Genomic DNA, 57,671 nt, shown 5'->3' with positions numbered 1-57,671 from the left:
GTCCGCCTAACACGTTGCGCACCCTCTGCGAGGCACAAGACTATGCCTATTCCATCGGCAAGAACGAGATATACGTGAACCTCTATGGCGACAACACCCTCAACACCCGCATCGACGGCATCGGCGATATCGCCATCTCGCAGACCACCGACTATCCGTGGGACGGCACCGTGGAGCTGACCATCGACAAGCTGAAGGGAAAGAAGCAGTTCGGGATACGGCTCCGTGTGCCGGACTGGTGTACCGAGGGAGCCACGATACTCGTGAACGGCGCTCAGCAGACCATCGAGGCAACCGCCGGCACCTACGCCACAGTGACACGCACATGGAAGAAAGGCGACGTGGTGACACTCAGCATGCCGATGCGCACACGTCTGATAGAGGCAAACCCACTCGTGGAGGAGAGCCGCGGACAGGTAGCCGTGCAGCGCGGACCTATAGTATACTGTCTTGAGAGCAACGACCTGGGCGGTGCGCGAATCGACGACATCGCCATTCCGCTCAACGCCAAGTTCACTCCCGTTGACATGACCATCGACGGCAGCCGCGTGAAGGCACTTGAGGCAGAAGTGATAAACCGCAGCGAGCCGTCGTGGAAGGGACAGCTCTATCGCGAGGCAACGGCAAAGAAGCATACACAGACCGTGCGCTTCATCCCATACTATGCCTGGGGCAACAGAGGAAAGAGCGAGATGACAGTATGGATTCCGGCATCGCTGGATTGAGTAATCTGTCTTGATATGTCAAAACTGCTGACTTCCAGCCCCCACCTAACCTCCCCCGTAGGGGAGGGACTGGTACCCTTGACTGTTTGACAGCCATCTGTTTATTTCGACAGTCCTTGACAAAGCGGAGTGATCTATTGTCATTAGTCCTTGACAGAAGCAGAGTAATCGGCATCTCCCCTTCGGGGGAGAACGAGAGGGGGCTGCAATCATTGGCAGATTAATTAGTCATGATGTGAAACAAATCTTCAGACATCAGCCCCCACCTAACCTCCCCCGTAGGGGAGGGACTGATACCTTAGGACTGGTTACTTTTACCTCTGGCACGATTTGAGTTTAACCTAAATAGGTCCTCCATAAACGGAGTAACAAACAATAAAAAAATGAATATCAGATCAATAGCCGTAATCCTTTCGGCAATCATCAGTAATATAGCCTTCGCCACCGACATCGTGGTGAAGCCAGGACCCTACGCCATAGAGCAGGCACTGCAGCAGGCAAGAGAGGCGCGCCGCATGGAGGGAGCCAAAGACGTGACCATCCGCCTCCAGGCAGGCACCTACCGGTTGAACCAGACCGTCACGGTGAGGCCTGAAGACAGCGGCACACGCATCATAGCCGACGGCAATGCCGTGGTGAGCGGCGGAGTGCAGATAAAGGGATGGAAGAAGCAGGGCAAGGCATACGTAGCCGACGTGCCCGAGTTCAACGGCCGTCCGCTGGAGTTCCGCCAGTTGTGGATAAACGGCAGGAAGGCAGTGAGAGCCAGAGATGTGAGCGACTTCGAGAACATGTATCGCATCAGAAGCATCGACAAGAAGAACGAGACACTCTATGTTCCGGCAGCAGCCGTCAGAAAGATACTCCATGCCCGTCATGCCGAGATGGTGATACACGAGATGTGGTGTGTGGCAAACCTGCGCATCAAGAGCGTCAGAATACAAGGCGACAGCGCCGCCGTCACCTTCCACCAACCCGAGAGCCACATCCATTTCATGCACCCCTGGCCATCGCCGATGGTGACAACCGACGGCCACAACTCCGCCTTCTATCTCACCAACGACAAGGCGCTGCTCGACACTCCCGGAGAGTGGTATCTCGATGCCAGGGAACAGAAAGTATACTATATCCCGCTCAAGGGCGAGAATATGGCTACGGCAGATGTTGAGGCTCCAGCCGTGGAGACCCTGCTCCGCGTATGCGGCACACCCGACAATCCCGTGCGTGGCGTCACCTTCGAAGGCGTCACCTTCAGCCATGCCACATGGATGAGACCATCCGTCAGCGGTCATGCCCCGCTCCAGGCAGGCATGTATATGACTGAGGCATATAAGCTGAGACCAAAGATGATACGCCCCAACGGCGACCATAAGCTCGACAACCAGGGATGGGTAGGCCGTCCGGCGGCAGCCGTCAGCGTGGACTGTGCCGAAGACGTGGACTTCCTCCGCTGCACCTTCGAGCATTGCGCCTCTACGGGAGTGGAATTCCATGAATATACCAAGGGCGGAAACATCAGCCGCTGCACCGTCCGAGACATCGGCGGCAACGGCATATTGGCAGGCAGCTTCGGTCCCGACACCCATGAGGCACATCTGCCATACAATCCTTCAGACTCGCGCATTATCTGCACCGGACTGACAATCGACAACAACCTCATCACCGACGTGACCAACGAGGACTGGGGATGCGTGGGAATCGGAGCCGGATTTGTGCGCGACATAAGAATCCTGCACAACGAGATTTCCGAAATCTCATACACCGGCATCAGTATGGGGTGGGGATGGAACCAGCAGCCGTGCTCCATGGCAAACAATCTCATCAGCGGCAACCTCATCCACCACTACGCCAAGCACATGTACGACACGGCAGGCATCTACACCCTCGGTTCGCAGCCCCACACGCTGATAGAGGGCAATGTGGTGAGAGACATCTATACTCCCGGCTATGCCCACGATCCCAACCACTGGTTCTATCTCTACACCGACGAGGGATCATCCTGCATCACCGTGAGGAACAACTGGACTCCGGCAGAGAAATTCCTCAAGAATGCCAACGGCCCGTGCAACACATGGGAAAACAACGGTCCTGCCGTTGCCGACAGCATCAAGGCGAAAGCTGGAATCCAGAAGCAATGACGCCCCGACGGACAGATTACATTTCTGCCATAGCGTCAGCAGACTACAGTCCTGCTGCCGTCCGGCGTCAGACATGGATAAAGACAATCCAAACATTCTTCATAATAACCTGTTAGTATTGCCGTGAGGCAATAATGTATCATGGGGGCCCTCACATTGCGTGTGGGCTTTTTTGTTTGATGTAGTGTTTTGTTGATTATCAGACATTCAATAATGATAATCCCCAAACGTTCATTAGGCAGTTTGGGGATTTTATGACTGCTTGCAGTCTTTCGTTTTTTATAAGATCTCTTTTGTCAGTCAGGAGGTTATAAACCGGCTTTGATCTCCCATTCCCCTTTTTCAGAAGTAACCTTGATGATATTGACACCTTTGACATTCTGCAATGGAATAGAAGCCAGATGACTGTCAGGACGGGCAGAGTTGATTCTGCGGCCGGCAGCATCGTATACCTCAATGGCGGTAATCCTCTCGCCACCCACGGTGGCAAGGTTTATGTATCCGGCGTTGCGCTCCATTATTATGCCCGGCTTCTTTATCATGCTCTGGCTGACAGAGGCAGAATTCTTGTCGTCAGTAATACTGAGCACGTGCCATCCGCCATTTGGCTTTAGGCTCGACATGGATGCAGAACCAAGCATCAGTCTGCCGTCAAGAACCTCAAGATTTCTTACGCCATACTGCTGAGCATTGTTGAAGCCGTTCTCGGTGATGTATTTCGGAGCCTCTTCCTCGTCGGTCATGCGCAGAAGTTCAAAGCCCTCGTCACTCGCGTCAAGGCCAGTGAGCAGTTTCGACAGTGTGGCAAAGCTTGCGTCGCCCACGAGGTTCGAACCTGCAGCATCGGCAAGGTTAGACAGGTCCATCGTACCTACATACATATTGCCGTCATATTCCTGGATTGCCCATATATATATGGTCCAGAGGTTTCCAAAGCCTCCTCGTCCCCACTTGGCTTCCAGTCCGCTAGGTTCCAGTTCCCAGTTTTCAATTTTTCCTTCCTTGTCGTATACAGGTTTCGGGTTCGTAGTGTCACCATAGAGCAACTCATAGTTGTTGTCTTTGTCGATGCGCCAGAACGACGGTGTGCGGTAGTTGCCGAGAATGAAAGCCAGGGCGTCAGGCGAGGTCAGGGATCCGTATGTTGACTGTGCCGTAGAGAGCACATAATAGTTAGGACAGAACACTCCCCAATACAGATGGTTGCGCCACTCATGGAATCCGGCGATGGAGGTAATCGAACGGCCGAGCGTTTTTGTCGGCTCCGCCACATCACTTGTCCATACTTTAGGCCACATCTCGCTGTCGATGCTGACTGGAGTGAAGCCTCCTTCAGGAATTTCCGGACTGACATGAACGGCAGACACCGTTGCCCACGTTCCTATATATATGCGGTTGTTGAAACAGGCAAGTTCTGCCGCCTCGTTGTCTACGAGTCCCACGATATGGAATTTCCACGGGTCATTCTTGTCGCCATACCAGCGGAGCAGTGCACCTATCTTCTTGCCTGTGGTAGGATGCGTTATGCCCACGGTGACATAGAGAACATTGTTTACTACTCGCCACCGTCTTACGTTCACCACCTTGCATCCGTCAACGTCGCTCAGGCTGCTGGCTCCCAGAATGCGGTCGTTGTCGGCATCGTATGCCACGAAGGCAGCCGAAACCTTGGAGTCCCAGTCGCTGGCATACAGGCCTGGTCCGCCGAAGAACACTACGCCGTTAAGGATGCCGCAGGAGCGCAGTCCCTGACAGTTTTTCAATATCGGATATTCATCTATCGACGGTGTTATGTCGGTGACGATGCCCGATTTCGTGTCATAGCTGTATATGCGAGGCGGACGTATGTCGGCATACTTGCTGTTCTCATCGCCGTCGGCATAGGCTTCCTTGGCATAAGTAGACTGTCCGTATTCGCATGCCCAGCACTTGTTTTCGTATGGCACATTGTCGCCCACGCCCGGCTGCACGAAACTGCCATAGCCCTGCATGCAGAGATAGTTGTTGTTGGTAGACCAGTAGAGCTTGTCTTTGTATGTACCCATTCCCCATGCGTAGGAGCCGTTGCGCTTGCCGATAGCGCCATTGCTCTCCAGCTCCTCAATCTCCTGCAAAGACAGTCCGGCGGGAACGTATTTGTTCTTCTCGTTTGCCAGACCGTAATAGGCCTCGTCAATCGGTGCCTGGTAGATGGTGTCAACGGTCAGTCCGTTGTCATAGTCCACATTCGGACGCACACGGTTTTCTATCTGGAATACATAGAGCGGATACACCTTCTTCATATATTCGAGCATTTTTGTCAGGTCAGCTCCGGTAATCCCTAACTTGTCCAGCATCTCAAACAGCTTGGCAAGCACGTCCCCATTGTCATTAGGCGTGTTTCCGTTGCCATAAGATTCTTTCATGGCAAGCTGATGGATTTTCACCAGTGCTTCACGGCCGCTGGCTGTATCAAGCTTTGGCCACAGTGTCGTGACGAAATGTACAAACGGTCTGCTGTCTCCCGTCTTGTCGTTTAGTGAGATGACAGAGCAGAAGTCTTTCACCTCTGTTCGTTGAGGCATACAGATGTTTCCACCGAGTGCCCCGGCCGAAGTCATAAGTCCTAAAATACTTATGATGATGTTTTTTCTGATTTTCATAATGCCCTTATGAATTTAATTGTGACAAATAGTTTGTTGTTCCTGCAAATTTATGGAAATTATCAATACATTACAAAAGTATGATGTTTTTTTTACTTATCATGAATGTCGTATGATAATGTTTCTATCTGTTCTTTCCCGACAATCAGATTGTGAACACGCGAGTTCACAATCTTAATTGGTCGCACATACGCAGATGGCTTTCAGTGGAAGTCTTGGGTTTATGTATATTTCTTTCATTTCTCAACGTATGCAATTGCAGCGATTTGCTCATCAAAGGAAAGTTCTATGTCATTATCCTCCTCGCATACCCAAATGCCATTGTCATTTGCGAAAGTCCATATTTCCGGGGATTTGAGGGCTTCTGTGACTACGCATAGACGATAGCATCCGTTGTCTGTCTCTTTCATTTTGCTATACTCGTTCTTGGAAAGGCGGACGGATATTTGAGAGCCTGCCAAGCCTTTTACTTCTATTCTTAGTATAGCCTTTCCTTTATATGCTTCCAAATCCCAACCTTTGTTTTCGCTCTCAACCGAATGTATTTTATATCCGAGCCCTTTATAATAAGAGGTAACGGCAGAGACAGCAGCTTTTTCTACTGCAACCTTTGCGTCCACATCTATGTTCGGTTTGGTTTTTCTTCTTTCGGGTTTGACGTAATTGTCAATATAGTGGATAACCGACAGCCGGAAGTTGGCTACCTTCTCATTTGCGCTATCGGCATACCAGATATTAGACTGCCCCATAAACCCCTTCTTTAAAGCATTCGTTGCTCTTGGCACCTGCATTGTGCGTTCTTTTTCCATGAGAAGAGTGCAGTCAGACGAAAGTGCTTCTATATTGTAGTCATAGCCATTACGCTCCTTTAACTTGGTGTCATACTGAAATGTGCGGTAAACTCTTGCATGTTTGTACCAACCAACAATATATGTTCCACCCTCAATAGGGTTGGTAGCAGTCCATACGACTAACACGTCATCAAGATAATCGTCAGATTTTAAACACGAAGAATCTATACGTTCTATTTTTATTTCACTCCATTTGGTTGGTTGCACATAGCCATAGCAATGTCCGTTAACGTCTTGGAAGTTAAAAGCCTCGTGCTTGTCATCTGGGTTATAACTTCCTCCACCCTTGATTCTGTCAGAATTGCTATGCCCACGGTAGCGTTTCATCCAACCAATATTAGCGAAGAGTATTTTCTGCATAGCTGTTGCCTTTTATGTTTTTGCAAAGATACAATTTATAATCATAGGTATTGACTATAATCGGGATTATCTACGTTAAAGAATTACATTTTAGCACTTAAATGATAATAATTCATTATCTTTGCCGACTAAATACAGCATTATGGAAGATGTAAATAGATTAAAAATCGTGCTTGTCGAGAAGAAAAAAACAAGCAAGTGGCTTGCAGAACAGTTGGATGTAAACCCTTCAACTGTCTCCAAATGGTGTACCAATACATCACAACCGCCATTGGACACACTTATACAAATATCTCAACTTTTAAAAGTTGAAGTAACAGAATTAATTCGTGTTCCACAAAAGTAGATACAAAGAAATGATAAATTCAACAAGAAAGCAGTTTTCCCTTTTTGATTTTTGCAAGAAAAGAGCAGATAAGATTCAAGTGTTTGGTAAAGAGACTATTGACGAGGAAGGAAAGATAATTCCTTTCGTTGATCAAGCAGCCTTGATTACCCATTACTTACAGTTGCGCGATGCAGACATCAAAATGCCATACGAGAGGCAGGCTGAAGACATTTTAAATCTGTGGTACGAGTTTGTAAAGAGCGAAAGACTTCATAAGCCTAAGGATTTTGAAGGAGTTGCTGACTCCGCAATTGGCTACCAAACATATCTGTTTCAAGATTTATTCGCAGCACCATTCCAGGCACCCCAAAATCCAAAATTCAAGTTTATAGACTTGTTTGCTGGTATAGGTGGATTTAGAATGGCATTTCAGAATCTTGGAGGAGAATGTGTATTCTCTTCTGAATGGGATGAACAGGCAAAGAAAACCTATTATGCAAACTATGGTGACGTGCCATTTGGTGATATAACAAAGGAAAGCACAAAGAATAAGATACCAAAGGATTTCGACATACTATGTGCCGGTTTCCCATGTCAGGCTTTTTCCCTTGCAGGAAAGAGACTTGGTTTTGAGGAGACAAGAGGAACTTTGTTCTTTGATGTTGCTGAGATATTGCGCCGTTATCAGCCGAAGGCATTCTTCCTTGAAAATGTAAAAGGACTTGTTATTCATGATAAGGGTAGAACATTTAAAACTATTCTCAACACATTGGAAGAAGTTGGATATGTCGTACCTGATCCACAGATTGTTAATGCAATGTTCTTTGGAGTTCCACAGCACAGAGAAAGAATATTCATAGTTGGTTTTAGAAAGGATTTGGGTATAAAGAAAGATGACTTTTCTTACCCTGAGCAAAAGGAAGTGACTAAGAAATGGATTGATGTAAGAGAAGAGAATCCAGTGCCAGCCAAATATTATCTTTCAACTACATACATCGAAACCCTCAAAAGACATAAAGCTCGTCATGAGGCAAAAGGAAACGGATTTGGCTATGACATAATTCCTGACGATGGCATAGCTCACGCTATTGTTGTAGGTGGTATGGGAAGAGAGAGTAACCTCGTTATCGATTTTCGACAGACAGACCTGACACCTACCACAAGAATTAAAGGTGAAGTAAACCGCCAAGGCTGGCGCAAGATGACTCCTCGTGAGTGGGCGCGTTTGCAGGGCTATCCCGACAATTTCAGAATTGTTGTAGCTGATGCGTCGGCATATAAGCAATTCGGTAACAGCGTAGCTGTGCCAGCAATACAAGCAACTGCAAAGCAGTTGCTTAAGACATTGAACGACAAGAATATTCTTAAAATATAGGACTACAATTATTTGAAATATAATATTATGGCATTAACTGGAAATAAAGGCGAATGGAGTGAGATATATACTCTTTTCAAACTATTAGGTGATGGCAAAGTCCATGCTGGCGATGCCGACATGAATAAGCTGGAATTGTATTACCCAATTCTGAACATTATTCGAGAAGAGAGTAAACGATACGAGTACAAACCAAATACCGAGCAAAACATTGTTGTGATTGATGAAGATGGAAATGAGTATGCTCGAATTTCCATGGATAAGTTTGTTGAAGAATCAACTAAGTTGTTATCTGAAATCAAGGCTGCGAAGAAAAGTGCATTTGAGATTCCAGAAGCAGAACAATTCATGGGCGAGATAGGTTGTTCAAAGTTGAAAGCACCTTCAACAGACAAAGCGGACATTCATATTGTGATACATGATCTTCGAACGAACATGACTCCATTGTTAGGCTTCAGCATTAAGTCACAACTTGGAAGTGCTTCTACGTTACTCAATGCGGGGGCCACCACCAATATTACATATAAGGTGGACGGAACGATGTTTAGTGATGAAGATATTGATGCAATTAATGCAATCAAGAGCCATTTGGAACGTTTGGCTGCTTTGTTTGAAAAGGGATGCTCCTTGGAGTATAGTGATATAGACAATCCCGTTTTCAGAAACAACCTTCAGTTCTTAGACATCTGTATGCCACAATTTATTGCAGATTGTCTGTTGGTTGATAGCAAAGGATCCAATTCTTCGATAGATTACTGCGTAGCAGACGTTGCAAAGAAGAATCCTTTTGATTACAAAGGCAAGAATGTAGAAGAGTTCTATGCTCACAAGATGAAAGTACTGCTTCTAAGTGCAGCTCTTGGTATGGTACCTGGTAAGGAATGGACTGGACGGTATGATGCTAATGGTGGCTATCTTGTAGTTCGTAAGGACGGAGAGATTGTTTGTTACCACTTCTATAATCAGAATGATGTGGAAGATTACCTGTATAAGAACACACGATTTGAAAGAGCAAGCAGGACACGGTATGGATTCGGCAAACTGTATCGTGGGGAGGATGGTTCTGTCTATATGAAGCTCAACTTACAGATTAGATTTAAAAAGTAATTACATATATACCCCAATTCGAGATAAAATAGCGATTAGTTGCATGTGAAGACAGATACGTGAATTCTCTTCCCATGCCATCAGACATGGGCTATATATTATTTAAAGGTCTGATTTAACATTACTAAATATAATATGTCAAAGAATTCCACTTTTGCGTGTTTTTCTGCTAAAAAGTTTGTATTATAAATGATTATTCGTATCTTTGCAGCACGAGAACCCGCCAAGCCTCTCAACGATGCTCAAATGTGCGGGTCGTTTTGTTTTTATGGGTATATGGCAACAAGGATTCCGTTTATAAAAACATATTCCACCCCACATGAGTTAGTGCAGCTTCTCAAAACAAGAGGTATGGAAGAATCTTGGCTTACCATTATCACTGTAACAAGAAACTCATGTTGTCATCATGCACGTGTATGGAATAGGGTATTCTCTATTCGTGCTACCATGCCAATCAGAATGTCACGTCCTTGGATTACCTTGCCGACAGATCCTTTGAAAGTGTACTTTGATATGTGCATCATCAAGTACTTTCTTGACATCATATCTCCAAATAACGATATGCTTGATAAGATGAACAGACTTTTTGCTACGTTTCCAGAAGTAGATAAGGCTGCCCTTGGTTTTCCTTCTGGTTGGGAAAATGAACCATTGTGGCAATAAAAATCAGCTAATGTTGTTATGTGACAGGTAAAAATTTTACATACTCCTCAATCCCATTCACCTCAACAATATCCACATCCCGGAGCAGCCGGATTTCGTCGGAGTCTGTCAGCTTCATTATGTAACTCCACCTGTTTTCACCCCATACTGCTCATCCTCAAAAGTCAAAATATTGGGCAGGAAGCTGACAACAAAATGTGCCCAGGTGGGGCAACGTGCTTGCCCATGTTGGGTAACGTGCTTGCCCCAAGTGGGCAAGCACGTTGCCCCAAAATGGGAGAAAACCTCACGAGATGGCATAGTACAAAAAAGCAGTTTCAGCGTCTTTATTTTTGATGATTTGCAGGACTGGTAGGATGAGCGGAGAACAGACTCAGGAGCATCCCGCCCCGTAAGGCAGATCACCCCAAAAGAGAAAGCAAACGAAAAGAAAACGAAATACAGACATACACATTATGGGAAACAACAAAAGCAGTCTGAAGAGCACCATCGCCGTGTCTCTCACCAACTATCTCGATGCCGGAGCCATCGTGGCAGGCGCAAGCGGATTGTCGCTTTGGAAAAACTATCTCTCGCTCACCGAGTCGCATCTCGGAATCCTCAACGCCATCAGCGCCAACTGTCTCGGTGCGGCGATAGGAGCCATCATCGGTGGATTCCTTGCCGACAAATACGGCAGGAAGGCGATATACACATACAATATGCTCATCTATATGGTGGGCGTGCTGCTCGTGGTCTTCACCACCAGCTTCCCCATGCTTCTCGCCGGATTCCTGGTCACGGGAGTCAGCGTAGGTGTGGGAGTGCCGGCATCGTGGACCTATATCTCTGAGAGTTCGGAGATAGGCAACCGAGGCCGAAACATCGGCATCTCGCAGATGGCGTGGGGCATCGGACCGCTCATCATCCTGCTCCTGGGATGGTTTCTCGCTCCGCCTACCAACAATGCCGAGGCAGGCTTCATGTTCCCCCTCGTCAGCCAGTCAGCTGTTCAGATTCTGGGTGATGCCGCCTCGCAGGACGCCATCAACGTGTTCAGCTCCCGCATTGTCTTCGCCTCCCTCTTCGTGGTGGCACTGATAGCCTGGCTGCTTCAGCGCCAGCTCGACGAGTCGGCAGAATGGAAGGCCACGCAGTCGCAGCAGACTTCAGATGAGCCGTCAGGCAAGAAGAGCGTCTTCGCCTCCTTCGGCACCCTGTTCTCCAACAAGGTCAACGTGCGCACGATGCTTTTCCTTGCCGGAATGTATCTCACCTGGAACCTCGTCAGTTCGGTGATGGGCTTCTTCCAGCAGCATATCTACGAGACGGCAGGCGGACTTTCAAACGGCGAGGCGAACATGCTCTCAGCCGGACAGTGGGTGATAATAATCTTCATGACCTTCGTGTTCTCGATGCTCGTAGACAAGGTGAACCAGCGCCTGCTCTATATCGTTGGCGTGGGCGCTGCAGTGCTGGCTTGGGTGATGATAGTCACTGTGGGCATCGGCAGCATGTCGGGCCTGCTCTTCTTCACCCTGCTCTGGGGCATCCAGGGCGGAATCTCCGTGCAGGGCTTCTATGCGCTGTGGGCATCCGAACTGTTCCCTGCCAAATACCGTGCCGCCGCCCAGGGCGTGATGTTCTTCATGGTGCGCGGACTGTCGGCAGCCTGGGGACTGGTGTTTGTGAATATCTATGGCGAGGAAGGCGAGGGGTTCACCCTTGCCGCCTATCTGATGATGGCGCTTCTCGTGGTGTCGCTTCTCATCGGAGCCATCTGGACCCCCAAGACCCGCGGCAAGTCGCTGGAGCAGATTACGGAAGAAAGATACGGAAAAGAAATATAATACAACGATATGGACAACAAGGCAACATGGGTATGGTATCCCGGCGACTTTGAGGTGTGGCTCGGCAACAAGTTCAACAACCGCCGCACGGAGCGCGGAGCGATGTTTCCGCCGTTCTGGAAGCAAGACAGCCATTACGTCACAGTGGAGTTCTCCACCGCCGTGAGCCTCGACAAGGCAGAGACGATAACGATAGCCGCAGAGGGAGATTTCAATTTCATGCTCGACGGCAAGCTGCAGTTCGGCATGCCCGGCAGGTTCACCGTGCCGGCAGGCGACCACCGTCTCAACTTCAAGGTTCACAACCAGTCGGTGCCGCCAGCCCTCTACGTGAAGGGCAGGACGATAAAGAGCGGCAACACATGGCTCGCCACCTATGAAGACAAGATATGGATAGACGAGAATGGCGTTGCCCACGGATCGGGAATCTACGTGCCCGCCGCGTCGTGGACCTTCGACAATATCGACACCCCGCCCTCGTCATACAGTCTGGAGAGAACGGAGATGCAGCCCGTTGGCGAAGAGCAGACGGGCAAGAACAAATGGCTGTTTGATTTCGGAATCGAAACCTTCGGCTATGTCAGGCTCAAGGGCGTGACAGGCAAGGGAATATTGAACATATACTATGGCGAGAGCCGTGAGGAAGCCCTCGACATGGACCGCTGCGAGACCCTCGACCGCCTGGACCTCCGCGCCAACAGGTTTGCCGAGGAAGAGGTGGAGATAGTGCTCGACGACAGCAAGGCGTTCCGCTACGTGATGGTGGAGGCAAAGGGGATGATAACATTCTCTGATGTGGCGATGGACTATGAATATTCGGCGTTCAGCCACAAGAAGAGCGGTTCGTTCAGATGCGACGACCGCCGGCTCAACAAGATATGGCAGGTGGCGGCATATACCATGGACCTCACCACACGCGAGTTCTTCGTGGATGGCATCAAGCGCGACCGCTGGACATGGTCGGGCGACGCCATACAGTCGTATCTCATGAACTACTATCTGCGCTTCGATACCGACTGCGTGCGCCGCACCATCCGTCAGCTCAGAGGCAAAGACCCCGTTACGGCACATGTCAACACCATCATGGACTACACGTTCTATTGGTTCAAGTCGGTGCTCGATTTCTATCAGTACACCGGCGACATCCGTTTCGTCAGAGAGATATACCCCAGGATGCAGACCCTCATGCAGTATGTCATCGGCAGACTCAATCCCGAGGGGATGGCAGAGGGAAAGGAAGACGACTGGATATTCGTTGACTGGGTGGACTTCCCTATGCACAAGCGCGGCACACTCTGTTTCGAACAGATACTGCTCTGCAAGGCATTCCAGACCATGCACACCTGTGCCGAGGTGCTCCGCGACAACCCGTTGCAGAATCCTCCGCAAGGCAGCATCACCACCGCTGAATACGCCAAGGATGCCGACCGCTACGGAAAGCTCGCCGCCGACCTCAAGGCAAAGCTCAAGCCCACCTTCTGGGACGACAGCCGCAGCGCCTTCATGCACGCCATAGAGGATGGCAGGATGAACCGTGACATCACGGCATTCCCAAATATGTTCGCTATAATATATGATATGGTGGACGATGATGACAAGCGCCGGATAATGGACTCCGTGATGCTGAATTCCGACATCGAACCCATCACCACGCCATATATGCGCTTCTATGAACTCGAGGCGATGTGCCGGATGGGATATCAGGAGCGTGTGCTGCCCGAGATTCTCGGCTATTGGGGAGGAATGATAGGCGAGGGAGCCACCAGCTTCTGGGAGAAATACAATCCCGCCGACCAGGGAGCAGAACATCTCGCCATGTATGGCCGCCCCTACGGCAAGAGCCTCTGCCACGCCTGGGGAGCCAGTCCGATATATCTCATAGGCAGATATTTCCTCGGCGTAAGTCCCACCAAACCCGGTTATGCGGAATATGAGGTGCGCCCCGTGCTCGGCGGACTGAAACGGATGCAGGGCAGTGTGCCCACACCGTTCGGAGAAGTCAGAGTGAAGATGGATGCCACCAGCGTCAGCGTGAAGAGCGACGGCGGAAAAGGCGTCCTCGTATTGGGAGACAGAAAATACGACATACCCGTGGGCAAGGAGCTCCGCATAGACCGTTTCTGAGGGCGGCAATGGAGGAAAAGCCGCCTTCAGCGGAAATCGGAAGAAAACGACTTTTTTGAACAATGGACAATCTGGTAACGTGACACACGTGCCACACCCAACTAAAACAGATATGACAAGCAAAACGATATTAGCATTCGCTGCCGCTGTGGCATTCGCCTCATGCGGACACAACGACACATTGGTGAAGACAACGACACAGTCGCCACAGACCGACTATGCCGCTACACTCATCGCCAACAACATAAAGGCTATGCCCAAAGGCTATAGCATCAGCATCGGTATTGCCGGCGACACCGTGGGGAAACCGGCAGAAGGATTCTCGCTGCAGCGCAAGGGAAAGAAAATCAGCATCATCGGCAACGATGCCTCGGGAGCCATCTACGGTGCCAACCGTCTCGTGGAGTATTTCAGGATGAACAACTCCCTCGAAATACCCTACACCATCGTTGACGCACCAGAGATGAAGCTCCGCGGAGCATGCGTGGGACTGCAGAAGACCGTGTATCTGCCTGGCCACAAAGTATATGAATACCCATATACGCCAGAGAATTTCCCGTGGTTCTACGACAAGGAGCTGTGGGTGAAATACCTCGACATGCTCGCCGCCGACAATATGAACGCCGTGTTCCTGTGGAACGGCCATCCCTTCGCCTCGCTCGTGAAGCTCAAGGACTATCCCTTCGCTCCCGAAGTGGACGACGCCACGATGAAGAAAAACCAGGAGATGTTCTCCTTCCTCACCCAGGAGGCAGGCAAGCGAGGCATACGCGTGATACAGATGTTCTACAACATCATAGTGTCGAAACCTTTCGCCGACCACTACGGCATAAAGACACAAGACCGCAACCGCCCCATCACACCGCTCATCGCCGACTACACACGCAAGAGCATAGCGGCATTCATAGAGAACTATCCCAATGTGGGCTTCCTGGTGTGTCTGGGAGAGGCGATGTCGGGAGTCGACACCGACATAAAATGGATGAACGAGACCATCATTCCAGGCATCAAAGACGGACTGAAGGCTTCGGGACGCACCGACGAACCGCCAATCATCCTGAGATCACACGACACCGACGGACCGCGAGTGCTACACGAGGCGCTGCCGCTATACAAGAACATCTATACGATGAGCAAATACACCGGCGAGTCGCTCACCACCTATCAGCCGCAAGGACCATGGGCTGAGACCCACCGCCAGCTCGCCGCCGCAGCACCCGTGCATATCAGCAATGTGCATATCCTCGCCAACCTCGAACCGTGGCGGTGGAGCTCACCGACGTTCATAGAGAAAACCGTGCAGGCGATGCACAACGTGCACCACGCCAACGGACTACATCTCTATCCGCAGGCAAACTACTGGGACTGGCCATACACCGCCGACAAGCTGCCCGACGGAAAGAGGGAGCTGCAGATAGACCGCGACTGGATGTGGTATCAGGCATGGGGACGATACTCATGGAACTGCCACCGCGGAGAAGACAAGACATTCTGGAAGAAGACCCTGGCAGAATACTACGGCACCGACACGCTGACCGCCGGCCGAATCATAGAGGCGTATGACCAGAGCGGAGAGATAGCACCCAAGCTGCTGCGACGCTTCGGCATCACAGAGGGCAACCGCCAGTGTCTGCTGCTCGGAATGAAGATGAGCCAGCTCGTCAACCCATACAAATACACCATCTATCCGGGATTCTATGAGAGCTGCGGACCTACGGGCGAGAAACTCATAGAATATGTGGAGAAGGAATGGAAGCACGAGAAACACGTGGGAGAACTGCCCCTCGACATCGTGGACCAGTGTGTGGCACACGGCGAAAAGGCACAGGAGGCGCTGAAGGGACTCGCGGCAAGCGTGACGAAGAACAGGGACGAATTCCTCAGACTCGCCAACGACATCGACTGCTACAGCGACTTCGCCCGTTCGTTCCGCTACAAGGTGCTTGCCGCCGAGCAGGTGCTCAACTACAAATGGACGAAAGACGCCGGCTATCTCAAGAAAGCCGTGCCGCTCCTCGAACAGAGCGACAGCTGCTATATGGCACTCGTGGACAAGACCCGCGACACATACTACAACGCCAACAGCATGCTCACCTCGCAGCGCCGCATCCCTGTGGGAGGCGACGGAGGAAAATACAGCACATGGCAGGAGATGATGCCCGTGTATCAGCAGGAACTCGACAACCTGAAGAAGAACATCGCCAGTCTCACATCCACCGACAAGACAGCCACACGCCGCGAGAACATCGCCAAGCTGAATGATGCGCTGACGGGCAAGGGCAACGCTAAGAAGGGCGAAGTGACGCTCCTGAGCGACTACCCCGTGGTGACGCTGAAGAAGGGCGCACGCCTCTTTGCCGGTCGCGATGAGGCTGTGGACACGCTGGCAACAGAACTGCAGGGAATGAAGGCACTGGTGCTCAACCGCGACACGGCACGCATCAAGGGTATCTCGGTGGAGTTCACCGCCACGAAGCCAGTGAAACTCCTCGTGGGATTCTTCGTTGACGACCAGACAAAATTCGCCCGTCCGCCGAAGCTCGAAACCGACGCTACCGGAAACGAATACGGACAGGCAGAGCCAGTGATAAGCAACGCACTGATAATGACCACAATGCCGATAGCCAACATCCACGCCTACAGCTTCCCTGCCGGCCACCATGTGATAAATCTGCCCAAGGGAATAATAATGGTGGCAGGATTCACTGACAGCGAGCTGAAGATACGCGACGCCAAACTCAACGGTGCAGGAACGGAAGTGGACTGGCTGTTCATGTAACCCCGACAAACGGCCATTGTAACCCCAAACGGCAATCAGGCAAATATAGAATTCAAAACGGATTATGAAACGAATATATCTTATAATATCCCTCTGCCTCCTGCTCACAGTCAGCGCAGCAGCCCAGCGCCGCGGCAAGCACCGCACGGCAGCCAAGGCGGCGGCAGTGACGCAGCAGGAGATGCAGCGTATCTACGAGACCGTGAAGACGCCATACAAATACGGAATGGTGGTGGCACCGGCCGACAACGGCCACAAGATAGACTGTCCGACGGTGTTCCGCAAGGACGGCAAGTGGTTTATGACCTACGTGTGCTACAACGGCAAAGGCGGAACTGACGGCAGAGGCTACGAGACATGGATTGCCACCAGCGGCGACCTGCTCCACTGGCAGACACTCGGCAGAGTGCTCGAATACGGAAGCGGCGACGAATGGGACAGAAACCAGCGCGGAGGATTCCCGGCGCTCGTAGACTACACCTGGGGCGGCTCCTATGAGATAGAGCGATACAAGGGACGCTACTGGATGACATACATCGGAGGAGAGGGCACCGGCTATGAGGCGGTGAACGCTCCGCTGAGCATCGGACTGGCGTCTACGAAGCTTGACGTGACGAAGGCTCACCCTTGGGAGACGGCAGGCAAGCCGGTGATGTCTTACAAAGACAAGAACGCCCAGTGGTGGGAATACATGACACAGTATAAGAGCACGGTGTATCGTGTGGACAAGAAACTCTTCGGCTATCCCTTCATGATGTATTACAATGCCGGAGGAAAAAACGCCACACATCCCAAAGGCGAGCGCATCGGAGTGGCTTTCTCACACGACATGAAGAAATGGACACGCTACAAGGCTAACCCCATCTTTGCCCACGATACCGACGGCACCATAACAGGCGACGCGCAGATAGTGAAGATGGGAAACATCTACGTGATGTTCTATTTCTCTGCCTTCAACCCCACCCGCGAATACAACGCCTACAACACCTTCGCCGCAAGCCGCGACATGATACACTGGTATGACTGGCAGGGAGCCGACCTTATCGTGCCGTCGAAACCATACGACGAGATGTTCGCCCACAAGAGCTATGTGGTGGAACACGACGGAGTGGTATATCATTTCTATTGCGCCGTGAACAACAGCGGACAGCGGGGCATCGCCGTGGCTACGAGCCGTCCGATGGGAAAGAGCGAAATCTCATTCCCGGCGCCGGACCCAGTGGGCAAACGCACCACTGTGGGCCTGAACGGCAGTTGGCAGATAACCTTCGGTGGAGAGACCTTCACCAAAGACATACCCTTCAACCTCGACGACTATTACGGAGCGCTGCAGAAGGAACACGGCAACCTGCACGGCAAGGCGGTGTTCCGCAAAGCGTTCACAGTTCCCGATCTGGAAGGCAAGGAGTATTTCCTGAGATTCGAGGGAGTGGGCACATATTGCGACATACTGCTCAACGGCAAGAAGCTCGGCACCTACGACATCGGGCGTACCACCGAGACGATAGACATCACGCAGAGCGTGGCGAGGGGAAAGGAGAACAGTCTTGAAGTGCGCGTGTCGCATCCCAAAGGCATCACCGACATGCCGTGGGTGTGCGGTGGATGCAGTTCGGAATGGGGATTCAGCGAGGGATCGCAGCCCTTCGGCATCTTCCGTCCGGTGGTGATGGAGATTACCGACAAGGTGCGCATAGAGCCGTTCGGAGTGCATGTGTGGTCGAACCAGGCATGCGACAGTATCTTCGTCGACACCGAGGTGAAGAACTATGGAGAGGAGGCAGCCACCTTCAAGTTGATAAACAAGCTCTCGGAGAAGAACGGTAAGCAGACCCTGCGCCTGACCGACGAGGTGACGCTGCTGCCGGGAGAGGTGAAGACCGTGCGCCAGCAGGCAGCGATACAGAATCCGCGGCGCTGGACGATGGAGAAGCCGTATCTCTACAACCTCAACACCATGATAAAGCGAGGCGGAAAGGCTACCGACGACCTGCTGACGCCGTTCGGATTCCGCAGCATATCATGGCCGCTGACGAGAGGCGACGGCGACAAGCGCTTCTATCTCAACGGCAAACCGGAGTTCATCAACGGCGTGTGTGAGTATGAACACCTGTTCGGACAGAGCCACGCCTTCAGCGACGAGCAGATAGAGGCGAGGATGAAGGAGGTGATGACCACGGGCTTCAACGCCTTCCGCGACGCACACCAGCCACACAACCTGCTATACAAGAAGATAATCGACGAGAACGGCATACTGTGGTGGCCGCAGTTCTCGGCACATATATGGTATGACACGCCACAGTTCAAGGAGAGCTTCAAGCGCCACCTCATACAATGGGTGAAGGAGCGCCGCAACTCTCCGTCGGTAATCCTGTGGGGACTGCAGAACGAGAGCACCATACCGGCGGAATTCGCCAAGGAATGCTCCGACATCATCCGCCGGCTCGACCCCACATGCGGAACGCAGCGCCTCGTGACCACCTGCAACGGAGGCGAGGGGACAGACTGGAACGTGGTGCAGAACTGGAGCGGCACGTATGGCGGAAAGCTCGAAGACTACGCCAAGGAACTCTCGCGCGACGACCAGCTCCTCAACGGAGAATACGGAGCGTGGCGCACACTTGGCAACCACTCGGGAGAACGCTACACTGAGGAGAAGCAGTGTGACATACTGGAGCGCAAGGTGCAGCTGGCAGAGAGCGTGAAGGACAGTGTGTGCGGACAGTTCCTCTGGACCCTGCAGAGCCACGACAATCCCGGACGCCGACAGCCGGAGGAGGGCTTCAGGATGATAGACAAGGTGGGACCCTTCAACCACAAGGGACTGATATCCACATGGGAGCAGCCAGGTGACGCATTCTATATGTATAAGTCACACTACGTGTCTGCCGACAAGGAACCGCTGGTGTATATCGTGCCGGCGATACATATCGACAGCATCGGCGGAAAGAAAGAGGAGGGCGACAGTATGGCTGTGGCAACTCTCGACAGTGTGAGGGTTTACAGCAACTGCGACCGTGTGACGCTGAGCTGCGGACAGTGGAGCCAGACCAAGGAGCGCGACATCAAGGGCAACACCACGCTCTTCCGCTTCTATGGAGTGAAGGCGGGCGGCGACGCCCTCGTGGCACGCGGATACTGCAAAGACCGTCTGGTGAGCTGCGACTCCCTCGCCATGCCTTCGTATAACGCATGGAACGAGGATATCATAAAGCCTGCCAACGGATACAACTACATAGCGCGCATAAACTGTGGCGGCGACGACTATGTGGACAGCTACGGACTGACCTGGCAGCAGGACAACAGCAGCTGGTCATCGTCGTGGGGCGACGGGTTCAAGAAGGAGACCAGCCCCTATCAGGCGAGCCAGACGTATAATCCGCTGATGTTCGCCTCGCCGCTCTTCCGCAGTTCGCGATTCGGCAGACACCGTCTGTCGTACACCATACCGGCGCAGCCCGGCGACTATCGCGTGGAACTCTATTTCATCGAGCCTTGGTGGGGCAGGGGAGAGTCGGCGACTACCGATTATGAGGGCTTGCGACTCTTTGATGTGGCGGTGAACGACACCACACGAATCCGCAACCTCGACCTCTGGGCACAGGCGCGCTACGGCAGACCATACAAGCGGGTGCTGAATGTTCACAACGAGGGCAAGGAGATACGTATCGACTTCCCGAAGGTGAATGCCGGACAGGCTGTCATCTCTGCCATCGCCGTGGCGACCGAAAACCACGACGTGAAGCCGGTGGAGAAGAAACCGAAGAAGGAGAGCAAGACGATGTGGGCAGACTTCGAGAAAGAGACCTATGCCGCCACACCCGACAGTCTGCTGCCGCCGAAGACCAGCAGTGCCATCACCGCAGAGGGAATCCTGCACAAGGGAACGATGACGTTTGAATACAACGTTGGTGTGGCAAAGGTGTATGCCCTGAGATTCCGCTACTACAATCCTGAGAAGGAGCGCACGCTCCACGTGAAGATAACCGACCTCAACGGTGTGGTATACAAGGAAGACGACATCACCTTCGTGAAGACTCCGGAGAAGAAGACCAAGCGCCGCAACACGAGCATCACCACTGGTTCGCAGACCAATGCCGGCAGCTATAAGGTGACTCTCACGGGCGACGGCATCGACAGGATGCTCTTCGAGAAGCTGACGATAGAATAGAATATCTGGGTGTGAAAAAGCACAGAAAACAGAATCGCTCAAACATTATGTCTTGAAAACAATATTGTTCAAAGCATAATGTTTGAGCGATTTTTTTGTTTTTATCCCAAAGCGGTCATTAGGGCTTGCTTGTATTTTGCTTTTTAGAAGAGTGGATTTTGTTTGGCTTTTAATGAGTAATAGCGAGCTATTGCGAATTAAAAACAGGCAAAAGACACCTTATAAAAAGCAAAAGACTGCAAGCAGTTGTAAAATATGACATTAAACGGCCTAATGACCTCTAAGTTTGCAGAAGATTGCGACGAAGTCGCATAAACTCCAAAATAATCAAGGTAAAACTATGATTGCTAAAGACAGTTTCGTACCTTTGTTGTAAAAAGGTAGAATCGGTCTGTCGAAGAGGTAAACCAGCTAATGACCCAGCCGTAAAGCTATAAATCGTTTAGGTCCTCATCGACATAGTTGCAAAGACCAGATAGAAAGTTATCGGCTCTGAGCCTTGTTAGAGTGTTAGTCCATACAACTATTGACCAATTCTACACAATATAACTCGTACAAAGTTATGAAGAATTTATTTATCGGAGTTGATTTTTCGAAAGAAAAAGTTGATGTGGCTATCCTTTTTGCAGACGGACTGGCAGAAACCGCTGCTAGAGTGTTCAACGAGTTCAAGACAACCGTGTCTGGCTATAGGCAGTTGGTCAAGTGGGTTGAGCAGAATTCCTGCGGTATCGACTCGTCCTTGTGGCTCTTCTGTGGCGAGAACACGGGCGACTACAGCAAGGGACTGTGCAACTTCCTCTACGGTAAAGGCTACGACATGTGGCTTGAGAACGCAAAGAGCATCAAAGACGCATCTGGTCTTAGACGATTGAAGTCTGACCGTGCTGACGCCTCGATGATTGCAGAATACGCCATGAGGAATTACGATAAAGCCGTTATGTACGAGCCTCTTAGCGAGTCGCTTACACAACTGCGTGAGCTGTTCCTATACCGTCAGATGATCGTAAGACACAGATGCAGTTTCCAGGTGCGTAGAGGCGAAAAGCGACTCACTATGGAGAAGTCGCCAGTCAAGACAATGATTTCGCAGAGCGGACGGCACATCGTCTCTGAACTCAATAAGGAGATAGAGAAGATAGATAAGCGCATTGCCGATCTCATCAAGTCGGACGAGGAACTCACCGAGGTGTTCACCATCGTGACCTCGGTGCCTGGCATAGGAACGCAGAACGCTGTGTGCCTGATGGTGTACACCGACAACTTCCGGCGTTTCAACTACGACTCACGCAAGATTGCCTGCTATTACGGCCTAGCTCCATTTGGCAAAGATTCGGGAACCAGTGTGCATTCCGATCCGCATGTACATTATATGGCTAACCGCCAGATAAAGGCCATGCTGACGCAAGCGGCACTAGCTGCCGTCAACTTCAATCCCATTATGGCGAGGTACTACATGCGCCTCGTAGAACGAGGAAAGAAGAAGCAGGTTGCACTGAACAATGTCAAGAACAAACTTGTACATTTGGTCACAGCCATGGTCAGAAATCGCCAAACATTCACCCCTGAATATAAAATCTCAGCATAAATTGAAAATAATGGTCAAAACATTTGGATATTAACATAGAAAGCGATTTGGGTTTATTATCCCTAACAGGGCTTCAGAGCTTGTCCGGGTTTTGTCTTTCAGAAGAGCGACTTTATCACCAATGGGTTATAAGAACTTGATTTGTCTTTCAGAAGAGAGGTCTTGTCCTACAGCCTCTTGTCGATGCGGCAAAGCGGTTCGTTCTGTCCGCCCATCTCCTTTTTGTATCTCTCGTCGCCGCGACACATGTCGAAGTCTGCCACTCCCTCGTCAATCCATCTCTTCGAAGCCTCGAGTATGAGCAGGATGCCGGGAGAATAGCGGCTGAAAGAAGTGTCGATGGCGAGCTTCGGCATGAGCAGATGGTTGCGGTGGCGATACACAATCATGAATGCCGCCGGCCGGTCATCGATATGCAGCACGTAGAGCTCCGCCGCATCGAGCGTCTTCAGACTGCGGTTGGCGCATCCCGAACGGGTTTCATACATAGCCTTGAGGCTGATGCCGATTTCAGACATAGCTCCCGTCTTGCGGTGGCGCCAAGCCATCTTGCGTCTCAGATAGAGTTTCCACAGACTGCGCATATATCCGTCGTCGGGCATTCCGCCCCGGCGATACACCTTCAGTTCCATCCTCTTGGAGTCGGTTTTCAGATGGTTGTATGCCTTGCGGATGTTCTTGTATATGTTCTTGTTGAGCGATGCCACATAATCCTCATGGCTTTCAAATCCGTCGAGCGGCACATGATAGCTCGTGCGCTCCTTCAGTTCGCCGCCAATTCTCTTCATCACGCCGGCGAAGGGAGCCGCCATGGGCACGTCGGCAAAGCTGATCTTCATCCCCTTGTGTGCCGTCTCGATATATCCGGCGATGGCAGCCGTCATCTCCCCGTCCCACTCCCCTGTGTAGGGGCAGCTGATGTTGAGCACTCCCGCCACTCTGCATGAGGGAATCCTCACCTTCTTCGACAGTCGTGTCACCTGTGTGGGTATGATGGCGAACGGTCTGCCGTCGAGTCTCACCAGATGGTAGCGCATCGCAGAGGCAAACTTGCCGAAGCCCCTGGTGGTGTGGCGGAACAGGAATTCGTTCCATTCGTAAGTCTGGTAATATGTGTATTCAACGTATCTGACGCCGTTCTCCTCCGCTTTCCTGTCGAGCTCGGTCCATTCCGTTTTGATTTCGTTGATATCGTTGTGGCTGCTGAATGATAATAATCCTTTTGGCATAGTGTGGTTTTGCTGATTGTACCCAAATGGTTTGATGACCGATTGGGACTTGATGATGTGTCATTTCTCGTAGGCAGGTGCAAAAGTAATGAATAAAAACAGAATAATATGCAATATGTCCAAATAAGTGGCGGCGAAAATATTTCATCATCACTAAAAGGGCTGTTGTATCTCATATTTGACATTGGGGGGATTGAAAATAGGGGCAACTTTTTGAAATGCCGGAAAAACTTCGTAAATTAGCGGCGAAAACAAAAAGAGCAGAATGGTTGGGAATCCCGAAACAGGGGGATGTGATATTTAGGGATTTCCATTTCGTGGCTTTGCGACTTTGAATCAGTTAAGAACCCAATTGTTTTTCAAAACATATAGATGACATTTATGAAGAAAATCCACATCTTGTTGTCGGCATTGAGTCTGGCTGCTGCGGCACCCGCCACTTTGTCGGCACAAAACAATTTCCAGTTGGTTGAGGAGAGCATGAGCAATCCGGACAACACACCGGCTCCCGTATATCCGGTGCCGAGCGACCGTCAGCTCAAATGGAACGAAACGGAATTCTACGCTTTCTTCCACTACGGCATGAACACCTATACCAACCAGGAATGGGGGACAGGCATGGAGCGTGAGACAGTATTCGCACCGACACAGAAACCCGACCCGAAGCAGTGGCTTGAGGTGGCAAAGAAGGCTCATATGAAGGGTGGCATCGCCGTGGTGAAGCATCACGACGGCTTCTGCCTATGGCCTACAGCAACGACAGAGCACTGCACGCGCAACTCTTCCGGCTACGGAAAGGATGTAGACATCCCGAAGGACTTTGCCGACGCCGCACGCGAGCTCAACATGAAATACGGCTTCTATGTCTCTCCGTGGGACCTGTCGAGTCCGTATTGGGGCAAGAAAGACAGCAACGGCAACTATACCGACGAGTATGCAAGGCTCGTGTTCCTGCCTCAGTGTGCAGAGCTTGCACAGTATGGTAAAGACCAGTTTGAGATGTGGTTCGACGGCGCTACCGGTGGCGACTATGCAGGCGGTTATGGCAGCTACACCACTTCGGAGAAACGCACCATCGACAACTCGCAGACATACTACGACATTCCCAACCTCCGCGACTCTATCCACAATCTCCTTCCCGACGTCGTAATGTGGGGCGTTGGCGACGAGGTACGCTGGATAGGCAACGAGAACGGCTATTCAGGACAGACATGCTGGTCAATGGGCGACGGCGAGACGGGCAGTGAATACGCATGGATGTGGGCAGCCGGCGAGAGCGACGCCAGATCTACAAAAGGCTGGTTCTGGGACTCAAACCTGGACAACGAGGTGAAGACTGCCGAGACTCTCTTCAAGATGTATCTTGAGACAGTAGGCCGTAACGCCACCTTGCTGCTCAACCTCCCGCCAAATCGCGCCGGCCTTATCGACGACTCTGTTGCAGAACAGATGGAGGCACTCGGCGACTTGCTCGACAAGCGCCTCGGCACCGACCTCGCAAAGAGCGCTACCGTGACAGCCGACTGCACCCGCGAGGCTATGGGCAACGGCAACTACGAAGCCAGGAATCTGATTGACGGAAACAAAGACACATATTGGGCAACTCCCGACGGCAGTAAGAAGGCTGTCATCGAACTCAAGTGGGACACGCCGCAGACAGTGCGCTACGTTTCGCTCATGGAGTATATCAAGCTCGGACAGCGCATCAAGAAGTTTAAGATCGAGACAAGTGAAGACGGAGTGACATTCACCAAGCGCGGTGGCAATCAGGCAACGACAACCGTAGGCTACAAGCGCATCATCCCACTCAACGGCTCAACGGCAGAATACTCTACAGACGGCTATATGGCAAAGGCTATACGCATCACCATCGAGAACTCAAGGTCTTGTCCGCTGCTCCACACAATAGAAGTGTTCTAAAACTGCACAGGCTGTCTCTGGAATACTACATTAAAGCGGTATGATGACCATTTTGGCTAATACTTATTCCATCAAGCAAAAAGCAAAGAAACAATGAACATAAAGAAATACCTGTTGGCGGAATTAATTTAGTGCATACTTAATTCTGCCAATGGGCTTGTCGTTAATGAAGTTTACGTATTGCAGAATGGTAAGTGCACTAATTTTGCCAATGATTCTGGCAAACAAACCATTCGTTATTTTCGCGTAGTTCCTGATGACCAGGAACTGGTCTGTAAGTTGAGAGAATATTGTCTCAATCCTCTTTCTTGCCTTTGCAAACGGAATGAATGTTGGTTTCCAGTCCTTTTGGTTGAGCCGATACGGACACTCCAGTCTTATGTGTGCGGTTTCGAACAAGTCAAGCTGTACGTCAGCTCCAATATACCCTTTGTCACCATAGATGCTACAGTCGTGATAAGTATGTTTTACATCCTTCATATAATGGAGATCAGCTACACTTGCCTTTGACAGATCATAGGAATGGATAACTCCACTTAACCCACAGAGAGCGTGTAACTTATAACCAAAATAATACGTATTCTGCGAAGCACAGAAGCCGAAGTCGGGAGCTTGCGAGAAATTGCCGGTACGCCCCATCTTGCAACGTTTTCCTCTTGCAACCCTACAAACCTCTATCGGCTTGGAGTCAACAAAGAACTGTTCCTCTCCGCCATCCATTTCCATGGCAATCCTCTTGCGCAGTTCCTCACACAGGCCTGACGTTTTCTTCCTGCGGTCATTGAACTGTCTCCTTGATATGAGATTGGGAATGCTGTCCTTGTACTCTTGCAATTTATAGTCGAACAACCACTTCTCACTATCAATGCTCTCGGTCTCTGCCGTCAGGGATAGCGCCACCACTTCCAAATCCGAAAACTTGGGAACAGGACCACGACGTGGAACATTACCCGATTCATTGACGAGATTTTCAGAGAATTGCTTGCATATCTCAAGTATTTTGACGAATTTTGTATAAAGGTTGTACATACGATGGTTCGAACTTAATGTTTTGGTCACTACTAAGTTACTAAAAATCAGCGATATGTACAACTTTTTACTCATATTTATCAACTTAAATTAATTCCGCCAACGGGTAACATAAAGAAATATATCTGCCTTGCGGGCCTCATTCTTCCTGTCGTCGCTATGGCGCAACAGGACAAGACACTCTGTGACTTCGAGACTCCGGAGAGCTACGTGAGTGTGCGTGCATACGACACATGTCCTATATCCCCCTTCAACCTCAACAGGCTCAAGGGTAATGTGCAGGTGGTTGACAACGACCTCAACGAAGTGGACTCCGATTTGGGTTACGCCCCTGATGAATCGTCAAAGATTCTCGGCGTGCAGCGCTCACGCTACGGCAGCAACACCTTCGGCGCTCTCGTAGAACTGAAGGAGCCGTTCGCTCTTGAAAAAAAGACACAATACATACACGTGAAGATCAGCTCCACCCGTTACACCCAGTTTATGCTCATCGGTCTGGGCAACCGCGACGACCGTCCTTGCCAGCCGGCAACGACAGAGCAGTTCTGGAGCCTGCCCACAAAAATCGGTACGGCAGGCAAATGGAAGGACGTGGTGTTCCCGGTCACGGGAGCCAAGGGCGTCACTATCAAGAGCCTCCTCGTTGTAGTAGACCGTCAGTCGCCTCACGACCAGAAGAGCGACTTCGCCGTATTCATCGATGATATCATCCTCAGCAGCAAGGTCGCTCCGTTCTTCTCAAAACCGGTTTACCCGATCAACTACAACAAGACGACAGCCCACACACGTGCCGACCGCTACATCAAGTCTGTTGGCCTCGGTTCGCAGACCGCAGCAGTAAACCAGGACACGGACAAGAAACTCTACATCAAGAACCTCGACGACATCTTCCTTGCCAGACCAGGCGAGACGGTCACGCCTGATATCAGTTGGAAAGGCGAGCGTATGCATGGGTATGCTTACCTCGACAAGGGTAACGACGGCAAGTTCAACGTTGATTACACCGACACCGGTATCACCGACAACAAGGACCTCGTAGCGTTTTCTTACTATAAGGGCGAGGACAGCAAGGGCGGTACGGCAAGCGACGGCTGCGGCGTGGCAATGCCTTCGTTCAGGATTGCAGAAGACCAGACACCGGGCATCTATCGAATGCGGTACAAAGTGGACTGGGACAACGCAGACCCCGGCGGCAGCACCACAACAGACAACAATATCTCGGACAACGGCGGAGGCATCGTTGACGTGCTCGTAAACATCCACGCTGACGAGGTGGATATCTACCGCACTGTTGAGGATAACGGCGGTGGTCTGAACGGTGAGATTCTCCTCTCCAACGGCAAGCCGGTGACAGGACAGACCACTCCCTTCGGTCGGTCATTCAAGATAAAGACCCAGCCGGCAGAAGGCTTCCTGCTCGACTACGTGAAGATTCGCCATGGCTACAATCTTGAGGGGGCGAACATGCTGAATGAGAATCCGCAGTGGAAGGAATACACAGTGCAGGCTTCACAATTCGTCAACGGTGAGTATACCATCCCTGCCGACTGCGTAGATGGCAATATCCGTTTCGTGCCGTACTTCAAGAGCAAGCCTTCAGGCGTTGACAGTCCTACACCAGCGACATTCACCGTGAAGGCTGGCAAGGGCGAGATCGTTCTCAACGCCGAAGTGGCTACGAGAGTGGAGATCGTAAACCTTCAGGGCAGCTTGTTGTTCAGCGGCACAATTGAAGGCTCACGCACAATCTGCGTTCACCAGGACGTCTACATCGTTAACGGCGAGAAAATTCTCGTGTGGTGATATGATATTCACTCAGAATATAATCGAAACGCCATAACGAATCACATAGGTCAGAATTTCCCCCACGGCGTGGGGAATAGAACCCCCTAATGTGGGGTTTCCTTCCCCACGCCGTGGGGGAAAATTTCGTGTATATGGTTTAGCCCCAAATCTGTCGTTTGGACTTGTAGGGATTCTGTTGTTGTTCTTGCATAGAGGATTTTTGTTGGGTTAAGACTAAATAAGTAGGTTTCACTTCCTTTAATTTTGTGTTTATAAGTAATTGGATTATCTTTGCATAAGATAAGCTGCGGCTTGGCAATAAATCTCAAATAACATTTGGATTATATTGCTCTCGCCTTGCATTATCTTTGCATAAGATAAGCTGCGGCTCGGAATAAGAAATAAATTTATTTATTTCGTTCTGCTCTCGCCTTGCATTATCTTTGCATAAGATAAGCTGCGGCTCGGCATAAGAAAAGCTGTATAGACAACTAAAAACCATTATCGTTATGGCAGAGAATAAATACATACGTTTTGACTGGGCAATGAAACGCCTGCTCAGACAAAAGGCAAACTTCGGAATTCTGGAAGGATTGCTCACTACGCTGCTTGGAATGAAAATAAAAATCAGGCAAATGCTTGAGAGTGAAGGTAATCAGGATGATGAGAACGACAAATATAATCGTGTGGACATGCTTGCTGAGAACGACAAGGGTGAACTGTTTCTCATTGAGGTGCAGAACAACACGGAATACGCATATTTCCAGCGTATGCTTTTCGGTACGTCTAAGCTCGTGACGGAATATATAAAGAAAGGCCAAGGCTACGAGAACGTCCGAAAGGTGTATAGCGTGAATATCGTTTATTTCTCGCTTGGAAAAGGCACCGACATCGTATACCATGGCAAAACGGAATTCCGTGGCATACACAATGGCGATCTGCTTGAACTCAGTCCTTTCCAAAGGCAGAAATTCAATGTGGACGAAGTAAGCGACCTGTATCCTGAATATTACATCTTGAAGGTGAACGACTTCAACCGAGTGGCGAAAAGCTCCATAGAAGAATGGGCATATTATCTGAATACAGGTGATGTGCCTAAGGGAGCCAAAGCACCTGGTATGGAAGAAGTGAAGGAACAACTCAAGGTGGACCGCATGAGCAAGGCTGAACGCTCTGCTTATTACAAGCATCTCGACAATATCGTGATACTCCGCGACAATATCTATACGGAGCGTGAGGAAGGCAGACTTGAAGGTCGTGCAGAAGGTCGTGAGGAAGGTCGTGCAGAAGGTCGTGCAGAAGGTCGTGCAGAAGGTCGTGCAGAAGGTCGTGCAGAAGGTCGTGAGGAAGAACGCAGGCAGAATGCAAGAAGAATGAAAGACTTGGGACTGCCGGCAGAGACGATTTCTACTGTCACCGAACTCACTCTGGAAGAGGTGGCAGAACTGTGATTGCCCTTGTTATTCAGGCATCACATATATTAACGCATTACGCATAATGGCAAAGATGAAGATACATATCGACTATACGGCGAACAGGACCACGGGAGTCCTGCTCGGCCTCGTCTTTGCCCTCACTCTGCTGTTCGTGGCACTGGAATGGAGAAGCGGCGGACCGCAGATGTTTGACGACATGGATGTTGACTCCGACCCGTCGTTCGACCCGGAACTGCTGGCGCGGCAGCAACAGAAAGACATGATAGCATATCTGAAGCCGGGAACAACACCGAAGGCGGTGACGGATAAGATAAAGGCGGTGGACGAACAACCGCAGACGGAGATGCCCACGAAGATGGACCAGCCGAACGGAGATGCCGACGATGGCAAAGGAGTGGGCAACGCCGGACAGGCTGCCGACGACAGCAGCAACGAGACAACGGCACAGGCTCCCGTGGCAACCGACATGAACGACAATCCGCTCAACTTCCGCATAGTGGAGAAACTCCCCGAATTCCCCGGCGGAATGGTGGAGTTCATGAAATGGATAACCAGCAACCTGCGCTACCCGCAGGCGGCGCGCGACCAGAAGATACAAGGCAAAGTGGTGGTGGGATTCATCATCGGCAAAGACGGAACCGTGTCGGAGCTGAAGGTGGTGCATAAGGCAGACCCGCTGCTCGACGCCGAAGCACTGAGAGTGCTCAAGAGAATGCCGAAGTGGAAGCCCGGCGAGGACAAGGGCAAACCTTGTCTCACATATTTCTGCATACCAGTGAACTTCGTATTGTGATACTTGGCATAAAGAAGATACATCCATGCCCGGAGAACAGACCAGGCAGGAATTGCCTTGTGTGAATACATACATAACGGAATAGAAAACATAACACATAACTGCAATGCAAAAAATGCAAAGACTATTGGGCAGCATGCTCATTATCATCAGTCTCGTCTTGGCAGCTCCGGCAGATGCCGCCGCACAAGACAAGGCGACAGCGGCGGCAAAACCGGCTGCCGTGGAAAAGACAAGACAAAAACCGGCTGCCGCGAAATCAAAAACCGCTGCGGATAATGAAAATGGTGCAGCGCCGGCTGCGGCATCAGAAACTGCACCTGCCGCCGCACCGAAAGCTGCCGCCAATGCCCATGCCGACAGTCTCGGTGCCGACGACACACAGGCTGAGGCTACTGACACGGCAGATGTGGCTGCCGATCTGGAAGGCATCGACGACGAAGAGTCGCTGAGCTTCCATCAGGTGCTCAAAACCAAGTTCATCGAGGGTTCGGCAGGATTCATGTCGCTCGTGGCACTGGCTCTCGTGCTCGGACTCGCCTTCTGTGTGGAGAGGATAATATTCCTCACGCTCAGTGAGATAGACGCCAAGAGAATGATGGCAGACATCGACGGGGCGCTCTCAAATGGCGACCTGCAGGCGGCACAGAAGATGTGTGAGCAGGAGCGTGGTCCCGTGGCATCCATCTGCCGCAAAGCACTCGCCCGCATCGCCGAACCGATAGACAATATCGAGCGCGGCATATCAAGCTACGGTTCCGTTGAGGCTGCAAACATGGAGAAGGGATGCTCATGGATAAAACTCTTCATCGCCATCGCACCGTCGCTCGGATTCCTCGGCACCGTGATAGGAATGGTGATGGCATTCGAGCAGATACAAGACGCCGGCGACATCAGTCCTACCATCGTGGCATCGGGAATGAAGGTGGCGCTCATCACCACCATCTTCGGAATCATCGCGGCGCTCGTGCTCCAGGTGTTCTACAACTACATCGTTTCCAAGATAGACCATATCACTTCCGATATGGAGGAGTCGGCGATAAAGCTCCTCGACTCCATCGGCAAATACAAGAACCAGAAAGGCTGACATGCAGCAGAAAGAAAAACAAGACAATAACGCTATGGGTATGAAAAAGAGAAAGCTCAAGGCATGGCAGATGTCCACCCGTCTGCTCTATGCCATGATAGGCGTGACGGCTGTGGTCTTCGCGCTCTTCTATCTCGTGGGCTACGATATGCCATACGTGTTCGACCCCGACTACAATGCTCCGCTGCTCACCGACATCGTGCTCATCTTCATCTATCTGATGGTGGTGGGGGCTGTGGGAGTGCTGGTCTTCTCGCTGTATAAAGCGGCGAAAATCCGGTCTGCCGAGAAGGTGGTCAACGGTATCCCCGTGGCAAGGATAAAGCGATGGTCGGCAATGGCGTTTTTGGCAATGCTCGTGCTGGCATACGTGGTAGGGTCGGCAGATCCGCTGTCCGTAAACGGCAAGACCTTCAGCGATGCCATGTGGCTCAAGGTTGCCGACATGTTCATATACGCCGTATTCGCCATGCTCCTCGCTGCCGTAGTGGCAGTGGCGGTGTCGGTAGGCGGATCGGCAATGAGGAGGAAAAACAGGAAAAAGGAGGAAAAGTGATAAGACAGAAAAGGTTTTCTATGAATTTCCGACGCGGCAAGCGTGAGGTGCCGGGGCTGAACACCACTTCCACCGCCGACATCTCGTTCATCCTGCTCGTCTTCTTCCTCGTCATCTCGTCGATGGATTCCACCAAGGGTGTCTTCAAGCAGCTGCCGCCCGAAGACAAGGCGAAGACGGAGGAGGTGACGGAGATGGACCGCCGCAACGTGATGGATATCAGCATCTGGGGCGAGGGCGACGTGAGAGTAGACGGCAAGCCTGTCGACGTGAGGCGCCTGCAGGGAATGGTGGAGAAATTCGTTGCCGGCTGTCCCGACCGCGCCACACACGTGGTGAGCATCAAGATGCTCCCCACATCCAAATACGATGATTATTTCCACGTTCAGGATGCCGTAAGCTCGGCATACACCTCAATCCGAAACTCTGCCGCGATGGGCATCTACCACAAGCGGTATGCGGAATGTGAACAGTATGAGCGCAAGAAGATAGATAAGCTCTATCCGCAGCGTGTGATGGAAAACCTGAACGAGGAGAGCGGTCAGGATGCGGTAGACAAAGAATAACCCCCAACCTGGCTGATGACCGATTTGAGGAACTAAAAACAGAATAGGAGACAACAGAATATGTTTATACGCAAACGCCGCAGCGTGCCGGAACTGAACACGGCATCGCTGCCCGACCTTATCTTCACGGTGCTGTTCTTCTTCATCATCGTAACCCACATGCGACAGGACGAGGTGAAGGTGAGATATCGTGTGCCTGAGGGCAGACAGCTCACGAAGATGAAGAAGAAGTCTGGCGTGACCCATGTGTATATCGGAAAGCCTGTAGACGGCAGGCAGGAGGGCTACCGCATACAGGTGGACAACAAGGTGGTGGCAATAGACCAGCTCGTGGACTATCTCGCGGAGTCGCGCTCCGGCATGTCGCCCGACGAGGCCCAGGAGATGACCGTGGCGCTCTCTGCCGACAAGGATGTAGACATGAAGACCGTGATGGAGGTGAAGCAGGCGCTGCGACGGGCAAACGCCCTGAAGGTGACGTTCATCGGAACCAGGATAAACAAGTCAACGTCTGCCCCTACAAAAAAATGAATGAGTCTCAGTCATATCAGTAGTTATGACACCTGACTTTGACAAAATGTGTACCCTCAAAATAACATTCCCTCATTTTCAATAACTTAGCAAAAATAACAATGAAAAAAGGGTGACGCATAGTCAAAGTCAGGAAAAGGGTGTGTCAAAGTTTTTCTTTTGATACGCCCTCGTTCTTGATTTGCAATTGTTCGCTATTTCTCATTAAGTGACGGTGAAATCATACCAAGTTGTTTTTTTTCGTCACTTATACGATTTTCCACATCACAAAAACAATAATCCGCATAGTTCTTTCCTTTGTTCTTTACCTTTGCGGCATATTTACGAATTCTAAAAAATATAATCTAAAAACAATTAAAAAGTAAAATTATGAAAAGAATGATGAGTCATTTATTCCATGTGGCTCTGATGCTTTTGGCTTTTACCTTTGCGAATCCTGTTATCAGCCATGCGCAACAGACAGCTGTTGCGTCATGGGTGTTCTCGGAGGGATGGGAAAGCTCAAGCAGCGGAACTGTTGTGACCTACACTCCGGATGGCAGCGGATGGCAGGCGATAAGCAATACCGCATGGAAAAGTAAACAACCGGTGTTTCTGCCGAACACATGTTCTGGAGTACAGACCAACTATAAGCTTTCGCTGAAGACAAGTGACGGCAAGTGGGAGGTAAAGCAAAGTAAGGACAGCTATGTCTTGCGTCTGAACACAGCTTCGATAGATAAATTTACACAAAAGGAAAACTATGGTGATGCCTCAACACATGACCAATATTTCGAAGTGAATTTCCCTACTGTAAACCTGAACAACGTGAAACTTAATTTCGCTATAGGCGACGGCTCAAGCAGCTCCACACATTTTGGTGTGGCGTATTCCGTTGATGGAGGGACGACATGGACAACACTTGATGACTATGTCAGCGGCAGTCATTGGAATACATATAATGATGCTGTTTACTCTCTTGATGCCGACAATAAGGAGAATGTCATAGTGAGACTCTTTATTGTCAGTGCCACGAAGAATAGCAATTACAATCTGAAATATGTAAAGGTGCTTGCTGACGACCATGAAGCACCGGCATTCGTATCAAGCCGTCCAAAGGATAATGAGGATAATGTCGTGACAACAGGAACCATTGCTTTGAACTTTGACGAGAGTGTGCATGTGGCGGATGGGGCAGAGGCAACGCTTACGAATGCAAATACAAACAGTGTTGTCAAGCTTGCTCCAACAGTAAACGGCAATGTAATTCGTTTCAGCTATTCTGCTCTTGACAAAAGTGCGATGTATAACTTTGAGCTACCGGCAAATACAGTAAGTGACCTTTCTGGAAATGTGCTTGCGAAAGCCTTGACGTTCAGTTTCATCACCGCTGATACCGATCCGATACCTGCTCCTACAATAGAAAGCAAGAATCATTTGTGGTACAACAAGCCAGCAGGCTATTGGGAAGAAGCTCTACCGTTGGGAAACGGTCGTCTTGGTGTTATGCACTCCGGTAGTGTCGCATGCGATACGCTCCAGCTCAACGAAGATACATTCTGGGACCAGGGACCGAACACGAACTATAATGCAAATGCTTTTGGAGTACTCGGAGAAGTACAGCAAGGCATCTTCAATAAAGATTATGCTTCGGTACAGAATCTTGCAGTTACGAACTGGATGTCGCAAGGCTCGCATGGAGCAAGTTATCGTGCAGCAGGTGTTGTCTTGCTTGGCTTCCCGGGACAGCGTTTCGATGATATGGAAAGTGCACAGACTTCGGATGCTGTTGATGCACAAGGCTATGTTCGCTATCTTGATATGAATACTGCAACAAGCAATGTGGAGTATCATGTGAAAGGTGTAGGGTATAAGCGTACAGTATTCACTTCTTTCAAGGATAATGTCACAGTGGTGCGTCTTGAAGCGGACCAGACAGGTAAACTCGACTTCAATGTGGCTTATGCCGGTTGTAATAAGTCGAATATAGAGAAGCTCACGTCTAACGTCCTCTATGACGATCATACTGTCAAGGCAACGATGGGACCGGCACGTGACAAGTGTGAGAATGTGGAAAACAAGCTCAACCTTTGTACTTATCTGCGTATTGTGGACACTGACGGCGCTATTACAAACGACAATGTCAATATCTATGCTCAGGGAACAGTGGGAGCCGCTACAAATGCTCCGCGTCTTAATGTGACAGGTGCTACATACGCTACAATCATTATTTCGCAAGCCACTAATTTCAAGAAATATGATGATGTAAGCGGTGATGCAAGTGCATCAGCTCTTGCCTATCTGGAAGCTTACGAGAACAGCAAGAAAGATTATGTTACAACGCTTTCGGATCATGAATCTGTCTACAGGGCACAGTTTGACCGTGTGGACCTGACTCTTGCAGGTAATGCTACACAGGAGTCCAAGAACACGGAACAGCGTATAAAGGAGTTCCATAAGACTTCTGATCCTCAGTTGGCAGCCAACTACTTCCAGTTTGGACGTTACCTGCTCATATCTTCTTCACAACCAGGCACACAGCCAGCTAATCTGCAGGGTATCTGGAATCCTGATGCGCGTCAGTATCCGGCTTGGGATTCGAAATACACATCAAATATCAATGTTGAGATGAACTACTGGCCTGCAGAAGTCACAAATCTTGCAGAATGCCATGAGCCGTTTGTCGAGATGATCAAGGATGTAAGTGTTACAGGTGCGGAAACAGCTCAGAAGATGTATGGCGCACGTGGATGGGCTTTACATCATAATACAGATATTTGGCGTACGACAGGTGCGGTAGACAATGGCACCGTAGGAGTATGGCCTACATGTAACGCATGGTTCTGCTCTCACCTTTGGGAGCGTTATCTCTTCTCTGGCGACAAGACATATCTTGCAGAGGTCTATCCTATAATGAAGGGAGCGGCAGAATTCTTCCAGGATTTTCTTGTGAAGGATCCGAATACAGGGTATATGGTTGTTTGTCCGAGCAACTCACCGGAGAATCATCCTGGTATAGGCTCTTATACCAAGTCTGACGGTAATACTGCAAACATTGCCCTTTTCGGAGGAGTTGCCATGGATAACGAGATGGTCTATGACTTGTTGAAGAATACAGCTCTTGCAGCTCGTGCTCTTGGTGAGGATGCGGATTTCGCAGATGCTCTTGATGCTCTGAAGGCACAGATTACTCCATGGAAGATTGGTAAATACGGACAGGTACAGGAATGGCAGGAAGACTGGGATCGAGAGAATTCGTCTCATCGTCATCTGTCTCATCTCTGGGGCGCTTATCCTGGCAATCAGGTTTCTCCATACGAAAACGCTACACTTTATCAGGCAGTACACAAGAGTCTTGTCGGACGTGGCGATGCTGCCCGCGGATGGTCGATGGGATGGAAGGAAGCCATGTGGGCACGTATGCTTGATGGAGACCATGCCATGAAGATTCTTAAGAACCAGCTTGTCCTGCTCGACCCTAATGTGACAATCGCTTCTTCCGACGGCGGCTCGTATGCAAATATGTTTGATGCCCATCCTCCATTCCAGATTGACGGAAACTTCGGAGCTACTGCAGCTATAGCAGAGATGCTTGTGCAGTCACATGCCGGCTTCTTGCATGTTCTTCCTGCATTGCCTACGGAATGGAAAGCCGGTGGCGAAGTGAAAGGACTGTGTGCCCGTGGCGGATTTGTGGTGACAGATATGAAATGGGTTGACGGCAAGATAGAGAAGCTTGCAGTGAAGTCTACTGTCGGCGGAAACTTACGTCTGCGTACTGCAACACCATTGACAAAAGCCGATGGTACAGCTCTTTCTGTAGCAGAAGGCAATAATACCAATTCTTTGATGCAGCCTTACGGCATGCCGGAGCCTATAGTCAAGGATGCAAGTAAGATTCCTGCCACTACGCTTCCGGATACTTATCTCTATGATATTCCAACTAATGCAGGTGAGGAGATAACGCTTGTTGGAGGCCTTGCTGCTATTGTTCCTGTATCAGGTCTTTCCAGAGAGTCTGAAAAAGATAATGCTATATATAATCTTAACGGTCAGCGTATTGGAGAAGGTTATCATGGCGTAGTTGTCGCTAAGGGAAAGAAATATGTTAAATAGCAAATAATTCTTTGTTGAATAATATTAGTGAGGGGAGAATGCGTTGACATTCTCCCTTTCCTTTTGTATTAATGATTAAAAGTGTTATCTTTGCAAGTGCTAATGACTAATCGTTACTTGTAATGAGGCTTATTTCGGATAATATAATGAATGTAAAAAGGATGTTGCTCTCCTTCCTGTTGACGTTGCTTACCGGTATTTCGCTTGCTGGAAATACGGAAGTGCAAATAACTCATTTCTCTGAAAAGGATGGCTTGCCCCAAAGTGTGTTTACTGGGATTATTCAGGATTCAAAGGGGTATATCTGGATTAGCTCGTGGAACGGTCTTTGCCGCTATGATGGCTATTCCTTCTTCCACTATAAGGCACGGCAAGGTGACAATTGCCCTTTGCCAAACAACCGTATCTTGTCTATTAGTGAGACAAAAGACGGGAATATCCTGTGTAAGTTTCATGAAAACAAGTTCTTTCTTTTCAAATGCAATGAAAAACGCTTTGTCGCATTGCCTGACAGAGTGAAGAGTCAGGCAGATCGTTTCAGACCGACAGCCCAACAGAAATCCATGATTGGCTGTCTGCCTGAATATAAGGATATAGAAACACGTATTTTGTATAAAGACCGTCAAGGCGGCTATTGGGTGTTCACTCATAGCGGACTTGACCGTGTTGTCTTTAACAAGAAGCGTTTGTCACCTGTTAAAAGGAGCAGTGAAGGCGAAGAGTTTATACGCTGTATTTTCCAATATGGAGCCGATGACATCTTTGTTGCCGATAAAAACGGAGTTATCTGTGTCTGGGACAAAGTCGGAAATACTAAAGGATACTTATGTGGTAACGGCTCAATATCTAAGTTGCGTCATCCGTTTGGTGCAAATGCCTATTGTATGTTTAGGGACTCACATGGGTATTTGTGGATAGGCACAAAGCCAAACGGACTGTTCAGACTGATGCCATTAAAAGATGGCGGCTTTAAAGTCAAGGCGTTTTTCAAAGGAAAGGATAATAAGTATGGTATAAACAACAATAGTGTTTATTCGGTGTTGGAAGACAAGTTCGGGCGTATTCTTGTCGGAACATACGGAGGAGGACTGAATGTGATAGTTAATCCTTGGAGCGAAACCCCGCAATTCATCCATTGTGACAATGGTCTTGACCGTTATCCTGTTGAGGCTAAGTTCATTCATGATATGCTGCTTGTTCCTGACGGTAGCCTTCTGCTTGCCACTAATGACGGATTGTTTGCAACAAAGATTCAGCGTGGTATTCATGGTTTTCGCTTCTTGCAGAACAAACGGGTGCCGTCGGATGTGGAGTCGCTCGGCAACAACCAGGTGATGAGTCTGTTGCGTAGTAAGGATGGTAAGATATATGTTGCAACGTATGGAGGAGGGTTGAATGTCGTAAGTTCTGGAAATCTGTTCAGCGACAAGATACGTTTCCGTGCCTACACGATGGATAATGGTATGTCAACCGACATCGTGCTTGCTCTTTACGAAGACAAGAAAGGTTTGATATGGGCAGTGTCGGAACATGGACTTATGTCTTTCAATCCACGTAATGATACTTTTACGAATTATATAGAGGGGACGTTCACTAAAGGCTTTTCTTTTTCCGAATGTCCTCCACTTGGCATAAACACTGGCAAGACAACACTTTTCGGCACTACGCAAGGTGTGCTTGCCGTAGATGAGAATGTTTTGGGCAAGAGTCGTTACGTGCCGAAGATTGTGTTTGATATGCCTGACAGTATATCTCTGTCGCCGGAAGAAAAATCACTTAACGTATCGTTTGCGGCAATCGACTATAATAAGACGGAGCCTATACAATATGCCTACATGCTTGAAGACGTAGACAAGAAGTGGCTTTATACAAAGGACAATCATATAATTCTTTCAAATATTCCGGCAGGGACATTCCGTTTGAGGGTGCGTTCCACTAATGGTGACGGGGTCTGGGTAGACAATGAAGCCTGCATTATAATCCATCGTACGCCATACTTTAACGAACGTCCAGTGGCATGGATGCTGTATGGCGGATTGGTGCTTGCGTTTATATTCCTTTTAGTGAAAGTAATCTGCTATATCCGTAGTCTTGAGAAGGAGATAAGGATTCTCAGACTTTCCAAAGAAGAAAAGATGGAATATATAAAGGTGCGTTTAGGTGATATGATAGAGGGAGACGCCCAGCCGGCGTTGCCTGCTGCAATTGATGGCAGTGTTTACGGTATCGGTTCTGTATCCAGTTCTGATGGGACCGGTTCCGACAATGCTTTTAAGGAAAAGGTGGAAACGTTTATGCAGAAGCATTATTCCGATTCCGAGCTGAATGTGGGAATGTTCTCTTGTGAGATGGGATTGAGCCGTTCGTTGCTTTATATACAGATGAAGAAGGTGTATGGATGCACACCTAATATATATATGCAGAACTATCGTCTTGAGAAAGCTTACGGTATGCTGATAAACGATAAAGGACTGAATGTGTCGGAAATAGCCTATCGTTGTGGCTTTACCGATCCGAAGTATTTTAGTCGATGTTTCAAAAAGGCTGAGGGGTGTACGCCTACAGAGTTTAGGGAGAGACATCAGTTGACGGAATAGTGTCTGTCATATAGTGTTGGACTTATAATAACCCCCAAACGGCCTAAGGACCGTTTGGGGTTTATAAATTCTTGTTTTTGTACATCTCAGCCTGTTGCTGGATGAGTGCAGCATCGTCGAAGTAGTTTATCTTCATTGCTTCGCGCACCTCATGCAAGGTTTGTGCTGCAGTTTCGCGGGCGGCAAGACCTCGGAGTCGCAGATCGTACTAGGTCTCTTGGTTAGTCGTGATGGCTATCCATTGTCATATTGTATTTTCAATGGCAGTCAATATGAGGGATACACAATGCTTCCTATCATTGATGATTTCATACAACGTTTCTCTTTGGACGATTTTGTGGTGGTGGCAAAAGTGGAGATTATGCCTCCGAAAAATAGAAAAATTCAAAAAGGGTGACGCATAGTCAAAGTCAGGAAGATAAACAAGTCAACGTCTGCCCCTACAAAAAAATGAATGAGTCTCAGTCATATCAGTAGTTATGACAGAGACTCATTCTCTATTTCCCCAATCCGGCCTGACGACCGACGATTTGATATAAATAGTTTCTGATTTATTCTATGTTCATCTCATTGGCGTCGTCCACATCGTCGTCCTCTTCAGCGGGAGCGTCCACGATAGGCAGCTGGCGGCAGAAAGCCGAGTTGAACGAGATGATGGTCTCGCTGCGCGACAATCCGAGCGGCTGCAGGTTGTCATGGATGATGTTGAGCAGATGATGGTTGTTCAGGGCGTATATCTTCATGAACATATCGTAGTCACCGGTGGTGTAGTGGCATTCCACGATTTCCGGAATGCGCTTCAGCTTCTCCACCACTTCGTCGAAGTTTTCCGGATGCTTCAGGTTGATGCCGATGAAGGCACACGTCTCATATCCTATTTTCTCAGGGTCGATGTTGAATTTCGAACCCTTCAGCACGCCTTGGTTGCTGAGTTTCTGAATGCGCTGGTGAATAGCGGCTCCGCTCACGTTGCAGACTCTTGCCACCTCGAGGAACGGCATTCTTGCGTCTTCCGCGATGAGTCTGAGAATCTTCTTGTCCAAAGAATCTAAATTATGATGTGCCATATTTTGTTATGATGTTTGTGGATAATTGTTATGTTATATTCTTTCGTTTGTTTTCTTGCTCCTTTATGATGTCTTTTCCCGTAACTTCCATGTGGGGATTATTGTACCATAAAGCCATCGGTTGATAATGACCGACGCAGTTTGCTAAACCGTGCAAAGATATATTTTTTTGAAGTAACCTGCAATAGTTTGTAATTAGAAAATGCAGTTTCCTTTTGATTTTTTATCCCTGTCTGGTAATTCAAAAATAAATCATTCTCCTTCTTCTGATTTCTATCGTGCCCATACGCATATCTGCACTATAATCCAAATTTGTCGTTTTTAGAAAGGGAATGAGCGTTTTTCAAAATATAATTTATAACTTTTGAGCTAAAATTCAAAATGGCAGTTTGAACTTCAGGCGATATTCTATCTGCAAATACTTGCTTGAGCCTGTGGTTGACTATGCAATTATATAAAAAATGGGCAAGACGCGTGCCTAACTGGGGCAAGGTGCTTTCTCAACTGGGGCAAGGTGCTTGCCCTATGTGGGCACGCATGCTGTCCATTTTTTATCTTAAGCCCAAATGAGTGATTAGGGTTCAGTGAAAAGCAGACTGCCCTATACGCTCACCTGTGCTGCGATATGCGGCCATGGGTCGTAGCCTTCGAGCTGGAAGTCTTCGTATTTGAAGCTGAAGAGGTCTTTCACATCCAGGTTCAGCTTCATCTGGGGCAGAGGTCTCGGAGTGCGGGTCAGCTGCAGCCTTGCCTGTTCGATGTGGTTGAGATAGAGGTGAGTGTCGCCGGTGGTATGGATGAAGTCGCCCGGCTTGAGTCCTGTCACCTGTGCCACCATGAGCAGCAGCAGGGCATAAGAGGCGATGTTGAACGGCACTCCGAGGAATGTGTCGGCGCTGCGCTGGTATAGCTGCAGCGAGAGTTTGCCGTCGGCAACATAAAACTGGAAGAAGCAGTGGCAAGGCGGCAGTTTCATGTCGTCGATGTCGGCCACGTTCCATGCGCTCACTATCATCCGTCGGGAGTCAGGCGTGTTTTTTATCTGTTCCACCACCTTCTTTATCTGGTCAATCGGTTCACCGTTGTGTCCCGGCCACGAACGCCACTGATGTCCGTAGATAGGACCCAGTTCGCCGTTTTCGTCGGCCCATTCGTTCCAGATGCGCACACCGTGGTCTTGCAGGTATTTCACGTTGGTGTCGCCCTGCAGGAACCACAGCAGTTCGTAGATTATCGACTTGAGGTGTAGCTTCTTTGTGGTGAGCAGCGGGAATCCCTTGCTCATGTCGAAACGCATCTGATTGCCGAAGATGCTTATTGTTCCCGTTCCCGTGCGGTCGGACTTCTTCGTGCCCTCTGTCAGGATGCGGTCGAGGAGGTTCAAGTATTGTTGCATAAGTTCTTATTTCATGTTTTAAAAGATTCAATATCCCAGTTCTTCGCCCACTATCACTACGATATGTCTGCCTGTGGGATGCGAGTTCCGCATTATCTGTATGTAGTTGCAGATGGAGTCAGGCGATTTGCAGTCGTGACACGTGCCGTCGTGTTTGCATGGCGTGTTGAGGTCGGCGAAGCGCATCATGTTTACAGGTGCCGCCAGACTGCGGGCGCGCGATATGGCAGTCTCCAGGTTCTGCGCCACCTTGTTGATGCCCACCACCAGAATCACGTGTTTCGGACCGAATGTTATAGCCGCCACACGGTTGCCGTTGCCGTCGATGTTCACTATCTCGCCGTCTTCCGACATGGCGTTGACGCTCGACAGATAGTAGTCAGCATAGAAGGCGCGGCGGTAGATTTCCTGTGCCGCCTCGCGGTCTGGCGCCAGGTCGCGGTCCCAGATGTCGAGCCCCTCCTTGTTGTGTAGCGCCCTGGTGAGTCCCATGTCGCGGATAGTCATCGATCCGCCCCATGTCACGGAGCTTCCTTCGGGAATCATCCCGGTAATCTTCTCCACAGCCTCCTGTGCCGTGTGGCAGAAGAATGCTTCGTAGTGTCGCTGCTTCAGGTTGCCCACCAGCTTTTCGGCGAGCAATGCGTTTCTCTTTTCCTTTGGTGTCATGATATGCAGAGTTGTTATTATGGATTTTCATCAAGGATGATGCCTGTATGGATCTACGTCGGTGATTTTCGGTCTTTCAGGTCCCGGATAAGGCTTGCTGTAGTATAGCGAATATTTGCCGTCGGTCCATATCTTCTGGTATTTCCTTATGAGCGAGAGTTCCTCCATGATATGCTTGTAGCCATCAGGGAGATTCTCCTCGTCGAGCAGCACGTATGGCAGTTCTTTGGTATGCTTCCATGCCACTTTGATGTAGCGGTCGTTCATGCGGTCGGTGCTGTATACCCGTGGAGTACACCGCCCACGGCTTGCAATCCCAATATCGAAACGGCAGGCAGCGAGAACGAGCATATCATATAGCTGCCCTGGCGGATGTGGGGTTTCACCTCCCGGATGAGATAGTTATACATGTCGGCGTTCTCCTTTGTGGTGAGGATGCCGCGGGTCAGCTGACTGTCCACGGTGTAGCGGCATGCTATGCGGTTGCCCTCTTCCATCTGCTTGTGGGTGAGGTTGAAGAACAGCAGTCCGGCACCCAGCACCCCTATCATACACATGGCGGCACGTCTCTCCAGCTGTTCCTTCTTGGGCATCAGTTCCTCAAACAATACATACATCACGAGGGGCAGTGTGAGGAAACACGTCTCCTTGCCATAGAACGACGGTTCGGCATTGCTTCCCACCGGCATCACGAATGGCAGGAACAGGCTGATCATCACGAGATGGGCGAGCGGAGGGTATACGCCACGGATGAAGAACACCCCCACGCCGCCTATCAGACATAGAGCCATGGTGATGTTTGAGGGGAAGAACGAGAAGTTCATCATCACGAGCGTGAGCACTATGGCTACAGCAACCAGCGTTATCCTCATTATCCTTCTGGTCTGCTTCATTCCGGCCACGATGATAATCCAGAACAGCATGATGTATCCGGCATTAGCCACCACCTCGGTGTAGAGGTCGTACATGCTGCGCATCACGTAGAGCATGCCGTGGGTGTCGCTCTTGTCGGAGGAGATGCCGGCGATGTCGTTGAAGGTCAGTGCGAACACGTTGTCGAGACCTTGGCAGAGCAGCACGACATATCCCAGCAGTCCGCCGAAGCACATACCGATATAGAAGAATGTTGCGCCGTTTGACGGACTGTGTCCGTTGTTCCATTTCTTGGATATGAGCATGGCGCAGAGAGGGAGACAGATGTATGTGATGTTGACGATGCGGAAATATACCGCCACTCCAGCCAGCACACCGCCCATCATTATTATCCACTGGTTGTCTCTGTCGGCTCCGCCATGATAGCATAGGATGCTGAGCAGGAGCAGCAGGGCAGAATAGTCGTTATAGTTTATCTCCGTGTAGCTGCCGTAGTGGGCAAGCGTGGCGATGAGCAGTCCGGTGATGATGCTCCTTGTGGATATGTATTGCCGCAGATATAGATACACCACGGTCTGGGTGATAAGCACATAAACCAGATGCAGCACCCTGAGCCCCAGGAAAGAGTTGATGGAGAACAGTTTGCAGAGAGCCGATGTTACGTCGTAGGTGAGAATCCACTGTCCGAGGAAGTATGAAGCGTATGGGTCGCTCGTGAAATGCTGGTATCCCGACATATACATTCCGATGTCGAGATAGGAGAGACCTTGGAACATCTGCACTCCCAGAAACAGTGCCGCAAAGAGCAGATAGATGGAGAAGGCCTTGTGTGATGACAGATTTATCATGATATGATGGATTAGGGTGTTACAGATATGATATTACTGATATGGTGTTACTGATATGGTGGATTATAGTGTTACATTTTTTATTTTTTTGCCGCCGGATAAAAAGGTGGGTTGTTTTGTATTGCCACTGAGTGGTATGGTGTATGGCCTTGTCTTGCCGCCGGTGAGGTCAGACACGGAAATCGTTTATCAACCGTATTATTCTCTCCACATCGTCTTCAGTCATGGTCTGGTTGCAGGGCAGACTCAGTTCCTCGTTGTGGATAAGTTCCGTGACGGGCAGTCCGCCGTCGGGCAAAACCAGACAGCCCTTGCAGTCAGCCTTCAGCCCGACAGCATCAGTTGTTATCCCTGCATTATCAGCCGTCATCCCTGCATTATGATTTGTCACCCCTGCATCATCTGCAGATGCCGGCGAGGCATAGCAATTCTGCCGGTGGGGCGGAATGGGGTAGTGTATCATCGTCTGCACGCCGTTGCTGAGGAGATATTCCTGCAGGGCATTGCGCTTTTCGGATAGGATGGGGAAGATGTGGAAGACACTGTTGGAATGGAAATCCGGCGAAGGCACTCTTACCAGAGGATTGTTTATGCCCTCAATCAACCGTAGCGCCACTTGGCGGCGCCGCCCGTTGTCGGTGTCGAGATGGCGCAGCTTCACGTCGAGCACGGCAGCCTGCACCTCGTCTAACCGGGAGTTGCGGCCACAGTGGTCGAACACGTATTTGCGTGACGAACCATAGTTGCCCAGCGACCGTATCATCTCCGCCAGCATGTCGTCGTTGCAGGTTACGGCTCCCGCATCGCCCAACGCTCCGAGATTCTTGCCCGGATAGAAACTGTGGCCTGCGGCATCGCCCAGACCTCCCGTGCGTCTGCCGTAGAGGGGATTGTCGGTGGCAGTCTCCCGATACAGGCATCCGTGAGCTTGGGCATTGTCTTCTATCAGTTTCAGGTGATGCTTGCGGCAGATGTCACCGATGTGGTCGGTATAGGCACATCTGCCGTAGAGATGCACTATCATTATCGCCTTGGTGCGCGGTGTTATGGCTTGTTCTATCAGCGAATCGTCAATCTGCAGAGTGTCGAGGCGCGGTTCCACGAGCACCGCCTTCAGACCATTCTCCGTTATGGCGAGGATGGATGCCACAAAGGTGTTGGCAGGCACTATCACTTCGTCGCCGTCATTCATCACTCCCATTTCTTTGTATGCACGGAATATCAGCGTCAGCGCGTCGAGTCCGTTGCCGCAGCCTATGGCGTGACGGGTGCCGATATATCGGGCATAGTCGTTTTCAAACCGTTCAGTCTCCTTGCCGTGCAGATACCATCCGCCAGCCACCACGCCGGCAACTGCCTGCTGTATCTCGTCAGCATGCTGGGCTGTTATGTCTTTTAGGTCTAAGTATTTTATCATGAGAATGAAGTGATGATTATTATTGTTTGCTTTCGAAACTGTATTTCAGCGTCACCCCGCATCCGATGCTCTCCTTGAATTCGCAGAGACCGAAATTTGGCACTCCGCATTCCGTGGATATGCCGATGTCGAGGATGCGCAGTCCGGCGTCGTGGTAATGCTTGAACACGCAGTAGGTGATCATGTTCATGGGGCGCAGGGCGGAATATTCTCTTATGTCACCCCAGTATACCACCTGGGCAATGTTTCTGGAAACCCGGAACACTTGAGCCGCTGCCACGTCGTTGCCGCCATGTTCGAGCACGAAGAAATCGGCGCTTACCACTCTGCTCACCGTCTGCCACACCTGTTCGAGAGTCATTCTGAGCGGAAAGCCGCGTTCCTCCCTGTTGCGGCGGATAACGTTGTAGGCACGCTCCACATCGCTCCTCTTGCCGCTGTCGAGCTTCACGAAGCAGAAGTCCTGCCGTAAGGCACGGTTGAGGTTCTTTTTGGCATTGCGTTCCATGTGGCAGGAGTAGTCGTCCATGCGGCTGAGGTCGAAGTGATAGTTCAGGTCCACCCACCTCGTTGACAGGTGCGAAGACAGGATGTTGGTCCATTTCGACAGCAGCGTAGTGTCGTAGACCAGTGCCGGCGGCGTGATGATGAGTTTCTTTCCCATCCGGCAGGCATAGTCGGCAACCAGTCTTGCAGCCTCGTCCATATAGTCGAGTCTCAGCGTGTCGCACTGTGTGAATCCGCCGAAAGGAGCAGAGAAAGGCGATGCCAGCGAGTCGGCACGCTCACCGAGGATGATGCCGAAACGCGGTTTTGTATTGCCGATGGAGAGATATCTTATCCGTTCCACCTTCTCTCTGTTCAGTTCGCAGAAGGCAACGCTGTTGTAGACATACTCAGAGGGGTATGTCTTGTCGTATTCTTCAGCCGACAGTTCCTTTATCTCCATACACATAGCCTTATCTTCATACACATTGTGTGATGTCACGTTAATCAGTCTTTTACTCCCTTGTATTTCAGGAATTCCTCGTAGTCGTAGATATAGTCCTCTGGTTCATAAACCTCTGATGCAAGCACGAGGCATACGGCTCCAGAAGAGAAATCGTCGAGCGTTCGCCAGATGCCCGTCTCTATCACCAGTCCCTGGTATGGGTGGTTGAGCAGGAAAGTGCGGCGCTCCGTGCCGTCGTCGAGGGTAACAGTGAAGCTGCCGCTGAGAGCTATTATCAGCTGCTTCAGCTTCTTGTGTGCGTGTCCGCCACGGCTTTCGCCTCCCGGCACGTCGTAAACCCAGTATGCCCTCGATATCTTGAACGGTATCTGGTTGTATTCCTCCACCACGGATAGATTTCCGCGGCGGTCCTCAATCTTGGGGATGTCGATAATCTTTGCTTCAGAAACTTTCATTATTGTATGTTTTTTAGTTGACGAGTTGACGAGCAGGCAAGTTTGCAAGCCAGACGATCTGGCAAGGTCCATTTTGTGTTTCTATAGGAAACGGCAGGTTTGCTTAGCGGGTTGTCGGCGGTCAGTCAGGTCCACATCTATTTCTCCATATACGGGTCAGTTCCGAGCACTGTGGCAGCCAGACGCTTAGCCTTGTCGCGGAGCGGAGTAGTATCGTCGTCCTTGTCGCCATAACACAACACTACACCCATGCGTCTGCCCACCAGCTGATGCTCTTTGCCGAAGATGCGCAGACGGGTATAGTCTTCGCTTACGGCGTCGGTCATATTGTATGCCGGTGCATCGTCGGTTTCCTCCTTGCCGAGAACCACGGCGCTTGCTCCGGCATGCTCCAGATGGATGGCAGGTATTGGCAATCCCATAACGGCACGGAAGTGGAGCTCAAACTCGTTCAGGTTCAGGGTGTGTCCCAAGGTCACCATTCCTGTGTCGTGAGGACGCGGAGAGAGTTCGGAGAATATCACTTCACCCTGTTTCGTAAGGAAGAATTCCACTCCCCAGATGCCGGCGCCGGTGAGAGCCGCAGTGACCTTTGCTGCCATGTCTTCAGCCTTTTTCAGTTCGTCGGCAGGCAGACAGAACGGTTGCCAGCTCTCTCTGTAGTCGCCGCCTTTCTGCACGTGGCCGATAGGAGGGCAGAACAGGGTGGGACCGTTCTTTTGTGTCACGGTGAGCAGCGTGAACTCACTGTCGAAATGTATGAACTCCTCGATGATTATCTCCTTCACGTCGCCGCGGCTGCCTTCCATGGCTGCGTTGAAAGCCATCTCCAGTTCATCGGCGCTCTTCACGATGCTTTGTCCGTGGCCAGACGACGACATCAGCGGCTTTACTACGCATGGGAAACCGATTTCCTTTGAGTGAGCCTTCAGTTCATCGAGAGTCTTGGCGTAGAAATACTTCGCCGTGCGCAGTCCCAGTTCTTTGGCTGCCAGATCGCGGATAGCCTTGCGGTTCATGGTGTAGTTCACCGCCTTGGCGCTCGGCACCACCTGTATGCCATTGCTCTCATAGTCGAAGAGTCTCTCAGTGCGTATCGCTTCTATCTCAGGCACGATGATATCCGGTTTGTGTCTGTCCACTACGTTGTCGAGGGCTTTGCCGTCGAGCATGTTGAACACTTCTGCTTCGTCTGCCACCTGCATGGCAGGGGCATTAGGATAGCGGTCGCAGGCTATGACATACTGTCCTGCACGTTTTGCTGCGATTACAAACTCCTTTCCAAGTTCTCCGGATCCTAACAATAGTATCTTCTTCATTTTCTTTATCTTCTTTGGGTTTGTGTGAAATTTTCGGGGATTGTCAGTCATGTCTTTTCCTTTCCCCTTCTTTTGTAGCCGTCTTGCCGTCCGGTTGTTGTGACCGGTCGCCATTATGCGGTGATGTTATGACAGTGCATTGGTTCTTCGTCTTTATGACAGAACGTTTGTCGGTCGTCGTTGTTACCGGTCGGCTTATCTGTTGCCGTACATCTGTTCGTAATATTTCTGGTAGTCGCCGCTTGTCACTTCGGCAATCCAGTCCTGATGTTCGAGGTTCCATTTGATGGTCTTCACGATGCCGTCGGCAAACATCGTTTCCGGATACCATCCCAGTTCCTCCTTTATCTTGGTAGGGTCGATGGCGTAGCGCTGGTCGTGGCCCAGTCTGTCGGCAACGAATGTGATGAGTTCGTCGTTTATCCAGCTGATGTCGATGTCGCCGTTGGCGTCCTTCACCTGTTTCTTCAGTATGTTGCGCAGGTTCTTGTCGGCAGCCATCATGTCGTGGATTGTCTTGATGGTGAGTTTCACAATGTTGATGTTTGTCATCTCGTTGTGGCCGCCCACATTATATACCTCACCTTCGCGTCCCTGGTGCACCACGAGGTCGATTGCCTTGCAGTGGTCTTCAACGTAGAGCCAGTCGCGCACGTTGTCGCCCTTGCCATATACCGGGAGTTTCTTTCCCTCCAGGATGTTGTTGATGATCAGCGGAATGAGCTTTTCAGGGAAGTGGTATGGTCCGTAGTTGTTGGAGCATCTTGTGATAGAGGTCGGCATGTGGTAGGTGTCGTGGTATGCCATCACTATCATGTCGGCACTTGTCTTAGAAGCACTGTAGGGGCTGTGAGGACAGAGAGGCGTCTTCTCGGTGAAGAATCCGTCTTTGCCAAGCGAACCATACACCTCGTCGGTGCTCACCTGATGGTAGCGCTTGCCAGTCTTCCAGGTGGGGTATCCTGTGGCATCCTTTCCCGTCACCCAAGCACGGCGCGCCGCGTCGAGCAGGTTCTGTGTGCCTAAGATGTTTGTTTCGAGGAAGAGCTGCGGGTTCTCGATAGAGCGGTCCACATGGCTCTCGGCAGCGAAGTTCACCACATAGTCTATATCGTATTCAGTGAAGAGCCTGTCGGCAAGTTCGCGGTCGCGGATGTCGCCGCGCACGAAGATGCAACGGTCGTTGTCGATGTCATCCTTTATAGTTCCGAGATTTCCTGCGTATGTAAGCAGGTCGAGCACTATCACCTTTATTTCTTCATTCTTGTATTTGCGGTGAAGCAGATACTTGATGTAGTTGGCGCCGATGAAACCGGCAGCTCCTGTTACTAAATAGGTTTTCATGTTATGTTTTTTTTGTTGTTTTTTTTCTTTGAGTGGGCTGGATTTTCTAGTTCTTCTAGATCTTCTAGACCTTCTAGCTTTTCTAGTTTTTTCTAGATATAGATTATCCGGCTGTGTTTTCAGCCAGTTTATGCCAGAGTTATCACTTCGCAGTCTTTGAATTTGTTGCCGTCGATGGTGAGCCTCACTATGGTGCGCTCCTTGTGCCATCCCTGCAGACCTGCCGCACCGGGATTGATGTGGAGCAGACCGAGCGTCTTGTCGTATTTCACTTTCAGAATATGACTGTGGCCGCTGATGAACAGTTGAGGCGGCATGGCGTAGATTTGCGAGCGTATGCTGCTGTCGTAGTTGCCGGGATAGCCGCCGATATGCTTCATCAGCACGTCAACGTCTTCGCATTTGAACCTCAGCTTCTCTTTATACATCAGCCTCAGGTCACCGCCGTCGCAGTTGCCGCATACCGCCCTGAAGGTTCTGAATTCAGCAAGTCTCTCAGCCACCTCTGTCGAACCGATGTCGCCGGCATGCCATATTTCGTCGCAGGGCTCGAAATACTTTAGATATTTGTCGTCCCAATATCCGTGGGTATCGCTTATTATTCCTATCTTTTTCACTTCCTGCCCCTCATCCTATGTGTAGCACCTTCTCGATGAACTCCTTGATATAAGCCTCCGTGCCTTCGATTCCGAGCAGTGAGGTGTTTACACACAAGTCATACGACGAGCTGTCGCCCCATTTCTTTCCCGTATAATAATTATAATATGTGGAACGTGATTTCTCTCCGTTCTCTATAATCTTCAGTGCTTCATTCTCTTGGCATTCCTTGCGCTTGCGGATTTCGCTGATGCGGTCTTCTATTGATGCCGTGATGAAGATGTTCACCACATTCTCGTAGTCTCTGAGCACATAGTCGGCGCATCTGCCCACGAAGACACACGACCCCTCGTCGGCCAATTTGCGTATCGTATCGCTCTGCATCTTGAAGAGTCCCTCTTGCGAGAAGTCGTTGTCGTAGAAGCTGCCGTCGCCAACGAATGGCGTGTGCATGTGAAACAGCGAATGGAAGAAACCCTTCTGTTCGTCGTTCTGCTCGAAGAATTTCTCACAGAATCCACTCTCTTTTGCTGCTATGGTGAGTAGCTCCCTGTCGTAGAACCCACATTTGAAGTCGTCGGCAAGCATCTTGGCTATTATGCGTCCGCCGCTGCCGATCTGTCGTCCCACGTTTATTATAATGTTCTTTTTTATATTATCCATGTCTTCTATGCGTTTTTATATTATCCATGTCTTCAATGCTTTTCGTTTGCCATTGATAAATTATGTTGTTTCTTGAATTTCTTCATGTATGTATACATCATCACCACAGCCACTATCTCCGCTATGGTGTCGGAGATAGGCATCGACCACCACACACCGTCGACTCCCATGAACGTGGGCAGTATGAGCAGCATGGGGAAAAGGAACAGCATCTGTCTCGACAGCGAGAGGAACATGCTTATCTTTGCCTTTCCGATGCTCTGGAAGAAGTTTGTTATCACCATCTGCGATCCCACGAGCATGAATGCCGCCATCATTATCCTCAGTCCGTTTACAGAGAGGTCGATGAGCTGCTGGTCGGTGGTGAAGAGTCGTGCGCAAGGCCCGGGTATCAGTTCAGCCACGAGGAATCCAATCGTTGTGATTACCGTTCCGGCTATTGTGGCGAGGCTGAGCACACGCATCAGTCTGTCGAGCTTCTGCGCTCCGTAGTTGTATCCGGCTATGGGCTGCATACCCTGTGTCAGTCCCATGTTCACCATCACGAAGATGAAGCACACCTTGTTGGCTATGCCGTAGGCACCCACGGCGAGGTCGCCGCTATACATGAGCAGTCCCTTGTTGATGAATATCACCACGATACACGCACACACGTTCATCGAGAACGGTGAGAGTCCGATGGCGAGTATGTTTTTCACGATTGCCTTCTTCAGTCCGTATATTCCGCGTTTCAGATGCAGCAGTTCGTTCTTGTTGCTGAATATGTGCATCTGCCACACCAGTGCCAGTATCTGCGAGAGGATTGTGGCATAGGCTGCACCCTGTATTCCCATGTTCAGTGGATAGATGAATATAGGGTCGAGTATGGTGTTGAGCACCACGGTGAATATCGTGGCATACATTGCCTGGCGGGGTTTCCCGGATGCTCTGAGCACGGCGTTCATTCCGAAATACATGTGGGAGAACACGTTTCCCAGCAACACTATCACCATATAGTCTTTGGCATAGGGCAGAGTCTGTTCGCTTGCACCGAAGAAATAAAGGATAGGGTCGAGAAACAGCAGCGAAACGATGCTGAATGCCAGTCCGATGATGAGGTTCAGCGTCACGGTGTTTCCCAATACCCTCTGTGCCGTGTTGTAGTCTTTCTGTCCGAGTTTCACTGAGATGCACGTTGATGCTCCCACACCTACGCCGGCTCCGAAAGCCGCTCCCAGGTTCATGAACGGGAAGGTGAGTGCCAGTCCGCTGATGGCCATCGGTCCCACTCCCTGTCCGATGAAAATGCTGTCCACCATATTATAAAGCGATGATGCCGTCATCGCGATTATGGCAGGCAGTGAATATTGCATGAGCAGTTTGCCCACAGGCTTGTTGCCTAATTCTAATGTTGCTTTGTTGTTCATTGTCTTCTTTTGATTGTTGTAATGTCATGAAGTCATCCCATGATACATTCCCGTAATGGGGGGAGAACATCATTAAGCTCCAACCGGTCATTATGCCGTCAGATGCAGATGACCCTATTTGGGTCGGGCAGCATTCCTTGCTGTTCCGTTGCTTGCTGTCCCGTCATTCAATCAGGAAGATGTCTTCGTTGCCATTGGCGTCTGTGTCGTCTTCTTTCTCTTTAGGCTTCGGCGGATTCTTCAGCTGTCCGTTTTCGTCAAACATGCCGTAGGTGGTTCTCAGCACGATGAATTCCGTTCTTCTGTTCAGCTGGTTGCAGATTTCCTGTTTCTCCTTGTCGAGTTTCTTTATGAATTCCTCGGTGAGCACGTCGCCCTCTTTGAGCCATGTGTATTTCTCGGTGAGTTTCTTCCTTATCGTCTTAGGCTTCATCTTGCCGTATCCCACAGGTGTGAGCCTCTTGGCACTCACACCCTTGGCGATGAGATATCTCACCACGCTTTCAGCCCTTCGCTGCGACAGTTTCTTGTTGTAGGCCTCGCTGCCCTTGTAGTCGCAGTGTGCGCTCAGCTCTATCGTCACGTTCGGGTTCTCCTGCAGCAGTTTCACGAGTTCGTCGAGAGCCGTTTCCGATTCCTTGCGCAGCGATGACTTGTCGAAGTCGTAGAAGATGTTGTCGATGAGCACCGGCACACGGATTGATGCCAGCGGGAACTGCAGCACGTGGTCTTCCGACTCCGCAGTGGGCTTGATGCTAATCTCCTCTTTGTGGTTCAGGAATCCCTTGCAGGTGGCGAGCAGCACGTAGTCCACTCCCGGTTCCACCACTTCGGTGAACGATCCGTCGCCTTTCACGCTGAGCTTTTTGTTCGTGCCGTCGTTGCCCACGAGATACACCTGTGCGTCGGGCAGTTCATATCCTTCCATCTCATACACCCATCCCGTGACGGTCTGTATTATCTCCGGTTTCTCAAAGCTGTAGATATGGTCCCAGCCGCGTCCGTCGCCTCTGTTTGACGAGAAGAATCCCCTGTTGTGTGCTCCCTCGAAAGTCATTCCGAAGTCGTCGCCCTGGGAGTTCAGCGGATATCCCGGATGTTCCAGTATGATTTTCTTTCCGCTCTTGTCCGTCTTGGCGATGAAGATGTCGAGACCGCCCAGACCCGGATGTCCGTTGCTTGAGAAATAGAGGTCACCGTTTGGTCGGAATGTAGGAAACATCTCGTCTCCCGCCGTGTTGATGGGCTCGCCCAGATTTTCCACTCCTCCCAGTCCTGCCGCCGTGATTCTCACTCTCCAGATGTCGAGTCCGCCCTTTCCTCCCGGCATGTCGGAAGTGAAGTAGAGCCATTCTCCGTCTGGCGACACTGCGGGGTGGGCGAAGCTCGACAGCGTGTCGCGTGTTATCTCCAGCTTCGTTGCCTTTCCCCATGCCGCGTCAGCACGGTTTGATGTGGCTATCGTGGCATATCTGGGGTAGGAGGGGTCGCTCACGCATTGGGTGAGATACATCACCCTCTGGTCTGGCGAGAAGCAGCATGCACCCTCGTCAAACTCTGTGTTGAGTCCCGATGTGATGGTCTGCGGCCGTCCCCATTTTCCTTTGTCGTCTTTCTGCGAATAGAAGATGTCGCCGTTTTTCGTTCCCGTTATTCCGCTCAGTTCGTCGCCCTCCGCCTCGTTGCGTGTAGAGGTGAAGAACAGCTGTTCATACTGGTCTCCGCAGAACATCGGCGAGAAGTCGGCACGTCGTGAATTGAATATGTCCATCTTCTTCACTATATATCTCGATCCCGCATCCTTTGCAGCCTTTGCCGTGCGTGCCGACTGCAGTCCGTCTTTCGCCAGCTGGTTGTCTGGCATGGAGTCGAGCACCAGAAGGAATTCCTTCTCCGCCTCCTTGTAGTTGGCGTCTTTTAGCAGCGCACGTGCGAAATCGAGATGCGTCTGCAGACTGTCGGCGCCGTATCTGATGGCGTTGCGGTAGGCGGCGATAGCCTTCCCGTTGGAGTTTATGCGGTTGTAGCAGTATGCCATGCGCATGGCATAGAGACCCCTTGCCGTCCTGTCCTTGGGTTTCGATTTGGAGTATGCCTGTTTGTATTGGGCCGCAGCGTCGAAGTATTCGCCAAGAGCGAGAAATTTCTCACCCTTCTTGAAGTTGCGGTCGGCGCCACAGGAGGCGAGAACAGCCACGAGAACAGCCAATGCCGCCCACATCTTCAATCCCGGATAGTGATGAGGCTGACGGGGCATTGCGTTGCTTTTTGATTTCCTTGATATATTGTTCATGCTTATTCCTTAATAATATAAGAAAAAACTCAAACTTGCCGTTTTTATTGTGCAATCGGCAGCTTTATTGTTCGAAAGGCAGTCTGAAAGAACATCCCTCTTTCCATCTGCTGCATCCGTATGCTGTCTTTCCCTTTATCACCACGCCTTTGCCACACACCGGACATACGTCGCCCGGTTTCACTCCGGTTGCGTCACCTGGCTTGGCTGCAGACTTCGTTGCCGTCGTAGCTTTAGGTTTGGCGGCAGTTTTCCGCTTGGTCTTCTTTTTCAGGTCCTCTTCAGTGAGAATCGTGACGCGTCGGTTGGAGTTGTCGCTCAACACGTCGTGTACGATGGTGGCAATCTGCTCCTTCAGTTCGCTGATAAACTGAGCCGGGTCGTAAGTCTTGTGCTCTATGTCGCGCAGTTTCTTCTCCCATATTCCCGTCAGCTCACAGCTCTTGAGCAGTTCCTCCTTGATGAGGTCGATGAGTTCGATGCCTGTAGCCGTAGCCACGAGGTTCTTTCTCTCCCTTCGGATATAGTGCCTCTTGAACAGCGTCTCTATGATGCCTGCCCTCGACGATGGTCTGCCGATGCCGTTCTCCTTGAGCGCTGCCCGCAGTTCCTCGTTGTCAACGAACTTTCCTGCCGTTTCCATTGCCCTGAGCAGCGTTGCCTCGGTGTAGTATTTCGGCGGTGTGGTCCATTTCTCCGTCAGCGTAGGCGTGTGTTCTCCGCTCTCGCCCTTTTCGAATGCCGGCAGCGTGCGCTCCTCGTCCTGCGGCTTGGCGTCGCCGTCGTCTGCAGTCTGCCTGTCGGCAGCGTCCTTGGCATACACCGCCCTCCATCCCGGATCGAGAATCAGTTTTCCGGAGGCTTTGAATTCTATGCCGTCCACATCGCCCATCACCGTTGTAGTGGCGAACTTGCAGTCTGGATAGAACACGCTGATGAAGCGCCTGGCTATCAGGTCGTAGACGTGGCGTTCCATGTCGGTGAGTCCCTGTGCCGGCACTCCGGTGGGTATTATGGCGTGGTGGTCGGTCACTTTGCTCGTGTCGAACACCTTTTTCGACTTCTTCAGCGGTTTTCCCCTCAGTGCCGTGAGGAGCTGGTCGTAGCCCTTTATGCCGTTCAGTATTCCTCCGCATTTGGGATAGATGTCGTCGCTCAGATATTGTGTGTCCACACGGGGGTATGTAGTCAGCTTGCGCTCATAGAGAGTCTGTATTATCTTCAGCGTCATGTCGGCGCTCATGCCGAATTTGCGGTTGCAGTCCACCTGCAACGAGGTGAGGTCGTAGAGGTGTGGCGGTGCTTCTGTGCCGCGTTTCTTCTGCACGTCGGTTACGGTGAACGGTTTTCCCTCTATCGTGGCAAACGCCTGTTCTCCCTCCTCCTTGGTGGTGAATTTTCCTTTCGTAGCCGTGAACGTGGTGTCGCGGTATATCGTGGCGAGCACCCAGTAAGGCTCCGGTTCAAAGTTGTCAATCTCCTTTTGCCTGTTCACTATCAGCGCCAGCGTTGGTGTCTGCACTCGTCCTATCGACAGCACCTGCCTGTTCTGCCCGTATTTCAGCGTGTACAGGCGGGTGGCGTTCATTCCCAATATCCAGTCGCCGATGGCACGGCTCAGTCCGGCGAGATACAGCGGCTGGTAGTCGTCCTGCGGCTTCAGGTTGCCGAATCCCTCGCGAATCGCCTCGTCGGTCATCGATGATATCCAGAGGCGCTTCACCGGACATTTCGCGTTGGCCTTCTGCATCACCCATCGCTGAATCAGCTCACCCTCCTGTCCGGCGTCGCCGCAGTTTATGATGCCGTCGGCATTCTGCATCAGTTTCTCGATGACAGAGAACTGCTTTGCTATTCCCTTGTCGTCGATGAGCTTTATGCCGAAGCGTTGTGGAATCATGGGCAGCGCCGCCAGGCTCCACCGCTTCCATAGGGCGGTGTAGTCTTCAGGTTCCTTCAGCGTGCACAGGTGTCCGAAGGTCCACGTCACTTGGTATCCGTTGCCCTCCATATATCCGTCGTGTGCGCTGTTGGCTCCGATAATCTTGGCGATGTCCTTTGCCACGCT

At 50.5% G+C, this 57,671-nt stretch carries 40 protein-coding genes and 5 pseudogenes (1 of these 45 running past the window's edge); 25 read left to right on the top strand and 20 right to left on the bottom strand.

Features of this window, described 5'->3' with window-relative positions; all coding sequences use genetic code 11:
• Both CCC32_RS12570 and CCC32_RS12565 read left to right on the top strand, forming a co-directional pair.
• Window positions 1–725: the end of an aceric acid hydrolase gene (locus CCC32_RS12570; RefSeq protein ID WP_502705627.1), read on the top strand. It extends 1,390 nt beyond the left edge of the window; the window shows 725 of its 2,115 coding nt (coding positions 1,391–2,115); the start codon falls outside the window, past its left edge; the stop codon is at window positions 723–725.
• A gap of 383 nt (window positions 726–1,108) precedes the next feature.
• Window positions 1,109–2,863, top strand: a complete 1,755-nt coding sequence (locus CCC32_RS12565; RefSeq protein ID WP_287074946.1) for a right-handed parallel beta-helix repeat-containing protein — start codon at window positions 1,109–1,111, stop codon at window positions 2,861–2,863.
• Window positions 2,864–3,171: 308 nt separating this feature from the next.
• Here the strand turns inward: CCC32_RS12565 and CCC32_RS12560 are convergent, their stop codons facing one another.
• Both CCC32_RS12560 and CCC32_RS12555 read right to left on the bottom strand, forming a co-directional pair.
• Window positions 3,172–5,505 (bottom strand): hypothetical protein, encoded by a 2,334-nt coding sequence (locus tag CCC32_RS12560; protein WP_287074944.1) that lies wholly within the window; start codon window positions 5,503–5,505, stop codon window positions 3,172–3,174.
• Between the two features lie 236 nt (window positions 5,506–5,741).
• Complete coding sequence (locus tag CCC32_RS12555; protein WP_287074941.1) at window positions 5,742–6,716, bottom strand: protein NO VEIN domain-containing protein; 975 nt, start codon at window positions 6,714–6,716, stop codon at window positions 5,742–5,744.
• A gap of 142 nt (window positions 6,717–6,858) precedes the next feature.
• Here CCC32_RS12555 and CCC32_RS12550 point away from each other — a divergent pair, with 142 nt between their 5' ends.
• From CCC32_RS12550 to CCC32_RS12510, 9 genes are all read left to right on the top strand, one after another.
• The gene (locus CCC32_RS12550; RefSeq protein WP_278774923.1) at window positions 6,859–7,062 is read left to right on the top strand and encodes a helix-turn-helix transcriptional regulator; all 204 of its coding nucleotides are present in this window, start codon (window positions 6,859–6,861) and stop codon (window positions 7,060–7,062) included.
• Between the two features lie 10 nt (window positions 7,063–7,072).
• Window positions 7,073–8,419, top strand: coding sequence for a DNA cytosine methyltransferase (locus tag CCC32_RS12545; protein ID WP_287074938.1), 1,347 nt, complete (start codon window positions 7,073–7,075; stop codon window positions 8,417–8,419).
• A gap of 27 nt (window positions 8,420–8,446) precedes the next feature.
• Window positions 8,447–9,526 (top strand): HpaII family restriction endonuclease, encoded by a 1,080-nt coding sequence (locus CCC32_RS12540; protein WP_287074936.1) that lies wholly within the window; start codon window positions 8,447–8,449, stop codon window positions 9,524–9,526.
• Window positions 9,527–9,715: 189 nt separating this feature from the next.
• The gene (locus CCC32_RS12535; protein WP_502705626.1) at window positions 9,716–10,189 is read left to right on the top strand and encodes an Abi family protein; all 474 of its coding nucleotides are present in this window, start codon (window positions 9,716–9,718) and stop codon (window positions 10,187–10,189) included.
• 455 nt (window positions 10,190–10,644) lie between these two features.
• Complete coding sequence (locus tag CCC32_RS12530) at window positions 10,645–12,018, top strand: MFS transporter (protein WP_042519941.1); 1,374 nt, start codon at window positions 10,645–10,647, stop codon at window positions 12,016–12,018.
• Window positions 12,019–12,027: 9 nt separating this feature from the next.
• Window positions 12,028–14,142 (top strand): alpha-L-rhamnosidase-related protein, encoded by a 2,115-nt coding sequence (locus tag CCC32_RS12525; RefSeq protein WP_287074934.1) that lies wholly within the window; start codon window positions 12,028–12,030, stop codon window positions 14,140–14,142.
• A gap of 112 nt (window positions 14,143–14,254) precedes the next feature.
• Complete coding sequence (locus CCC32_RS12520) at window positions 14,255–16,921, top strand: alpha-d-galacturonidase (protein ID WP_287074932.1); 2,667 nt, start codon at window positions 14,255–14,257, stop codon at window positions 16,919–16,921.
• 64 nt (window positions 16,922–16,985) lie between these two features.
• A complete protein-coding gene (locus tag CCC32_RS12515) occupies window positions 16,986–21,092 on the top strand; it encodes a beta-d-glucuronidase/beta-L-arabinofuranosidase (protein WP_287074930.1) in 4,107 nt (1,368 codons plus the stop codon).
• A 562-nt stretch (window positions 21,093–21,654) separates the two neighbouring features.
• Complete coding sequence (locus CCC32_RS12510) at window positions 21,655–22,680, top strand: IS110 family RNA-guided transposase (RefSeq protein ID WP_042517114.1); 1,026 nt, start codon at window positions 21,655–21,657, stop codon at window positions 22,678–22,680.
• A 167-nt stretch (window positions 22,681–22,847) separates the two neighbouring features.
• Here CCC32_RS12510 and CCC32_RS12505 read toward each other — a convergent pair whose 3' ends face one another.
• Window positions 22,848–23,909 (bottom strand): GNAT family N-acetyltransferase, encoded by a 1,062-nt coding sequence (locus tag CCC32_RS12505; RefSeq protein ID WP_287074928.1) that lies wholly within the window; start codon window positions 23,907–23,909, stop codon window positions 22,848–22,850.
• 381 nt (window positions 23,910–24,290) lie between these two features.
• On the opposite strand from CCC32_RS12505, the gene CCC32_RS12500 reads away from it, so the two are divergent.
• The gene (locus CCC32_RS12500; RefSeq protein ID WP_278839589.1) at window positions 24,291–25,829 is read left to right on the top strand and encodes an alpha-L-fucosidase; all 1,539 of its coding nucleotides are present in this window, start codon (window positions 24,291–24,293) and stop codon (window positions 25,827–25,829) included.
• A gap of 123 nt (window positions 25,830–25,952) precedes the next feature.
• On the opposite strand, the gene CCC32_RS12495 is transcribed toward CCC32_RS12500, so the two are convergent.
• Window positions 25,953–26,933 carry an IS982-like element IS1187 family transposase gene (locus CCC32_RS12495; protein WP_287071389.1) on the bottom strand — a complete coding sequence of 327 codons (981 nt, stop codon included), beginning with the start codon at window positions 26,931–26,933 and terminating at the stop codon, window positions 25,953–25,955.
• Window positions 26,934–27,017: 84 nt separating this feature from the next.
• On the opposite strand from CCC32_RS12495, the gene CCC32_RS12490 reads away from it, so the two are divergent.
• The 12 genes and pseudogenes from CCC32_RS12490 to CCC32_RS12450 all read left to right on the top strand — a co-directional run bounded on the left by CCC32_RS12490 (window position 27,018) and on the right by CCC32_RS12450 (window position 40,304).
• Window positions 27,018–28,661: a hypothetical protein gene (locus tag CCC32_RS12490; RefSeq protein WP_287074924.1), complete on the top strand. Its 1,644-nt coding sequence runs from the start codon at window positions 27,018–27,020 to the stop codon at window positions 28,659–28,661.
• Window positions 28,662–29,152: 491 nt separating this feature from the next.
• Entirely contained in the window at window positions 29,153–30,094 is a 942-nt protein-coding gene (locus tag CCC32_RS12485) for an Rpn family recombination-promoting nuclease/putative transposase (RefSeq protein ID WP_287074922.1), read from the top strand.
• 46 nt (window positions 30,095–30,140) lie between these two features.
• Window positions 30,141–30,872, top strand: a complete 732-nt coding sequence (locus CCC32_RS12480) for an energy transducer TonB (RefSeq protein ID WP_287074920.1) — start codon at window positions 30,141–30,143, stop codon at window positions 30,870–30,872.
• A gap of 115 nt (window positions 30,873–30,987) precedes the next feature.
• The gene (locus CCC32_RS12475) at window positions 30,988–31,959 is read left to right on the top strand and encodes a MotA/TolQ/ExbB proton channel family protein (RefSeq protein ID WP_502705625.1); all 972 of its coding nucleotides are present in this window, start codon (window positions 30,988–30,990) and stop codon (window positions 31,957–31,959) included.
• Window positions 31,960–31,999: 40 nt separating this feature from the next.
• Entirely contained in the window at window positions 32,000–32,515 is a 516-nt protein-coding gene (locus CCC32_RS12470; protein ID WP_287074916.1) for a hypothetical protein, read from the top strand.
• Window positions 32,516–32,535: 20 nt separating this feature from the next.
• The gene (locus tag CCC32_RS12465) at window positions 32,536–33,081 is read left to right on the top strand and encodes an ExbD/TolR family protein (RefSeq protein ID WP_287074914.1); all 546 of its coding nucleotides are present in this window, start codon (window positions 32,536–32,538) and stop codon (window positions 33,079–33,081) included.
• 60 nt (window positions 33,082–33,141) lie between these two features.
• Window positions 33,142–33,612 carry an ExbD/TolR family protein gene (locus CCC32_RS12460; protein ID WP_287074912.1) on the top strand — a complete coding sequence of 157 codons (471 nt, stop codon included), beginning with the start codon at window positions 33,142–33,144 and terminating at the stop codon, window positions 33,610–33,612.
• Window positions 33,613–33,981: 369 nt separating this feature from the next.
• Window positions 33,982–35,835 (top strand): annotated as a pseudogene (locus CCC32_RS12865) (glycoside hydrolase N-terminal domain-containing protein); the annotation flags it as partial.
• A gap of 99 nt (window positions 35,836–35,934) precedes the next feature.
• Window positions 35,935–37,173, top strand: a pseudogene (locus CCC32_RS12860) (glycosyl hydrolase family 95 catalytic domain-containing protein); the annotation flags it as partial.
• Between the two features lie 6 nt (window positions 37,174–37,179).
• Entirely contained in the window at window positions 37,180–37,707 is a 528-nt protein-coding gene (locus CCC32_RS12855) for a glycoside hydrolase family 95-like protein (RefSeq protein ID WP_462806409.1), read from the top strand.
• Window positions 37,708–37,829: 122 nt separating this feature from the next.
• Window positions 37,830–38,630, top strand: a pseudogene (locus tag CCC32_RS12740) (ligand-binding sensor domain-containing protein); the annotation flags it as partial.
• A gap of 24 nt (window positions 38,631–38,654) precedes the next feature.
• On the top strand, window positions 38,655–40,304 hold the full coding sequence (locus tag CCC32_RS12450; RefSeq protein WP_287074908.1) for a helix-turn-helix domain-containing protein: 1,650 nt from the start codon (window positions 38,655–38,657) through the stop codon (window positions 40,302–40,304).
• 61 nt (window positions 40,305–40,365) lie between these two features.
• Here the strand turns inward: CCC32_RS12450 and CCC32_RS12445 are convergent.
• Window positions 40,366–40,491 (bottom strand): annotated as a pseudogene (locus CCC32_RS12445) (tryptophan--tRNA ligase); the annotation flags it as partial.
• Between CCC32_RS12445 and CCC32_RS12850 the strand changes: the two are divergent.
• Window positions 40,486–40,680, top strand: a pseudogene (locus CCC32_RS12850) (IS1634 family transposase); the annotation flags it as partial. The pseudogenes CCC32_RS12445 and CCC32_RS12850 overlap by 6 nt on opposite strands.
• Before the next feature lie 175 nt (window positions 40,681–40,855).
• Here the strand turns inward: CCC32_RS12850 and CCC32_RS12440 are convergent.
• The 15 genes from CCC32_RS12440 to CCC32_RS12370 form a co-directional block, all read right to left on the bottom strand.
• Window positions 40,856–41,371, bottom strand: a complete 516-nt coding sequence (locus CCC32_RS12440; RefSeq protein WP_278839618.1) for an Lrp/AsnC family transcriptional regulator — start codon at window positions 41,369–41,371, stop codon at window positions 40,856–40,858.
• A 601-nt stretch (window positions 41,372–41,972) separates the two neighbouring features.
• The gene (locus tag CCC32_RS12435; protein ID WP_287074906.1) at window positions 41,973–42,767 is read right to left on the bottom strand and encodes a thymidylate synthase; all 795 of its coding nucleotides are present in this window, start codon (window positions 42,765–42,767) and stop codon (window positions 41,973–41,975) included.
• 27 nt (window positions 42,768–42,794) lie between these two features.
• Complete coding sequence (locus tag CCC32_RS12430) at window positions 42,795–43,436, bottom strand: lactate utilization protein (protein ID WP_287074904.1); 642 nt, start codon at window positions 43,434–43,436, stop codon at window positions 42,795–42,797.
• A 30-nt stretch (window positions 43,437–43,466) separates the two neighbouring features.
• On the bottom strand, window positions 43,467–43,703 hold the full coding sequence (locus CCC32_RS12425) for a hypothetical protein (protein WP_287074902.1): 237 nt from the start codon (window positions 43,701–43,703) through the stop codon (window positions 43,467–43,469).
• Complete coding sequence (locus CCC32_RS12420; RefSeq protein ID WP_287074900.1) at window positions 43,700–45,157, bottom strand: glycosyltransferase family 39 protein; 1,458 nt, start codon at window positions 45,155–45,157, stop codon at window positions 43,700–43,702. Before CCC32_RS12420 ends, CCC32_RS12425 begins: the two co-directional genes overlap by 4 nt.
• Window positions 45,158–45,326: 169 nt before the next feature.
• On the bottom strand, window positions 45,327–46,574 hold the full coding sequence (locus CCC32_RS12415; RefSeq protein ID WP_044065130.1) for a DegT/DnrJ/EryC1/StrS family aminotransferase: 1,248 nt from the start codon (window positions 46,572–46,574) through the stop codon (window positions 45,327–45,329).
• A 19-nt stretch (window positions 46,575–46,593) separates the two neighbouring features.
• Window positions 46,594–47,562: a GNAT family N-acetyltransferase gene (locus tag CCC32_RS12410; RefSeq protein ID WP_287074898.1), complete on the bottom strand. Its 969-nt coding sequence runs from the start codon at window positions 47,560–47,562 to the stop codon at window positions 46,594–46,596.
• Window positions 47,563–47,567: 5 nt separating this feature from the next.
• Window positions 47,568–47,981, bottom strand: coding sequence for a sugar 3,4-ketoisomerase (locus tag CCC32_RS12405; protein WP_022317541.1), 414 nt, complete (start codon window positions 47,979–47,981; stop codon window positions 47,568–47,570).
• 137 nt (window positions 47,982–48,118) lie between these two features.
• Complete coding sequence (purT, locus tag CCC32_RS12400; RefSeq protein WP_287074895.1) at window positions 48,119–49,300, bottom strand: formate-dependent phosphoribosylglycinamide formyltransferase; 1,182 nt, start codon at window positions 49,298–49,300, stop codon at window positions 48,119–48,121.
• 195 nt (window positions 49,301–49,495) lie between these two features.
• Entirely contained in the window at window positions 49,496–50,644 is a 1,149-nt protein-coding gene (gene rfbB / locus CCC32_RS12395; protein ID WP_287074893.1) for a dTDP-glucose 4,6-dehydratase, read from the bottom strand.
• Between the two features lie 128 nt (window positions 50,645–50,772).
• Window positions 50,773–51,261, bottom strand: coding sequence for a metallophosphoesterase family protein (locus tag CCC32_RS12390; protein WP_022317544.1), 489 nt, complete (start codon window positions 51,259–51,261; stop codon window positions 50,773–50,775).
• A gap of 10 nt (window positions 51,262–51,271) precedes the next feature.
• Window positions 51,272–51,904, bottom strand: a complete 633-nt coding sequence (locus CCC32_RS12385) for a cytidylate kinase-like family protein (RefSeq protein ID WP_044065134.1) — start codon at window positions 51,902–51,904, stop codon at window positions 51,272–51,274.
• Window positions 51,905–51,936: 32 nt separating this feature from the next.
• Window positions 51,937–53,310 (bottom strand): MATE family efflux transporter, encoded by a 1,374-nt coding sequence (locus tag CCC32_RS12380; RefSeq protein WP_287074891.1) that lies wholly within the window; start codon window positions 53,308–53,310, stop codon window positions 51,937–51,939.
• 163 nt (window positions 53,311–53,473) lie between these two features.
• Window positions 53,474–55,531 carry a PorE family type IX secretion system protein gene (porE, locus tag CCC32_RS12375; protein WP_278839669.1) on the bottom strand — a complete coding sequence of 686 codons (2,058 nt, stop codon included), beginning with the start codon at window positions 55,529–55,531 and terminating at the stop codon, window positions 53,474–53,476.
• Between the two features lie 136 nt (window positions 55,532–55,667).
• A partial coding sequence (locus CCC32_RS12370; RefSeq protein ID WP_287074889.1) for a DNA topoisomerase 3 occupies window positions 55,668–57,671 on the bottom strand: 2,004 nt, incomplete at its 5' end.

This window comes from Prevotella sp. LMAG:51, from assembly GCF_008680225.1.
Lineage (GTDB): Bacteria > Bacteroidota > Bacteroidia > Bacteroidales > Bacteroidaceae > Prevotella > Prevotella pectinovora.
This window is presented reverse-complemented; position numbering and strand designations above follow the sequence as displayed.

Excerpts from the sequence above, each read along its gene's own strand:
- CCC32_RS12540 (WP_287074936.1), top strand. The coding sequence starts at position 8,447 with ATGGCATTAACTGGAAATAAAGGCGAATGGAGTGAGATATATACTCTT.
- CCC32_RS12430 (WP_287074904.1), bottom strand. The coding sequence starts at position 43,436 with ATGACACCAAAGGAAAAGAGAAACGCATTGCTCGCCGAAAAGCTGGTG.
- CCC32_RS12855 (WP_462806409.1), top strand. The coding sequence starts at position 37,180 with ATGCTTGTGCAGTCACATGCCGGCTTCTTGCATGTTCTTCCTGCATTG.
- CCC32_RS12480 (WP_287074920.1), top strand. The coding sequence starts at position 30,141 with ATGGCAAAGATGAAGATACATATCGACTATACGGCGAACAGGACCACG.
- CCC32_RS12545 (WP_287074938.1), top strand. The coding sequence starts at position 7,073 with ATGATAAATTCAACAAGAAAGCAGTTTTCCCTTTTTGATTTTTGCAAG.
- purT (WP_287074895.1), bottom strand. The coding sequence starts at position 49,300 with ATGAAGAAGATACTATTGTTAGGATCCGGAGAACTTGGAAAGGAGTTT.
- CCC32_RS12385 (WP_044065134.1), bottom strand. The coding sequence starts at position 51,904 with ATGGATAATATAAAAAAGAACATTATAATAAACGTGGGACGACAGATC.
- CCC32_RS12510 (WP_042517114.1), top strand. The coding sequence starts at position 21,655 with ATGAAGAATTTATTTATCGGAGTTGATTTTTCGAAAGAAAAAGTTGAT.
- CCC32_RS12470 (WP_287074916.1), top strand. The coding sequence starts at position 32,000 with ATGAAAAAGAGAAAGCTCAAGGCATGGCAGATGTCCACCCGTCTGCTC.
- porE (WP_278839669.1), bottom strand. The coding sequence starts at position 55,531 with ATGTGGGCGGCATTGGCTGTTCTCGTGGCTGTTCTCGCCTCCTGTGGC.
- CCC32_RS12525 (WP_287074934.1), top strand. The coding sequence starts at position 12,028 with ATGGACAACAAGGCAACATGGGTATGGTATCCCGGCGACTTTGAGGTG.
- CCC32_RS12465 (WP_287074914.1), top strand. The coding sequence starts at position 32,536 with ATGAATTTCCGACGCGGCAAGCGTGAGGTGCCGGGGCTGAACACCACT.
- CCC32_RS12505 (WP_287074928.1), bottom strand. The coding sequence starts at position 23,909 with ATGCCAAAAGGATTATTATCATTCAGCAGCCACAACGATATCAACGAA.
- CCC32_RS12560 (WP_287074944.1), bottom strand. The coding sequence starts at position 5,505 with ATGAAAATCAGAAAAAACATCATCATAAGTATTTTAGGACTTATGACT.
- CCC32_RS12420 (WP_287074900.1), bottom strand. The coding sequence starts at position 45,157 with ATGATAAATCTGTCATCACACAAGGCCTTCTCCATCTATCTGCTCTTT.
- CCC32_RS12475 (WP_502705625.1), top strand. The coding sequence starts at position 30,988 with ATGCAAAGACTATTGGGCAGCATGCTCATTATCATCAGTCTCGTCTTG.
- CCC32_RS12565 (WP_287074946.1), top strand. The coding sequence starts at position 1,109 with ATGAATATCAGATCAATAGCCGTAATCCTTTCGGCAATCATCAGTAAT.
- CCC32_RS12460 (WP_287074912.1), top strand. The coding sequence starts at position 33,142 with ATGTTTATACGCAAACGCCGCAGCGTGCCGGAACTGAACACGGCATCG.
- CCC32_RS12495 (WP_287071389.1), bottom strand. The coding sequence starts at position 26,933 with ATGAGTAAAAAGTTGTACATATCGCTGATTTTTAGTAACTTAGTAGTG.
- CCC32_RS12550 (WP_278774923.1), top strand. The coding sequence starts at position 6,859 with ATGGAAGATGTAAATAGATTAAAAATCGTGCTTGTCGAGAAGAAAAAA.
- CCC32_RS12380 (WP_287074891.1), bottom strand. The coding sequence starts at position 53,310 with ATGAACAACAAAGCAACATTAGAATTAGGCAACAAGCCTGTGGGCAAA.
- CCC32_RS12500 (WP_278839589.1), top strand. The coding sequence starts at position 24,291 with ATGAAGAAAATCCACATCTTGTTGTCGGCATTGAGTCTGGCTGCTGCG.
- CCC32_RS12405 (WP_022317541.1), bottom strand. The coding sequence starts at position 47,981 with ATGAAAGTTTCTGAAGCAAAGATTATCGACATCCCCAAGATTGAGGAC.
- CCC32_RS12440 (WP_278839618.1), bottom strand. The coding sequence starts at position 41,371 with ATGGCACATCATAATTTAGATTCTTTGGACAAGAAGATTCTCAGACTC.
- CCC32_RS12555 (WP_287074941.1), bottom strand. The coding sequence starts at position 6,716 with ATGCAGAAAATACTCTTCGCTAATATTGGTTGGATGAAACGCTACCGT.
- CCC32_RS12515 (WP_287074930.1), top strand. The coding sequence starts at position 16,986 with ATGAAACGAATATATCTTATAATATCCCTCTGCCTCCTGCTCACAGTC.
- CCC32_RS12435 (WP_287074906.1), bottom strand. The coding sequence starts at position 42,767 with ATGCAACAATACTTGAACCTCCTCGACCGCATCCTGACAGAGGGCACG.
- rfbB (WP_287074893.1), bottom strand. The coding sequence starts at position 50,644 with ATGAAAACCTATTTAGTAACAGGAGCTGCCGGTTTCATCGGCGCCAAC.
- CCC32_RS12485 (WP_287074922.1), top strand. The coding sequence starts at position 29,153 with ATGGCAGAGAATAAATACATACGTTTTGACTGGGCAATGAAACGCCTG.
- CCC32_RS12450 (WP_287074908.1), top strand. The coding sequence starts at position 38,655 with ATGCCATTAAAAGATGGCGGCTTTAAAGTCAAGGCGTTTTTCAAAGGA.
- CCC32_RS12425 (WP_287074902.1), bottom strand. The coding sequence starts at position 43,703 with ATGAACGACCGCTACATCAAAGTGGCATGGAAGCATACCAAAGAACTG.
- CCC32_RS12535 (WP_502705626.1), top strand. The coding sequence starts at position 9,716 with ATGATTATTCGTATCTTTGCAGCACGAGAACCCGCCAAGCCTCTCAAC.
- CCC32_RS12520 (WP_287074932.1), top strand. The coding sequence starts at position 14,255 with ATGACAAGCAAAACGATATTAGCATTCGCTGCCGCTGTGGCATTCGCC.
- CCC32_RS12415 (WP_044065130.1), bottom strand. The coding sequence starts at position 46,574 with ATGATAAAATACTTAGACCTAAAAGACATAACAGCCCAGCATGCTGAC.
- CCC32_RS12530 (WP_042519941.1), top strand. The coding sequence starts at position 10,645 with ATGGGAAACAACAAAAGCAGTCTGAAGAGCACCATCGCCGTGTCTCTC.
- CCC32_RS12490 (WP_287074924.1), top strand. The coding sequence starts at position 27,018 with ATGGCGCAACAGGACAAGACACTCTGTGACTTCGAGACTCCGGAGAGC.